The organism is Pseudomonas sp. G11-1, assembly GCF_024031555.1.
Taxonomy (GTDB): domain Bacteria; phylum Pseudomonadota; class Gammaproteobacteria; order Pseudomonadales; family Pseudomonadaceae; genus Halopseudomonas; species Halopseudomonas bauzanensis.
Map to the genome: position 1 here is coordinate 461374 of NZ_QEYQ01000002.1, position 57273 is coordinate 518646.

General features: G+C 61.1%; 54 protein-coding genes, 3 tRNA genes and 1 other RNA gene (2 of these 58 cut by a window edge). 14 read left to right on the forward strand and 44 right to left on the reverse strand.

Features of this window, described 5'->3' with window-relative positions; translation table 11 throughout:
• Positions 1-1726, reverse strand: the 5' portion of a protein-coding gene (recQ, locus tag DHB74_RS08215) for a DNA helicase RecQ (protein ID WP_280165482.1). It extends 404 nt beyond the left edge of the window; the window shows 1726 of its 2130 coding nt (coding positions 1-1726); its start codon is at positions 1724-1726; its stop codon lies off the left edge, out of view.
• Positions 1727-1896: 170 nt separating this feature from the next.
• Between recQ and DHB74_RS08220 the strand changes: the two genes are divergently transcribed.
• Entirely contained in the window at positions 1897-2487 is a 591-nt protein-coding gene (locus DHB74_RS08220) for a UPF0149 family protein (protein WP_036990504.1), read from the forward strand.
• A gap of 53 nt (positions 2488-2540) precedes the next feature.
• Here DHB74_RS08220 and DHB74_RS08225 read toward each other — a convergent pair whose 3' ends face one another.
• From DHB74_RS08225 to DHB74_RS08245, 5 genes are all read right to left on the reverse strand, one after another.
• On the reverse strand, positions 2541-3485 hold the full coding sequence (locus DHB74_RS08225) for a DMT family transporter (RefSeq protein WP_280165481.1): 945 nt from the start codon (positions 3483-3485) through the stop codon (positions 2541-2543).
• A 131-nt stretch (positions 3486-3616) separates the two neighbouring features.
• Positions 3617-4252, reverse strand: coding sequence for a DsbA family protein (locus DHB74_RS08230; protein ID WP_074780504.1), 636 nt, complete (start codon positions 4250-4252; stop codon positions 3617-3619).
• Between the two features lie 12 nt (positions 4253-4264).
• The gene (gene trhO, locus DHB74_RS08235) at positions 4265-5206 is read right to left on the reverse strand and encodes an oxygen-dependent tRNA uridine(34) hydroxylase TrhO (protein WP_036990506.1); all 942 of its coding nucleotides are present in this window, start codon (positions 5204-5206) and stop codon (positions 4265-4267) included.
• A 112-nt stretch (positions 5207-5318) separates the two neighbouring features.
• Positions 5319-5633, reverse strand: a complete 315-nt coding sequence (locus tag DHB74_RS08240; protein ID WP_036990507.1) for a BolA family protein — start codon at positions 5631-5633, stop codon at positions 5319-5321.
• Positions 5634-5744: 111 nt separating this feature from the next.
• Entirely contained in the window at positions 5745-6251 is a 507-nt protein-coding gene (locus DHB74_RS08245; RefSeq protein ID WP_063608004.1) for a DUF2059 domain-containing protein, read from the reverse strand.
• Positions 6252-6326: 75 nt separating this feature from the next.
• On the opposite strand from DHB74_RS08245, the gene fumC reads away from it, so the two are divergent.
• Positions 6327-7727: a class II fumarate hydratase gene (gene fumC, locus DHB74_RS08250; RefSeq protein WP_036990509.1), complete on the forward strand. Its 1401-nt coding sequence runs from the start codon at positions 6327-6329 to the stop codon at positions 7725-7727.
• Between the two features lie 122 nt (positions 7728-7849).
• Here the strand turns inward: fumC and DHB74_RS08255 are convergent, their stop codons facing one another.
• Positions 7850-8824: a DMT family transporter gene (locus tag DHB74_RS08255; RefSeq protein ID WP_036991117.1), complete on the reverse strand. Its 975-nt coding sequence runs from the start codon at positions 8822-8824 to the stop codon at positions 7850-7852.
• A gap of 433 nt (positions 8825-9257) precedes the next feature.
• On the opposite strand from DHB74_RS08255, the gene mnmC reads away from it, so the two are divergent.
• Positions 9258-11240, forward strand: coding sequence for a bifunctional tRNA (5-methylaminomethyl-2-thiouridine)(34)-methyltransferase MnmC2/FAD-dependent 5-carboxymethylaminomethyl-2-thiouridine(34) oxidoreductase MnmC1 (gene mnmC, locus DHB74_RS08260; RefSeq protein WP_499161197.1), 1983 nt, complete (start codon positions 9258-9260; stop codon positions 11238-11240).
• Positions 11241-11243: 3 nt separating this feature from the next.
• On the opposite strand, the gene DHB74_RS08265 is transcribed toward mnmC, so the two are convergent.
• The gene (locus tag DHB74_RS08265; protein ID WP_036990510.1) at positions 11244-11999 is read right to left on the reverse strand and encodes a sulfite exporter TauE/SafE family protein; all 756 of its coding nucleotides are present in this window, start codon (positions 11997-11999) and stop codon (positions 11244-11246) included.
• A gap of 77 nt (positions 12000-12076) precedes the next feature.
• On the opposite strand from DHB74_RS08265, the gene DHB74_RS08270 reads away from it, so the two are divergent.
• Both DHB74_RS08270 and DHB74_RS08275 read left to right on the forward strand, forming a co-directional pair.
• Positions 12077-12319: a YheU family protein gene (locus tag DHB74_RS08270; RefSeq protein WP_036990511.1), complete on the forward strand. Its 243-nt coding sequence runs from the start codon at positions 12077-12079 to the stop codon at positions 12317-12319.
• A gap of 111 nt (positions 12320-12430) precedes the next feature.
• Positions 12431-12715 (forward strand): hypothetical protein, encoded by a 285-nt coding sequence (locus DHB74_RS08275; RefSeq protein ID WP_036990512.1) that lies wholly within the window; start codon positions 12431-12433, stop codon positions 12713-12715.
• A gap of 148 nt (positions 12716-12863) precedes the next feature.
• Here DHB74_RS08275 and recR read toward each other — a convergent pair whose 3' ends face one another.
• The 5 genes from recR to ffs form a co-directional block, all read right to left on the reverse strand.
• Positions 12864-13463, reverse strand: a complete 600-nt coding sequence (gene recR / locus DHB74_RS08280; RefSeq protein WP_280165479.1) for a recombination mediator RecR — start codon at positions 13461-13463, stop codon at positions 12864-12866.
• 19 nt (positions 13464-13482) lie between these two features.
• On the reverse strand, positions 13483-13809 hold the full coding sequence (locus tag DHB74_RS08285) for a YbaB/EbfC family nucleoid-associated protein (protein WP_036990514.1): 327 nt from the start codon (positions 13807-13809) through the stop codon (positions 13483-13485).
• Positions 13810-13830: 21 nt separating this feature from the next.
• Positions 13831-15837: a DNA polymerase III subunit gamma/tau gene (dnaX, locus tag DHB74_RS08290; protein ID WP_280165478.1), complete on the reverse strand. Its 2007-nt coding sequence runs from the start codon at positions 15835-15837 to the stop codon at positions 13831-13833.
• Positions 15838-16088: 251 nt separating this feature from the next.
• A complete protein-coding gene (locus DHB74_RS08295; RefSeq protein WP_074780479.1) occupies positions 16089-17492 on the reverse strand; it encodes an alpha/beta fold hydrolase in 1404 nt (467 codons plus the stop codon).
• 197 nt (positions 17493-17689) lie between these two features.
• Positions 17690-17786: signal recognition particle sRNA small type (ffs, locus tag DHB74_RS08300), an RNA gene on the reverse strand.
• A 173-nt stretch (positions 17787-17959) separates the two neighbouring features.
• Here ffs and DHB74_RS08305 point away from each other — a divergent pair.
• Positions 17960-18190: a DUF3820 family protein gene (locus tag DHB74_RS08305; RefSeq protein WP_036990516.1), complete on the forward strand. Its 231-nt coding sequence runs from the start codon at positions 17960-17962 to the stop codon at positions 18188-18190.
• On the opposite strand, the gene DHB74_RS08310 is transcribed toward DHB74_RS08305, so the two are convergent.
• Positions 18177-19100, reverse strand: coding sequence for an AEC family transporter (locus tag DHB74_RS08310; RefSeq protein ID WP_036990517.1), 924 nt, complete (start codon positions 19098-19100; stop codon positions 18177-18179). The two genes, DHB74_RS08305 and DHB74_RS08310, sit on opposite strands and share 14 nt — an antisense overlap.
• A 163-nt stretch (positions 19101-19263) precedes the next feature.
• Between DHB74_RS08310 and DHB74_RS08315 the strand changes: the two genes are divergently transcribed.
• Genes DHB74_RS08315 through cueR form a run of 3 tightly spaced genes read left to right on the forward strand, consistent with a single transcriptional unit; the run spans position 19264 to position 23892 of the window.
• The gene (locus tag DHB74_RS08315; protein WP_074780472.1) at positions 19264-21015 is read left to right on the forward strand and encodes a potassium/proton antiporter; all 1752 of its coding nucleotides are present in this window, start codon (positions 19264-19266) and stop codon (positions 21013-21015) included.
• Positions 21016-21067: 52 nt separating this feature from the next.
• Complete coding sequence (locus DHB74_RS08320; RefSeq protein ID WP_499161198.1) at positions 21068-23458, forward strand: heavy metal translocating P-type ATPase; 2391 nt, start codon at positions 21068-21070, stop codon at positions 23456-23458.
• 2 nt (positions 23459-23460) lie between these two features.
• Complete coding sequence (gene cueR, locus DHB74_RS08325; RefSeq protein ID WP_083392513.1) at positions 23461-23892, forward strand: Cu(I)-responsive transcriptional regulator; 432 nt, start codon at positions 23461-23463, stop codon at positions 23890-23892.
• Positions 23893-24014: 122 nt separating this feature from the next.
• On the opposite strand, the gene flgL is transcribed toward cueR, so the two are convergent.
• The 13 genes from flgL to DHB74_RS08390 form a co-directional block, all read right to left on the reverse strand.
• Positions 24015-25265, reverse strand: a complete 1251-nt coding sequence (flgL, locus tag DHB74_RS08330; RefSeq protein WP_036990519.1) for a flagellar hook-associated protein FlgL — start codon at positions 25263-25265, stop codon at positions 24015-24017.
• A 15-nt stretch (positions 25266-25280) separates the two neighbouring features.
• On the reverse strand, positions 25281-27251 hold the full coding sequence (gene flgK / locus DHB74_RS08335; protein WP_499161199.1) for a flagellar hook-associated protein FlgK: 1971 nt from the start codon (positions 27249-27251) through the stop codon (positions 25281-25283).
• Between the two features lie 3 nt (positions 27252-27254).
• A complete protein-coding gene (gene flgJ / locus DHB74_RS08340; RefSeq protein ID WP_036990521.1) occupies positions 27255-28325 on the reverse strand; it encodes a flagellar assembly peptidoglycan hydrolase FlgJ in 1071 nt (356 codons plus the stop codon).
• A gap of 10 nt (positions 28326-28335) precedes the next feature.
• Entirely contained in the window at positions 28336-29433 is a 1098-nt protein-coding gene (locus tag DHB74_RS08345; RefSeq protein ID WP_036990522.1) for a flagellar basal body P-ring protein FlgI, read from the reverse strand.
• 17 nt (positions 29434-29450) lie between these two features.
• A complete protein-coding gene (gene flgH, locus DHB74_RS08350) occupies positions 29451-30125 on the reverse strand; it encodes a flagellar basal body L-ring protein FlgH (RefSeq protein ID WP_036991125.1) in 675 nt (224 codons plus the stop codon).
• A gap of 22 nt (positions 30126-30147) precedes the next feature.
• Entirely contained in the window at positions 30148-30933 is a 786-nt protein-coding gene (gene flgG / locus DHB74_RS08355; RefSeq protein ID WP_036990523.1) for a flagellar basal-body rod protein FlgG, read from the reverse strand.
• 28 nt (positions 30934-30961) lie between these two features.
• On the reverse strand, positions 30962-31702 hold the full coding sequence (gene flgF, locus DHB74_RS08360) for a flagellar basal-body rod protein FlgF (protein WP_036990524.1): 741 nt from the start codon (positions 31700-31702) through the stop codon (positions 30962-30964).
• Positions 31703-31900: 198 nt separating this feature from the next.
• Positions 31901-33328 (reverse strand): flagellar hook protein FlgE, encoded by a 1428-nt coding sequence (locus DHB74_RS08365; protein WP_036990525.1) that lies wholly within the window; start codon positions 33326-33328, stop codon positions 31901-31903.
• A gap of 35 nt (positions 33329-33363) precedes the next feature.
• A complete protein-coding gene (flgD, locus tag DHB74_RS08370) occupies positions 33364-34041 on the reverse strand; it encodes a flagellar hook assembly protein FlgD (protein WP_036990526.1) in 678 nt (225 codons plus the stop codon).
• Between the two features lie 12 nt (positions 34042-34053).
• Positions 34054-34506 carry a flagellar basal body rod protein FlgC gene (flgC, locus tag DHB74_RS08375; RefSeq protein WP_036990527.1) on the reverse strand — a complete coding sequence of 151 codons (453 nt, stop codon included), beginning with the start codon at positions 34504-34506 and terminating at the stop codon, positions 34054-34056.
• Positions 34507-34508: 2 nt separating this feature from the next.
• Positions 34509-34913, reverse strand: a complete 405-nt coding sequence (gene flgB, locus DHB74_RS08380; protein ID WP_499161200.1) for a flagellar basal body rod protein FlgB — start codon at positions 34911-34913, stop codon at positions 34509-34511.
• A 183-nt stretch (positions 34914-35096) separates the two neighbouring features.
• Positions 35097-35924, reverse strand: a complete 828-nt coding sequence (locus DHB74_RS08385) for a CheR family methyltransferase (RefSeq protein WP_499161201.1) — start codon at positions 35922-35924, stop codon at positions 35097-35099.
• 45 nt (positions 35925-35969) lie between these two features.
• Positions 35970-36905, reverse strand: coding sequence for a chemotaxis protein CheV (locus DHB74_RS08390; RefSeq protein WP_136869319.1), 936 nt, complete (start codon positions 36903-36905; stop codon positions 35970-35972).
• 110 nt (positions 36906-37015) lie between these two features.
• On the opposite strand from DHB74_RS08390, the gene flgA reads away from it, so the two are divergent.
• The 4 genes from flgA to DHB74_RS08410 all read left to right on the forward strand — a co-directional run bounded on the left by flgA (position 37016) and on the right by DHB74_RS08410 (position 39513).
• Entirely contained in the window at positions 37016-37738 is a 723-nt protein-coding gene (gene flgA / locus DHB74_RS08395) for a flagellar basal body P-ring formation chaperone FlgA (RefSeq protein WP_036990531.1), read from the forward strand.
• A gap of 147 nt (positions 37739-37885) precedes the next feature.
• Positions 37886-38203 (forward strand): flagellar biosynthesis anti-sigma factor FlgM, encoded by a 318-nt coding sequence (gene flgM / locus DHB74_RS08400; RefSeq protein ID WP_036990532.1) that lies wholly within the window; start codon positions 37886-37888, stop codon positions 38201-38203.
• 37 nt (positions 38204-38240) lie between these two features.
• A complete protein-coding gene (locus DHB74_RS08405; RefSeq protein ID WP_136869318.1) occupies positions 38241-38702 on the forward strand; it encodes a flagella synthesis protein FlgN in 462 nt (153 codons plus the stop codon).
• Positions 38703-38769: 67 nt separating this feature from the next.
• The gene (locus DHB74_RS08410; protein WP_136869317.1) at positions 38770-39513 is read left to right on the forward strand and encodes a flagellar brake protein; all 744 of its coding nucleotides are present in this window, start codon (positions 38770-38772) and stop codon (positions 39511-39513) included.
• A gap of 19 nt (positions 39514-39532) precedes the next feature.
• On the opposite strand, the gene DHB74_RS08415 is transcribed toward DHB74_RS08410, so the two are convergent.
• Both DHB74_RS08415 and DHB74_RS08420 read right to left on the reverse strand, forming a co-directional pair.
• Positions 39533-40846: an MFS transporter gene (locus DHB74_RS08415; RefSeq protein ID WP_036991129.1), complete on the reverse strand. Its 1314-nt coding sequence runs from the start codon at positions 40844-40846 to the stop codon at positions 39533-39535.
• A gap of 194 nt (positions 40847-41040) precedes the next feature.
• Positions 41041-41117 (reverse strand) — tRNA-Arg (locus tag DHB74_RS08420).
• A 318-nt stretch (positions 41118-41435) separates the two neighbouring features.
• On the opposite strand from DHB74_RS08420, the gene DHB74_RS08425 reads away from it, so the two are divergent.
• A complete protein-coding gene (locus tag DHB74_RS08425) occupies positions 41436-41753 on the forward strand; it encodes an Arc family DNA-binding protein (protein WP_036990534.1) in 318 nt (105 codons plus the stop codon).
• 105 nt (positions 41754-41858) lie between these two features.
• On the opposite strand, the gene DHB74_RS08430 is transcribed toward DHB74_RS08425, so the two are convergent.
• The 15 genes from DHB74_RS08430 to DHB74_RS08500 all read right to left on the reverse strand — a co-directional run.
• Positions 41859-42995 (reverse strand): sodium ion-translocating decarboxylase subunit beta, encoded by a 1137-nt coding sequence (locus DHB74_RS08430; protein WP_036990535.1) that lies wholly within the window; start codon positions 42993-42995, stop codon positions 41859-41861.
• Between the two features lie 10 nt (positions 42996-43005).
• Positions 43006-44790, reverse strand: a complete 1785-nt coding sequence (gene oadA / locus DHB74_RS08435) for a sodium-extruding oxaloacetate decarboxylase subunit alpha (RefSeq protein WP_074780429.1) — start codon at positions 44788-44790, stop codon at positions 43006-43008.
• 43 nt (positions 44791-44833) lie between these two features.
• Positions 44834-45091, reverse strand: coding sequence for an OadG family protein (locus DHB74_RS08440; RefSeq protein WP_036990537.1), 258 nt, complete (start codon positions 45089-45091; stop codon positions 44834-44836).
• A gap of 157 nt (positions 45092-45248) precedes the next feature.
• On the reverse strand, positions 45249-46679 hold the full coding sequence (gene mgtE / locus DHB74_RS08445; RefSeq protein ID WP_036990538.1) for a magnesium transporter: 1431 nt from the start codon (positions 46677-46679) through the stop codon (positions 45249-45251).
• Positions 46680-46824: 145 nt separating this feature from the next.
• Positions 46825-46901: transfer RNA gene (locus DHB74_RS08450), tRNA-Arg, on the reverse strand.
• Between the two features lie 98 nt (positions 46902-46999).
• Positions 47000-47090 (reverse strand) — tRNA-Ser (locus DHB74_RS08455).
• Positions 47091-47150: 60 nt separating this feature from the next.
• Complete coding sequence (gene csrA / locus DHB74_RS08460; protein WP_036990539.1) at positions 47151-47336, reverse strand: carbon storage regulator CsrA; 186 nt, start codon at positions 47334-47336, stop codon at positions 47151-47153.
• Positions 47337-47548: 212 nt separating this feature from the next.
• Entirely contained in the window at positions 47549-48790 is a 1242-nt protein-coding gene (locus DHB74_RS08465; protein WP_036990540.1) for an aspartate kinase, read from the reverse strand.
• Positions 48791-48871: 81 nt separating this feature from the next.
• Positions 48872-51493 (reverse strand): alanine--tRNA ligase, encoded by a 2622-nt coding sequence (gene alaS / locus DHB74_RS08470; RefSeq protein WP_499161202.1) that lies wholly within the window; start codon positions 51491-51493, stop codon positions 48872-48874.
• Between the two features lie 136 nt (positions 51494-51629).
• Positions 51630-52679 (reverse strand): arginine N-succinyltransferase, encoded by a 1050-nt coding sequence (gene astA / locus DHB74_RS08475; RefSeq protein WP_036990542.1) that lies wholly within the window; start codon positions 52677-52679, stop codon positions 51630-51632.
• 1 nt (position 52680) lies between these two features.
• Positions 52681-53703 carry an arginine N-succinyltransferase gene (locus tag DHB74_RS08480; RefSeq protein WP_499161203.1) on the reverse strand — a complete coding sequence of 341 codons (1023 nt, stop codon included), beginning with the start codon at positions 53701-53703 and terminating at the stop codon, positions 52681-52683.
• Positions 53704-53717: 14 nt separating this feature from the next.
• On the reverse strand, positions 53718-54932 hold the full coding sequence (locus DHB74_RS08485; RefSeq protein WP_499161204.1) for an aspartate aminotransferase family protein: 1215 nt from the start codon (positions 54930-54932) through the stop codon (positions 53718-53720).
• A 51-nt stretch (positions 54933-54983) separates the two neighbouring features.
• Positions 54984-55970 (reverse strand): GlxA family transcriptional regulator, encoded by a 987-nt coding sequence (locus DHB74_RS08490; protein ID WP_499161205.1) that lies wholly within the window; start codon positions 55968-55970, stop codon positions 54984-54986.
• A 171-nt stretch (positions 55971-56141) separates the two neighbouring features.
• Positions 56142-56960: an SDR family oxidoreductase gene (locus DHB74_RS08495; RefSeq protein WP_499161206.1), complete on the reverse strand. Its 819-nt coding sequence runs from the start codon at positions 56958-56960 to the stop codon at positions 56142-56144.
• A 134-nt stretch (positions 56961-57094) separates the two neighbouring features.
• A protein-coding gene (locus DHB74_RS08500) for a tRNA-uridine aminocarboxypropyltransferase (RefSeq protein WP_280165468.1) crosses the window boundary here: on the reverse strand, positions 57095-57273 show its 3' portion. It continues 460 nt past the right edge of the window; only the last 179 of its 639 coding nucleotides appear in the window; its start codon lies off the right edge, out of view; the stop codon is at positions 57095-57097.

The following is a 57273-nucleotide window of genomic DNA, read 5'->3' on the forward strand; positions in this document are numbered from 1 at the left end:
TGACCAGCGCCATGTCCTGCAATGTGGTCGGGCGCTGACGCAGCATATCGACCAGGGTCGAGTCGGCGAATACTACATAGGGCGGCACGCCATGGGCCTCGGCCAGGCGTTTGCGTAGCGCCCGCAGGTTTTCCCACAACGCCTTGTCGGCCTCGGCGATCACTGGCTTGTCGCTGGAGCGGCTGGGCACGCTGGCTGTACGGGATACATCCTTGCGCAGGGCCAAGGACTCCTCGCCGCGCAGCAGCGGGCGACAAGTGTCGGACAGCCGCAGACTGCCGAACCCATCCAGGTCGATTTCCGCCAGCCCGCGGGCGATCAGTTGGCGAAACACCGAGCGCCAGTCCTGCTCGCTCCACTGCTTGCCGATACCGTAGGTCGACAGGTGTTGATGCCCGGCGGTACGAATCTTCTCGTTGTCCCGGCCCAGCAGGATATCCACCAGATGGCCGACGCCGTAACGCTGGCCGCTGCGATAGACGGTGGACAGCGCCATCCGCGCCGCCTCGCTGCCGTCCCAGGTAGCAGCCGGCTCCCGGCAATTATCGCAGTTGCCGCAGGGCTCCTCGAGAACATCGCCAAAATAGCCAAGCAGGGACTGACGGCGGCAGGTGGTGATTTCGCACAGCGCCAACATGGCGTCGAGCTTGTGCCGCTCGATGCGCTTGTGCCGCTCATCACCGTCGGAGTTGGCCATGAACTGGTTGAGCATCAGCACATCCTGCAGGCCGTAGGCCATCCAGGCATCGGCGGGCAATCCATCACGACCGGCGCGACCGGTTTCCTGATAATAGGCTTCGATGCTCTTGGGCAGGTCCAGGTGGGCGACGAAGCGCACGTTGGACTTGTCGATGCCCATGCCGAAGGCAATGGTCGCCACCATGATCAAGCCTTCCTCGTTGAGGAAGCGCTTCTGGTGATAGGCGCGCAACTCCGGTGGCAGCCCCGCGTGATAAGGCAGCGCCGGCCAACCCTGGTCGCTGAGCCACTGCGCCGTGTCCTCGACCTTCTTGCGCGACAGGCAATAGACGATACCGGCATTGCCGCGCTGGTCCTTGAGAAAGCCCAGCAACTGCTGACGGGGCCGATCCTTGGGCACGATGCGGTAGAAGATGTTCGGCCGGTCGAAGCCGGACACGAAGCGCTTGGCATCCTCCAGCCGCAGGCGCTGGGCGATCTCCTCGCGGGTGCGTTCATCGGCGGTGGCGGTCAGCGCCATGCGCGGCACGCCCGGGAACAGCTCGGCCAACTGCCCCATCTGCAGGTATTCGGGGCGGAAGTCGTGACCCCATTGCGATACGCAGTGGGCTTCGTCGATGGCGAACAGGGCAATATCCAGGCTTTGCAGGAACTGCAGGGTGCGCGGCTTGAGCAGGCGCTCGGGCGCCAGATAGAGAAAATCCATCTCACCCCGGCGCAGCCGCTCGGCGATATCCCGGCGCTCAATCTCATCCAGCGTGGAGTTCAGTGCCGCCGCACGCAGCCCCAGCTCATTGAGGGTGGCGACCTGGTCATCCATCAGCGCGATCAACGGCGACACCACCACGGTGAGGCCCTCACGCAGCAGACCGGGAATCTGATAGCAGAGTGATTTGCCGCCACCGGTCGGCATCAGGACCAGGGCGTCGCCGCCGGTGGCGACCTGATCGATGATGTCCGCCTGATGCCCGCGAAACTCTCCGTAGCCGAAAATATCCCGCAGCCGCTGTAAGGCTTGCTCGCGCATGATTCTCCTTGCATGATTGCAGTCGGGCGGCCGATGTCGGCCGGCAGAAAGGGCCGATTATATCAGCCCGGTTGAGATTCGCTGTGATGAGGTGCTGGTATTGCCAATGCTTTGGCAATAATCCGGCCACGTGCGTACAATGCTGACCATTATCCATGATGAGGTGTGCCATGTCCTTCGCCGACCAACTCGAGCGCCTGCAGCAGTTTCTGGATGCTGACGATCTGCACGATGAAGCTCTCGATTATCTTGCCGGGCATGGTTACCTGACCGCCCTGTCCATCAGCCCCGTGGACGTTCCTGAACAGGAATGGATGTTCGAACTGTTCGCCGAAGAGCCGCAGTACACCGACGAAGCCCAGAAGGCCGACATCGAGAACACCCTGCGCGAACTCAAGTCCCTGATCGAACGCATTCTGGCCAGCGACGAAGAGCTGGAACCGCCGTGCGAATTGACTCTCGGTGACGAGCCGGACCTGTCCGATCTGCGCAGCTGGTGTGTGGGCTTCCTGGAAGGCGTGTTCATCCGTGAGGAAGACTGGTTCGCCCAGGACGAGGAAACCGTCAGCGAGCTGCTGCTGCCGATCATGGTCGGTTCCGGCCTGTTCGAAGACCAGCCCGAGTTCGCCGAGATAGCCCGGGACGAAGAGATGGTTCAGGACATGCTCGACCATATCCCCGACGTGCTGACCCAGCTCTACCTGCTGTTCCAGGCACCGGAAGAGAAAGCCCGCCCGGCACTGCTCGATCCCCGTCACTGAGCGTTCTGCTCGGACGTCTGAATCCCCCGCCCTGGCGGGGGACTCACACCACCTCACTGCTTGTATCCAGCGTCCTGTGTGATGCCCTCGTCATCTGTAGCGGGCGCGGTGTGATAGCGCGTGTCAGCCAGCTCATGATGGCTGGGGCGTGGACGGATACGCCGCTGCTGCAGGCCAATCAGCAACAATGGCACCACTATCATCGCGCTGCCAACCACGAACCACAGGTCCGGTACTTCGGCAAAAAACACCCAGCCAATGATCACCGCCCAGACCAGCGCAGTGTATTCCGCACTGGTGATCTGGTTGGCATCCACGTGTTTGTAGGCCAGCAATACACATACGTTGTAGCCAAGGATGAACAGTGCCGAGCCGAACGCGCTGATCAGCACCTCGCGGCTCCAGGCTGCACCTTCCCACCACGCCAAAGCCAGACACAGCGGCGTGATCATCAGGTAGTTGAGAAACAGCTTCTGTACCGTGGACTGATCGCGCGGCAGCCGGCGCACCAACACCGCGTTGATGGCCAGCGCAGCTGCGGTACCCAGGGCAGCCAGGGCCGCCCAACCGATCTCGACGGGCCGCAATATCACCAGGATCCCAGCGAACCCACTGATAACGGCGACCAGACTGAGCGTCGATAACCTTTCGCCAAAGAACATGACTGAAAGGATCATCACCATGATCGGCGCCACCATGAATACCGCATTGGCGGTAGCCAGTGGCAGAGCAATCAAGGCGTAGACCATGCAGATCATCCCGACCAGATGAACATGCCCGCGGATAAAATGCAGGACCCCACCTTCAAAGAAATGGCCGGTATCCAGGTGTTTCCAGAATGGCGCCAGCAACAGCAAGGTGATCACGCAGCGCAGGAAGGCGTACTGGAACACCGGGACGCCTTCCTCGAGAAACTTGACGAAGACATCCGAGATCACAGCAATGGCGTTGCCGACAACCAGCAATAGAATGGCGCTGCTGACTGTTTTTCCTGACATGACCGCCTCTGGCTAGCATTCAAAAGAAAGGATGTTCACCGCATCAGCGCAGCGCCGGCTCGATGCCCGCAAGCGGGCGTGCAGCTCACACGGCCAGTTGGACGCCCAGCGCGCTTCGCCCGTCCGCAAGCTCAGTCCGGGAGCCTGTCGCCCGCCTCGACCCAACGCCGCAACAAGGGCAGCAACGAGGCTGCCGGCTGATAACCATTACCCAACAACGCCAACTGCCCGTTGCGTTCGGCCAACAGGGTCGGGAAGCCGCTGATACCCAGATCGCCCACCCAGGCAAAATCCGCAGCCAGCATCACCCGTGTCTCCGGGGCATCAAAGGCCTCGATGAAGTCGTTGCGGCTGTATCCGGCCCCTTCGGCCAGATCGGTCAGCACGCCAGCCTGAGTGACATCAATAGCCTGGGTATAGAAGGCACTCTGGATGGCTTTGACCAGCGCCCACAGTTTTCCGGCATCGAGTTCCCGCCCCACCACCAGCGCCCGGCAGGCGGGCTCGGTGTTATAGACAAAGGCCGCGGGCAGGTCATCAGGCGTCAGCACCGGCTGGCCGGTCGCCGCGTGCACGGCCTGCCAGTGTTCCGCCAGCGCCAGGCGCGTCGAGTCCTGCATGGGATCGGTCACGCCAGGGCGCAGCCCGCCGGGTACCAGATGCAGATCCAGCTGGGGAAACGCTGCCTGGATAGCATCGATCACCGGAGCGAAGCCCCAGCACCAGGAACACATGGGGTCCATCACATAGATCAGGCGCTGGGACATGCAGTACTCCGATTACTTTGCGTTAGGGCTGGCCAGTTCCGGCTGCAGGCCGATGGGATGCGGCTGTTGGCGCAGCTTGGCCAACTTGACCTGGCGCTGTCGTTCCTCGGCACGCCGCCGGGTTTTCTCCGGCAGACTGTCATAACAATGCGGACAGCTGATACCTTCCTCGTACTGCACCGAGGCCATGTCTTCAGCCGATACCGGATGGCGGCAGGCGTGGCATTGGTCGAACGAACCCGGCGCCAGATCGTGGCGTACCGTGACGCGGTTATCGAACACGAAACACTCGCCGTCCCACTTGCTCTGCTCCGCCGGCACCTCTTCGAAATACTTCAGGATGCCACCCTTGAGATGATAGACCTCATCGAAGCCTTCCTTGAGCATAAAGCTCGAGGCCTTCTCGCAGCGAATGCCGCCGGTGCAGAACATGGCGACTTTCTTGTGTTTCTGCGGATCGAACTGCTGACGAACGTAATCAGGAAACTCGCGGAAGGATTTGGTCTGCGGATCGATGGCACCTTCGAAGGTACCGATCGACACTTCGTAATCGTTGCGGGTGTCGATCAACAGCACTTCCGGGTCGCTGATCAGATCATTCCAGTCCTTCGGCTCGACATAGGCCCCCACTTTTTCATTGGGACTGATGCCGGGAATGCCAATGGTGACGATTTCCTTCTTCAGCTTGACCTTGGTGCGGTAGAAAGGCATTTCCTCGCAGAGGGATTCCTTCCAGTCCAGATCACTCAGGCGCGGGTCCCGGCGCAGCCATTCAAGCAGCGCTGCGGTGCCTGCGCGGCTCCCGGCCACGGTACCGTTGATGCCTTCCAGCGCCAGCAACAGGGTGCCCTTGACGCCGTTGGCGATCATGGTATCCAGCAGCGGCTGGCGCAGGTCTTCGAAGTCTTCCAGGGTGACGAACTTGTACAGCGCCACCACGACGATATTGGACATGCCATTCCTCTTTTCGGTAATCGCCCGCGTAAAGGGCGTACTTTGGGGGCGGCAAGTTTAACAAAGTTGAGAGCCAGCCGGCATGCGGATTATCGGCCGGGGCGCATCCGCTTCAGTGGTCCGCCTTGCTGCCGCCCATGCAGTTGGGCGAATCCGGTGCCAGGCCACTGGCCTGCCACTCGGCGGGCGAATAGGTATGCAATGCCAGCGCGTGGATCTGCTGCATCAGGTCGCCCAGTGTGCGATAGACCGCCTGATGCCGCTTCACGGCATTCAGACCTTCGAACTCGTCGCTGACGATCACCAGCTTGAAATGCGACTCCGAGCCCGGCGGTACGGCGTGCATGTGGCTCTCATTGAGCAGTTCGAGATGGCTGGGCGCCAGGCTTTGCAGAGCCTGTTCCAGTGCTGCCTGGGTGGTGCTCATGGCTTGTCTCCTTGATTGATCAATGCATTGTATCCGGCTCATCTGTCCCGGTCAGCCGCACCGGCTTTGGTTAATGGCAGACCAATAGCGCATTCACACCGCGCAGCAGCGCTACCGCAACCCCGCCTGCCGCCCCTCGACCTCGGCTTCCATCGCCTGCACCAACTGCTCCAATTGTGGCGAAATGTGTTGCTCGAGGCGTTCGCGGGTGATGGCCATGGAATCACGGGTCAGTTCAGGCAGATGCTCCATCAGCTTGCTGCCCGCCGGAGAGCGGTAGAACGCAGCCAGTTGCTCGAACTCCTCTTCGCTGAAGACCGGCAGATACAGATCAATCAGGTCATCACGGATGGCATCCCAGCTCAACTGGGCGTTCAGAATGTCCCGGGCCTGCCGCTGGTAATCACGCAGCACCGATTCATACTGCATCGAGCCACCCATCTGGGTAAAACGGGCCGTCAGCAACTGTTCGACCTGGGTATAGACCGGCGCCGTCATATCCTCGGCATTGGCCAGCTTGAGAAAGCGCTCGGCACTGCTCCGGTGTGACGCCTCGTCAGCCTGGGCCAACTGCCCCAGGAAAAGACAACAGACCATCAGGCTAGGTAGTAAACGCATGGATGGCAGCTCCGGTGGGTTGAACGGGCGCCTATACTGGCAGGTCACATATCCATCAGCAACGAGGGGGCGCATATGAACACACGTACCGAGACCGACAGCATGGGCGGCATCGAGGTGCCGGCAGACCGCTACTGGGGTGCGCAGACCCAACGCTCACTGCACAACTTCGCCATCGGCGAGGAGCGCATCCCCCTGACGGTGGTGCATGCCCTGGCGCTGATCAAAAAGGCCGCCGCGCGCACCAATCTGCAGTTGGGCAATCTGGATGCGCCGCTGGCGGAGTTGATCAGCCAGGCCGCGGATGAGGTCATTACCGGCCAGCTGGATGAGCATTTCCCCCTCTCCGTCTGGCAGACCGGCAGCGGCACCCAGAGCAACATGAATATCAACGAGGTCCTCGCCAACCGCGCCAACGAGCTGGCTGGCCAGCCCCGTGGCGGCAAAACACCGGTACACCCGAACGATCACGTCAACCGCTCGCAAAGCTCCAATGATACCTTCCCCAGCGCCATGCACGTGGCGGCCGCCACCCAGGTCCGCCAGCAACTGCTGCCCGCGGTACAGGCTCTGCGCGACAGCCTGGATGAACAGGCCCGCCGCCACGCGGACCTGATCAAGATCGGCCGCACCCACCTGATGGACGCCACCCCGGTGACCTTCGGCCAGGAGCTCTCCGCCTTCGTTGTACAGCTGGATATGGGGATCAGGGCCGTGGAGCAAGCATTGCCGGAGGTCTACGCTCTGGCCCAGGGCGGCACGGCGGTGGGCACCGGCCTGAATGCACCACCGCGCTTTGCCGGAATGCTTGCCGCCGAGGTGGCAAGCCTCAGCGGCCTGCCCTTCACCAGCGCCGCCAACAAGTTCGCCGCCCTGAGCGGGCATGAACCGCTGGTACAACTGCACGCTGCCTGCAAGCAACTGGCGGTAACACTGATGAAATTGGCCAATGACCTGCGCCTGCTGGGCAGCGGGCCGCGGGCCGGGCTGGCCGAGGTCAGGTTGCCGGCCAACGAACCGGGCAGCTCGATCATGCCCGGCAAGGTCAACCCGACCCAGTGCGAGGCGCTGTCAATGATTGCCTGCCAGGTCATGGGCAATGACGTGACCCTGGGCATGGCGGCGAGCTACGGCCAGTTGCAGCTGAACGTGTTCAAACCGGTGATCATCCATGCCCTGCTGCAGTCAGTGCGCCTGCTGACCGACGGCTGCGACAGTTTCCGCGAGCACTGTGTGGAAGGCATGCAACCTGACACCGAGCGCATGCGCGAGCATCTGGACAACAGCTTGATGCTGGTCACCGCATTGAATCCGGTCATCGGCTATGACAAGGCCGCCGAAATCGCCAAGAAAGCCTACGCCGAGGGAACATCGTTGCGTCATGCGGCGCTGGCACTGGGCTATCTGGATGAGCAGGCCTTCGACCAGGCAGTGCAGCCGCAGGCGATGCTGGGGGACCGGACGACCAGGGCCTGAAGTCCCCGGCTATGGCAGTGATGGGAGTGGCTTGCCCGCGAATGGACCTGGCAGAAAAGCCTCGCGAAGACCGCTCCCACATAGAAACCCTCGGGGCCGGTCAGAAACCTGCCCCGCAATCACTACTCCAGCGGCGGCGTGACTGTCAGCCGCCGCAGCCGACGGTTCTCCAGTTTCTGCAGCAGGCTGGGCGCGAGGGCGATCAGCGCCGAGCCGGACACCACCAGCAGCGCTCCCAGATAGGCGAGGCTGTTCAAGAGTTCGGGCTTGATCACCGCAGGCCACAGCATCGAGCCCAGCGCGACCAGGGCAAAGGTGAACAACGGCGTGGTGGCCACGGTGGCGCTGACCCGGGATGCTTCCCAGTGCACCAACGCCTCAGCGAAGGCGCCATAGGCCACCAGGGTATTCAGGCAGCAGCCGAGCAGCAGCCACAGCTGCAGTTGGTTCAACTGCGTGATCTGGCTCGGCGTGGCGAGGGGTGCCAACAGCACCGCGCAGGCCAGGTAGATCACCATCATGATGGTGACCGACGACCAGATGGTCAGCAACTGCTTCTGGGCCAACCCATACAAGGCCCAGGCGAAAGCTGCGGCCAGGGTGATCAGGATGCCCAGCGTGTAGTCGCTCAGTTGAGTAAACAGCTCCACCAGGCGTTGATTGAAGAACAGCCCGAAGCCAAGCAACAGTACCGCCAGACCCAACAACTGACCGATACCGAAACGCTCCTTGAATACCAGCATGCTGCCCAGCATCAGCATGATCGGGGCGATCTGGATCATCAGTTGCATGGTGCCGGGCGTCAGCCGATCCAGTGCCAACACGTACAACACATAGTTGCAGGCCAGGCCGAGCACCGCGACCAGGAGCAGCCAGCGGTTGCGTGTGGACAACGCGCGGATCGAGGGCAACCGCCGGCGGGCTGCCAGCCATAGCAACAGCACCAGGCCGGATGACAGCATGCGGTACCAGGAAACGGTAAAGGCATCCATGCCGTTGAGCACCTCCTTGAGCATGATCGGCAGCACACCCCAGAGGGTGGTGGTGGTCAATGCCAATAGAAATCCGTACAGCCAGCGACCGGATGCGACGTGCATGATGTTTCTCGGAGAAAAAGGGAAGAGACGGCTATTGTAGAGCCCGGCGCGACCGAATGGATAGCCACGCATCGTCAAAACAGAGACTCAGCGCAATTGGCAGCAATTTGCATGTAGCCAATTCGTCTAACGGCGCGTCTCAGCTGTTCTACCATGAAATACAGATCCGCTATTTCTGGTCAGATCATTGCGGCAGACCGGCCGCATCCATACACTGGTGCTGTCGCCTTATCCGGCGCAGACAGCAGGGCAACCTACGAGGACGCCCGGCACACAAAAATAAAAGGTGTCACTTATGAAACTTGATATTCAGGGTAAATTGCCCAGCGTCGCTCTGGTTTTTCTCGCCACTTGGCTGTTGTTGATTCTACCCAATATGGGGTGATGGCTTTTCACGATACAATCAGCGGCTTCAGTTTGTGCCGGAGCCCTCGTGAAATCACCATCCTTTGCAGATCTGAGCTGGTCCGCTGACGGACAGCCGTTTTCCACCCAGTTCGGCGATGTGTACTTCTCCCGCGACTCGGGACTGGAGGAAACGCGCCATGTGTTCCTGCAACACAACGATCTGCCGCAGCGCTGGGCGACTCTCCAACCTGGCTCCCGCTTCTGCATCGGCGAAACCGGTTTTGGCACCGGCCTGAATTTTCTCTGCGCCTGGCAGCTATGGGACCGGGTCGCTCCCGCCGACGCCCGCCTGCATTTCGTCAGCACCGAAAAGTTTCCGCTGAGCACCGACGACCTCCATCGCGCCCTGGCGTTATGGCCGGAGTTGCAGCCCTGGGCCAAGCAGTTACTCGCCCATTACAGCGACCTCGCACCCGGCTGGCAGCAGTTTTCCTTGGCCGATGGCCGCGTCACCCTGACCCTGTTGGTGGGTGACCTGCTGGACAGTCTGCCGCAGTTGGACGCCTCGGTGGATGCCTGGTTTCTCGATGGCTTCGCGCCGGCGAAGAACCCGGACATGTGGCAGCCGGCTCTCTATGAGCAGATGGCGCGCTTGTCGCATCAGCACACCACGATGGCGACCTTTACCAGTGTCGGCGATGTGCGCCGCGGATTGCAGGCGGTCGGTTTTGCCATGCGCAAGGTCAAGGGTTATGGCCGCAAGCGCGAGATGCTGGCCGGGGTGCTGCAACAGCCGTCAGGGCAGCAATGGAGCGCGCCCTGGTATCAACGCCCGGCGCCACTGGCCGACCGGGCACGCACAGCACTGGTGATCGGTGCCGGACTGGCCGGTTGCAGTACCGCCTTCGCCCTCGCCCGCCGCGGCTGGCAGGTCACCGTAATCGAGCGCCACGCCACTCCCGCAGCGGAAGCCTCCGGCAACCCGCAGGGCATCCTCTACACCAAGCTGTCACCGCACCAGACCCCGCTGTCGCGCTTCGTGCAGACCAGCTATGCCTACAGCTTGCGCCTGCTGAATGAGGTGCTGGAACCGGGGGAAGACAGCTGGTCGGCCTGCGGTGTGCTGCAGCTGAGTACCGATGACAAGGAGGCTGCGCGCCATCGCCAGCTGGGTGAACAGGGCTACCCGCCGAGTTTTCTGCACAGCGTTGATGCGGAACAGGCCAGCGCCCTCGCCGGCTTCGGCGTTCAGCGCGACGGACTGTTCTTTCCGGGCGCCGGCTGGGCCAGCCCGCCGATTTTCTGTCAAGCGCTGTTGCGGCACGCCAATATCCGCTTGCTGACCGGCAGCGCAGTGGCACAGTTGGAACAAGGTGATGGGCAATGGCAGGCATTGGACGCCGACGGCCAGTGTATTGCCAGCGGCAGCATCGCGGTCATCTGCAGCGCCGCCGACAGTCGCCGTTTCCAGCAGAGCAGCCATCTGCCGCTCAAGTCCATTCGCGGGCAGATCACCCATTTACCGGCTACCGACGCGAGTCTAGGATTGAAAACGGTGCTGTGCGCCGAGGGCTATATTTCCCCCGCGCGCCAGGGCGAGCATCACCTGGGCGCCAGCTTCCGCTTCGATCGGCTGGATACCGAGCCCAGCCCCGAGGAGAACCTGTCGAACCTGGAGATCCTGACCAGCCTGTCGCCAGCCCTCAGCACCGCCCTGCAGCCGGAGCAGTACGATCCGGCGCAGCTGATCGCTCGCGCTGCGCTGCGCTGCACCTCACCGGACTACCTGCCGCTGATCGGCCCGCTGACCGATGCCGATGCCTTTCGTGCGGATTACGCCGCGCTGGCCAAGGATGCATCGCGCCAGCCACAGACGCCGGCCAGTTGGTACCCCGGCCTGTATCTGAATACCGCCCATGGCTCCCGCGGTCTGGTTACCTGCCCGCTGAGTGGCGAGCTGATCGCCGCCTGGGTCGAGGGGGAGCCGCTGCCTTTGCCCCGCGACCTGGCCGAGGCCGTGCATCCAAGCCGCTTTCTGTTGCGTCAATTGATCCGCGGCCAGGCCTGAAGCTCAGAACAGCAGCATGCGGATGCCATCCCAGAGCAACTTGCAACCGGTAAAGAACAGGAAGAGGTAGCACAATCGGTAGATCAGCTCCTGGTTGCTGCGCTGCAGCAGCCAGAAGCCCATGCGGATGCCGATCGGCGCCAGCGGCAGCAGCACCAGAGCAGTCAGCAGCTTGCTGGTGTCGAATTGTCCGAGCTGGATATAGGCCGGTACCTTGGCCAGATTCACCACGGCAAAGAATACCGCGATGGTGCCCATCAGCACGGTCTTGTCGAGTTTCTGTGGTAACAGGTAGATATTGATCGGCGGCCCGCCGGCGTGGATGCCGAAACTGGTGAAGCCGGCGACCGCGCCCCAGAACCCGCCCCGCCAGTTGCTTACCCCACGTACCGGCGGCTCGCCCTTGCGCAACCAGATGTTCAGGGTAAACACCACGGCGATGATACCGACCATCAGTCGAATATGGGCGTCACTCATCCAGCGAAAACTCAACCAGGCCAACAGCGTACCGACCAGCGCCGCCGGAATGATGATCTTCAGATTGGGGATGCTCCAGCGACCGCGGAAGGTGCGTAGTGCCACCAGATCCATGGTACAGAGGATCGGCAACAGGATGGCGGCGGCCTCCTGCGGCGGCATGACCAGGGACATCAGCGGGACGGAGAGAATAGCGATGTTGCCGCCAAAGCCACCCTTGGCGATGCCGTACAACAACACGGCGGGGATGGCGGCCAGATAGAACAGCGGATCGGTAATCATTGGAACCAGTCATATCAACAAAGGCGCTCAGTGTATCATTGACGCAACACGGCACAGTCATCCAGGAAGTAGACCTTATGCTGATACCCCACACCCTGCTCGACCCCGACGTATTCCAGCGCATGCTGGAGGACTTCGTCACCCGCGATGGCACCGATAACGGCTATGACGACACCCTGAGCCAGCGCGTGGAGCGTTTGCGCCGGCTGATCGAACGTGGCGAAGTGCTGATCGTATTCCATCCTGACACCGGCGATACCAGCCTGAGCCACCGCCGGGATGTTCCCGCCGAATTGCTGCGGGATGCCGCCGAGGATTGAGAACCACCCTGCTTCAGGGTGACGCAGGGCCACCATGGCGCTTGGAGGATGCCAAGCGAAGGACTAAGATAGAGGTCTTTACACCCCCATGCGGGTTTGACGAGGTAAACGATGAAATTGCGCTCCCCCCTGATTATTGCTGCCCTGCTGGGTTTTGCTGCCACCGCATCGGCCCAGACCGTTGTGTGCACCCCGGAAGCAGCCCTGAAGAAAGCTGAAGAAACCGCGGTCACCATCAACCGCATCGCTGCCGGCAAGCCGGACAAGGCGGAGCGTATGCATGAACAACTCAAGGCCCTCCAGGAGCGCGACCCCACCCAGAGCCACCATGGCGCCTGTGAAGCCTATGACCGCATCATCAAGGAACTGGAGCAGCAAGACGCCAGCGGCAACTGAGTAGTCATGAGGGCTGGCTATGTTGCAGACACCTCAGCCCGCCGCACGACCTGTTCGGAGTTAGGTCTGTCTTGTGGGAGCGGGCTTGCCCGCGAACAGGCCTGACAGAACTCCTCGCGGCCAAGGCCGCTCCCACAAGAAATCGGAATCAGCCAATCGCCGTTCGCCCAGCCAACGCATGGGCCAGCGTCCCGCCATCGATGAATTCCAGCTCACCTCCCAGTGGCACCCCGTGGGCAATGCGCGATACCTTGATCCCCTGCGGTTTGAGCAGCCCGGCGATATAATGCGCCGTCGCCTCACCTTCCACCGTCGGGTTGGTCGCCAGAATCACCTCGGTCACCGCACTGCCTTCGACGCGCTCCAGCAACGCCGGTATACCAATCTCTTCCGGCCCCAGGCCATCAATCGGTGACAGGTGGCCCTTGAGCACGAAATAGCGCCCTCGAAAGCTGCCCGCCATTTCCACTGCCCACACATCCGCCGGGCTCTGCAACACACACAGCAACCCATCATCCCGGCGCGGGTCATCACACATATCACATATTTCGGTCTCGCTCAGCGTCCGACAACGGCGGCAGTAACCCACGCCTTCCATCGCCGACTCCAGCGCATGGGCCAGGTGCCGCCCCGCTTCACGATCGCGCTCCAGCAGGTTCAGCGCCATGCGCTGCGCGGTTTTCGGCCCAACGCCGGGCAGCCCGCGCAATGCATCGATCAATTGGCGAATCAGGGGACTGAAACTCATACCGATATGGCTCTCTCGTTCAGAAGGGCATCTTGAAGCCGTCAGGCAGATTCATGCCCGCGGTCAGGCCGGCCATTTTCTCCTGGTTCTGCTGTTCCAGCTTGCGCACCGCATCATTGAATGCCGCGGCAATCAGATCTTCGAGCACTTCCTTGTCTTCGGTCATCAGGCTGTCATCAATATTGACGCGGCGCACGTCGTGCCGCCCGGTCATGACGACGGAAACCAGCCCGGCACCGGATTGCCCGGTCACCTCGGCGTTGGCCAGCTCTTCCTGCATCTTCTGCATTTTTTCCTGCATCTGCTGGGCCTGCTTCATCAGGCCTGACATGCCACCTTTCATCATGGTCGTTTCCTCATAAGGGGTTCAAGCATCGAGCGGGCGGATACTGTCATCACAGATCTGCGCCGCAAAATCGTTGATCAGCGCCTGCACCAGCGGGTCGCTCTGTATGTTCGCCTCGGCTTCCTTCTGCCGGGCCACCCGCCGCCGGGCTGCCGCTACCGCAGGGGTTTCCTGCGTGGGCGCCTGGACCGTAACGGTCAAAGTTACTGGTTGGCCTTGCTGCTCGGTAATGGCCTTTTCCAGACGCTGGCGATGATTTTCGTTGTACAGCGCGCTGTGACCTGGGTCCAGATGCAACTGCCAGACGGCGCCCTCGACAGCGACCAGTTGGCAATGGGCGGCAATGCTCTGGGTTAGGCCAGCCACACCCAGGCGCGGATACAGCTCCAGCCATTGGGCGGCAAGGCCGGTGGCCGGAGGCAGATCGCTGACATCCTCTTCGGCGGCCTCGACCGGAGCGCTGTCCGCCGCCGGCTCCCAGTCGCTCAGATAATCGCTGACATCCAGTTCATCATCACTGTCGGGGCTGAAACTGTCATCGGGCGGTGCATCCTGCAACCACTCGGGGGGAGCGTCCGCTGCTGGCGGGTTCGGCTCGCTTGGCGTTGTCGGCTCCTCGACCACCGGTGCAGGTGCCGCCACGGGGCTGGCAGCGGACTGCGGCGCGGGAGTGGCCGGAGCTGACGGCTCGACAGTCGGTTCGACCGTTGGCTCCACAACCGGCGTGATCGGTGAAGCGGGTTTCGGCGGTGCCTGCACGGCAGCCGGCGTCGTAACCGGCGCGGCCTGCGTGGTCGGCCTGGCGATTACGGAATCAGCTGCGGCCTGGCTGATCCCCGGGGGCTTTCCCGGGTCGCCAGCCGCAGCCGGTACGGGACTCGGCTGCGTCGTTGGCGGCGTTTGCACGAGCCCGGCTGGTGCCGCGTTGCCGGTGTGTTGTAGCGTGCCGGGGCGAAACGCCAACATACGCAGCAGCGCCATCTCGAAACCGCCACGCGGGTCCGGTGCCAGTGGCAGGTCACGGCGACCGTGCAGGGCCAGTTGATAGAACAGCTGTACATCCTCGGCACTGACCTGCCCGGCCAGCTCCAGAACCCGCGCCTGGTCACCCAGGCTGTTATCCGCCGCCTCCGGCAATACCTGGGCGATGGCCACTCGCTGCAGGGTGGATATCAGCTCGGCCAGCACGCCCGCAAAATCAGCGCCCTGCTCGGCCAGCTCGGCAACAGCGGCGAGGAGCGCGCGCGCATCCCCGGTGGCCAGTGCCTGCAGAAGGCCGAATACCTGACCGTGATCGATGGTGCCGAGCATGCTGCGCACCTCGGCGGCCTGCAGCTGGCCATTCCCGAAGGCGATGGCCTGATCGGTGAGGCTCAGGCCGTCGCGCATGGAGCCATCGGCGGCGCGGCCGAGCAGCCACAGCGACTCATCATCGAAGGGTACCTGCTCTTCGGCCAGCACATGGCGCAGGTGCTCGACCACCTTTTCCGGCAACATGTTCTTCAACGAGAACTGCAGGCAGCGGGACAGGATGGTGACCGGCAGTTTCTGCGGATCGGTGGTCGCCAACAGGAATTTGACGTGAGCCGGCGGCTCTTCCAGAGTCTTCAACAAGGCGTTGAAGCTGTGGCTGGAGAGCATGTGCACTTCGTCGATGAGATAGACCTTGAAGCGCCCGCGCGTGGGTGCGTACTGCACATTGTCCAACAGCTCGCGGGTGTCCTCGACCTTGGTTCGGCTGGCCGCGTCGACTTCGATCAGATCGACGAAACGCCCTTCGTCGATTTCCCGACAGGCCGAACAGACGCCGCAGGGCTCCGAACTGACACCCGCCTCGCAGTTCAGACACTTGGCCAGAATGCGCGCGATGGTGGTCTTGCCGACCCCGCGGGTGCCGGTGAATAGATAGGCATGGTGCAGGCGATTGTGATCCAGCGCATTGATCAGCGCCTGCAGCACGTGGGTCTGGCCGACCATCTCACGGAACAGGCGCGGACGCCATTTGCGGGCTAATACCTGGTAACTCATCGAGGGGCTGCTATCCGGTGTCATTGGCAAGCAGCTACTGTACCTTAAAGCGCCTAATCAATGCGAGATTCGCGCCTGTCGGCTCGCCCTGTGGGAGGGGCTGATCGGGAACCGATACTGGTGATGGAAAAGCGGGCTTGCCCGCGAAGCTGATCTGCCAATTGCTTCGCGGCCAAGCCCGCTCCCACAAAGAGGGGTCAACGTGACTCGGTCAACGTGACCCGGACGAGTTCCTTTCGGCCTCGGGCGCTTCAGTCTTGAACGTAGTCGTTGAAAGTCAACGAGATACGATGTTGCGACGAAGGCAGGTTCGGTACGTTCAGCGTTTGCTTGTTGTCGGTGTCACCGCGCGGGGTGCTGACCACGGAGATAACCCCATCCGCCGGTGTGCTGGCAGGCATGTACACATCCACGCCCCACTGGAACGGCTGCTCCGGGAAATACGGTAGCGGATCGCCAGTCGTCACCGCTGGAGTGGCTTCATCGTCATGTACGTGAATGCCGATATTCCTGCTACCGATGGCCGGGTCAATGATATTCACTGCCGGCTGATCGCCCCACAGCAGGCTGGTGGTGGAAATCTCCAGCAGATCGTTATCGGTGCCGCGGTCGCCCCACCATTCCATGTCCCGGGAGATCACCAGGGAGGCGTGATCATCACTGGCGTTGGTATTTTCCTCGATCACGGAGCCGGCCTGCGAGGTGTTCAAGCGCACCAGCGCGCTGTTGCGGATCAGCGGCTGACGATAGAAGTGATGCTCGGAACGACCCGGTCGCAACAGCTGGAATTCGTAGTAGGCGGTCGGATCGAGCGTCACCGGACCCCAGTTGCCGTTGGCCGTGATGCTGAAGGTATCCAATGGCGCCGCTTCGAGACGCTCACCGGTATCGGGGTCTATTTCCCAAACCTGCAGCGTGGTCCCGGCAGCACCGGTATTGGCTGGGAAATAAACCGCCCGACCGGCAATTTCCACCTCATCCCGCTGTGGCAGAATCTCGGTGCGCACCGGCTCGACACCTGTGAAGAATTCAAACTGGGCGGCGAAAGAGGCTTCCGAGGTGGCCGCCTGGACATGAGTCTCATCAGGCACGTAGGCGTTCACTTCACCGAGCCGCCGGGTTTCATCGACAAACAGCCCCATGCAGTTGGAGTCGCCCGGGCAACTCTCGCCTGTCGCGCCGTCGATGGCAACATAGCCAGCCACCTTGGCTTCCCGGTCCGGATTGGCCACGTAGTAGCCGCAAACCGCCGTACCCAGGGAGTGGCAAGCCAGATAGACCTGATCCGCCCCGAACTCCGCCAGCACGTTATCGACGAACCCATCCAGGTCACCACTCAGGCCGCCGGTAAGGGCCCTGTTGATCTCTACCGCCCCTGCCGTGCTGTATTCGTAGGCCACCACATGGTCTTCGGGGTAGCCGTTGCTGGCAAAGCGCATCGCCTGGGTCTGGTACTGGGAGGCCGAGCCAGCGGTGCCGTGTACGAAGATGACCGGCAGGATCCGATCCTCATCGATATCCGGCATATCCGGAGAGCCAGGCCAGGAAACCCGATCCGAGCCGGAGCCGCCGAGACAACCGGTCAACACACCACAGAGAAGCAGAAAAAACACGCCGAGCGCGGGCACGCGGGCCCTGGGAAATGCCATATCCATGTTCGATTACCCTTATTGTTGTTATCAGTCAGACACGATGAGACATTAGTAGATATAAGCTCGCTTCGCCACTGAAAGAGCTAACGTATCAGCAAAGGACAGGCAGACGAATAGACCGGAAGTCGGCAAGACAAGGGCGTATGAGACGCGGAATAAGAATGGGGGGATAACGGAAACGAGAAGGCTATGGGTGGCAACCCTGCCAGCCGCACCCCGGCACACGATATAACCGCTGCGGCTGCTCCCTTCCGGGCCTGACCGGGTTCACGGCGAATCATTGCGAGGGGACCGACAGGGTCACCATAGCGTGCCCTGCAGATGAGGGCCGCGCTATTGTAACGACTTGCGCGCAAGTTACAACCCACAATCGTGTCTGGGATGCGCAGCCGAGACGCAAATACGCCATGCCTGACGGCTTGCCCTCCTCGCGTATAATGAGAGCCGATTCAACTGCCGGAGACCCGACCATGCAACCTGAAGACCTGCAACTGCTGGTCACCCGTGAAATGCCCTTCGGCAAGTATCAGGGCCGGCTGATCGCCGACCTGCCCGGCCATTACCTCAACTGGTTCGCCCGTGAAGGCTTCCCCAAGGGGGAAATCGGCCGCCTGCTGGAACTGATGCAGGAAATCGATCACAACGGTCTGTCCGCCCTGCTCGACCCGCTGCGCCATCGGCCGCCGGTCAGGCGCCCATGAACAGGGCGATCATCAACGGGATGGAGAACAATGCCACCACGGTACTCAACAGTGCGGTACCGGCTACCTGGCTGGGCGCCAGATCCAACAGCGTGGCGATGACCACGGTATTGGCGGCAATCGGTGTGATGGACACCAGAAACAGCGCCTGATACACCGCAGTGCTGTAGATCTGCGGCCCATGGCTGTCCAGCCACCAGAACAGCAGCGCCACCGCCGGCCAGACCACGAATTTGCCGAAGAACGCCAGCGCAGTAAAACGCAGGTTGCCCGCCAGCCCGCGAAAACTGAGGATGCTCATACCGATTATCATCATCCCGAACACGCTGTAAGCGCCACGCAGGTTATCGAACAGCGGCTCGGCGATCACCGGAATACCAATGCCTGTGAGATTGAGCGCGACCGCAAGAAAGAAGGCGTACAGCGATGGCAGGCGCGCGACCTTGATCAGGCAGTCGCGCACCTGGTAACGGCCCCGCGCTGCGAGATAGAAACCCACCGAATTCTCATACAGGGTGGTACCGAGCATGCAGAGAATATAGATGCTCAGGCCTTGCTCGCCGAACAGCAGCAAAGCCACTGGCACCCCAAGATAGCCGGTATTGCCGGTGCCCACGGCCAGCGGAATGACACTGGCGCTGGCGTCTCCCACCCAGCGTCGGGCTATCAGCAGATGTCCGTAACCGATCAGCGTACACAGCCCCAGGGTAAGAAAGGGCAGCAGAATCACCTCCGGCGACAGCGGCGCGTTCATTACGCCGGAGAAAACCACCGAGGGTGTGATGATATACATCATGATGCCGGCAATATGACTACCGCTGGCCTGCAGGAAACGCCCGGCAACCCACCCCAGCGCAACCGTCACGTAGAGTGGCAACAGTTTGTACAGCAAGGCCAGTGCCGCCGTCATGGTATTCCCCACCGAACTGAATCCGGTCAGTCTAACGATCCGCTCCGGTCATCACCACCGATGCAATGATTCTTTCTGAAAAATCAGCTACATCCGTCTGCCTGGCGTTGGGGATGGTAAGATCCGGGTTCCATTTCTTTCGCGTTCGCAGGATTGTCCCCGAATGGAAGTCATGAATACCCTGTTTGTAATCTGTGCCGGCCTGCTATGCGTCAGCATTCTGGCAAGTTCAATGTCCTCCCGATTGGGCATTCCCCTGTTGCTGGTATTTCTGATCGTCGGCATGCTCGCCGGCGAAGATGGTCCGGGCGGCATTGTGTTCGACAGTATAGATACGGTGTATGTCATCGGCAGCCTGGCCCTGGCGATCATCCTGCTGGATGGCGGCATGCGCACACGGGCGGAGAACTTCAAGGTCGCCCTTTGGCCATCCCTGTCACTGGCCAGCTTCGGCGTACTGATCAGCGCTCTGGTCACCGGTCTGGCCACCGCCTGGTTGCTGGACCTGCACTGGCTGCAGGGCTTGCTGCTGGGCTCGATCGTCGGCTCGACCGATGCGGCCGCGGTATTCTCGTTGCTGCAGGGCAAAGGGCTGAACCTCAAGCGCCGGGTCAGCGCCACCCTGGAAATCGAGTCTGCATCGAACGACCCCATGGCGATCTTCCTGACCATCACCATCGTGGAGATGCTGGCCAACGGGCAGACGTCCTTCAGTTGGTCGTTTCTGGCCATGTTGTTGCAGCAATTCGGCATCGGCGGGGTCTGCGGGCTGGCGGGCGGCTTCTTCCTGACCTGGCTGGTCAACCGGGTGAGCCTGGATACCGGCTTGTATCCCCTGCTCATCACCAGTGGTGCCATTCTGACCTTCGCGGTCACCAATGTACTCGGCGGCAGCGGCTTCCTGGCGATCTTCATCACCGGCCTGGTACTGGGCAACAGCCGCCTGCGCAGTCTGCAGAACATCCTGCACATGCAGGACGGCATGGCCTGGCTCAGCCAGATCGGCCTGTTCCTCATGCTCGGCTTGCTGGTCACGCCCTCGGAGATGCTCGACATCGCCTTGCCAGCACTGGCCGTTGCCGTCTTTCTCATCCTGGTCGCACGCCCAATTGCTGTGCTGATCTGTCTGGCCCCTTTCGTGTTCTCCTGGCGCGAGCGCCTGTTCATCAGCTGGGTTGGCCTGCGCGGCGCGGTGCCGGTGATGCTGGCGATCTTCCCGCTGGTAGCCGGGCTGGAACAGGCCCAATTGCTGTTTAACCTGGCCTTCGTTGTGGTCTTGGTTTCCCTGCTGCTGCAAGGGGCGAGCCTGCCGATTGCGGCAAGGCTGTGCCGGGTCGAGATCCCGCCCATTCCGGAGCCGCTGCACCGTACCAGCCTGGATGTGGTGGTCGAGAGCGACTACGAGCTGATGGTCTATCAACTGAGCGATGCCAACTGGTGCGTTGGTGTGGCCCTGCGCGATTTGAACATGCCCAAGGACACCCGCATCGCCGCGCTGTTTCGCGGCCGCAAATTGCTGCACCCCTCCGGCAGCACCCGCCTGGAGCTGAATGATGTGTTATGCGTCATCGGCCACGCCCGGGACCTGCCGGCGCTGTCGAAAATCTTCAGTACTACCAGCGTTCCGCGTCACCTCAACAGCCGCCAGTTCTTTGGCAATTTCGTGCTTGAAGGCTCGGCACTGTTGGACGAGGTCGGCACCTTCTATGGCTTCGAGGTACCTGCAGAGTTGTCGGGACTGACCCTGGCGCAGTTCTGTACCCGGCAGCTGGGCGGCCGGCCGGTCGTGGGTGACCAGACCGAGTGGCAAGGGATGTGCTGGGTCGTCGCTGAGGTCGTTGATGATGAGATCCGCAAGGTCGGTCTGAAATGGGGAAATGAAAAGGATGATCAGCCCCCGGAGCCGACGGCTTGACCCTCACATGATGTAAAGGTTGATGATGGCTGCCATCAGAGGAGAATCAACCATGAGCCATATCACCTTACATATCTCCGGCATGACCTGCGCCAGTTGCGTGCGGCGAGTGGAACAGGCGCTGCTGGCCGCTCCCGGGGTCGACTCGGCGGAAGTCAACCTGGCCGCCGAGACGGCCCGCATCCAATTGCGGGACCCGCAGCAATTGCCGGCAGTCAGCGAGGCCGTCAAGCGCGCCGGCTATCCGGTCGCAACCCGCCAGCGCCAGCTCGCCATCGCCAACATGACCTGCGCCAGCTGCGTGCGCCGCGTTGAGACCGCCCTGCAGAAAGTACCGGGCGTGCTCGATGTGCAGGTCAACCTGGCCAGCGAGCAAGCCCTCGTGACCATGACCGAAGGTACTGCCGAAGGACAACTGCTGCAGGTCCTGGAACAGGCCGGCTATGCCGGCCAATGGCTCGACCAGCAGACCGGCAGCGACCATGAGCGCCAGGCCGGCAAACTGCAGCGCGAACGCCGCCACCTGATCATCGCCGCCTTGCTCAGCACACCCTTGGCGCTGGGCATGTTCCCCGAACTGTTCGGCCGCCCCGACCTGATGCTGCCGCCGCTGGTGCAACTGGTGCTGGCCTCCATCGTGCAGTTCGGTTTCGGCGCCCGCTTCTATCGCGGCGCCTGGCATGCCGTGCGCAACCGAACCGGCAACATGGACCTGCTGGTCGCCATCGGCACCAGCGCCGGTTGGGCGTTGAGCACCTGGCACGTATTCACCACTCCGGCCGGGCAGATGCCGGTGCTGTATTACGAAGCGTCGGCGGTCATCATCAGTTTCATCCTGCTGGGCAAATACCTGGAAAGCCGGGCCAAGGGTCAGACCCTGGAGGCGATTCGTGCACTGACCGCCTTGCGCCCGGATACCGCTCGCCGGCGCAGTGCCGAAGGCGATCAGCTGGTGCCACTGGAGCAGATCCGAGTGGGTGACCTGCTGGTGGTGCAGCCGGGCGAACGCATCCCCGTCGACGGCGATGTGCGCGAGGGCGGCAGCCATGTGGATGAGTCCATGCTCACCGGCGAAAGCCTGCCGGTCAGCCGTCAGCCGGGCGACCCGGTGAGCGGCGGCTCCATGAACCAGGACGGTCTGCTGGTGATCGAGACCACCGCCGTCGGCCATGACACCCTGCTGTCACAGATCGTCCGCCTGGTCGAAAGCGCCCAGGCGTCCAAGGCGCCGATTCAGCGACTGGTAGACCGGGTCAGTTCGGTATTCGTGCCCGTGGTCCTGGTCATCGCCTTCCTTACCTTCGCCATCGGCAGCCTGCTGGTGGGTAGCGAACAGGCGCTGCTCAACGCCATCGCGGTGCTGGTCATCGCCTGCCCCTGCGCCCTGGGTCTGGCCACGCCAACGGCGATCATGGTCGGTACCGGCGTGGCAGCGCGGCGGGGCATCTTGATCCGCGATGCCGAAGCGCTGGAACAGGCGCACAAGGTCGACACGGTGATTTTCGACAAGACCGGTACGCTGACCCTGGGCAAGCCGACGCTGCAAGCCTTCGAGGCATTGAACGGTAGTGACCATGAGCAGACGCTGGCGTGGGCGGTGGCAATCCAGACCCACGCCGAGCATCCGCTGGCCGGTGCCCTGCGCACCTACGCCAATGATCGGGATATTCAGGCTGAACCGGCTGCGGATTTCCGCGTACAGGCCGGCCGCGGTGCCAGCGGCGTGGTGGAAGGTCGCAAAGCCTGGTTGGGCAACGACCTGTTGATGGTGGAACAGGGTATCGACATGGCCGCGTGGCAGACCGAGGCCGAGCAGCACGAGGCGCAGGGTCGGACCCTGTCCTGGCTCGCCATCGAGGATGCAGGTCAGCCGCAGCTGGTGGCACTGATGGCCTTCGCTGACACCATCAAGCCGGAGGCTGCGCAGACCATCCGCCAGCTGGACCGGCTGGGTATCGAGAGCTGGCTGATAAGCGGGGACAGCCAGGCGGCTGCCGGCGCCGTGGGTCGCGAACTGGGCATCAGTCGGGTCGAAGCGCAGGTGTTGCCTGAAGACAAGGCGCGCCATGTACAGACACTGCGTAGCCAGGACCGGGTGGTGGCCATGATCGGTGATGGTATCAATGATGCGCCGGCATTGAGCGCCGCTGATGTCGGCATGGCCATGGCCACGGGCACCGACGTCGCCATGCACAGCGCGGGCATTACCTTGATGCGTGGCGACCCGCTGCTGGTCCCGGCGGCGCTGGACATCTCCCGCCACACCTGGCGCAAGATCCGGCAGAACCTGTTCTGGGCCTTTGTCTACAATAGTCTGGGCATCCCCCTGGCCGCGGTCGGCCTGCTCAATCCCATGCTCGCCGGCGCCATGATGGCCGCCAGCAGCGTCAGCGTGGTGGCCAACGCGCTGCTGTTGAAACGCTGGAAACCGGAGGCGCAATGAACATCAATATCAGCCAGGCAGCCAAGACCACCGGCCTGACGCCGCGCATGATCAGACACTACGAGAATATCGGGCTGCTCACCGGAACGGCGCGTACCGCCGCCGGCTACCGGCTGTTCAGCGAGCAGGATCTGCACACCCTGCGTTTCATCCAGCGAGCCCGCAGCCTGGGGTTTTCCATCGAACAGATCAGCCAGTTGCTGGCGCTGTGGCAAGATCGCGAGCGCAGCAGCGCCGTGGTCAAGGCACTGGCCCGAGAGCATCTGAAGGAATTGGAGGACAAGATCGCCGGGCTGCAGTCCATGCACGACAGCCTGTCAGAGCTGGCCAGCTGCTGTCTGGGCGATGAGCGCCCGGATTGCCCCATCCTGGATCGCCTGGCCGATACCCCCATTCCCGACCTGGGAGGCCGCCAGGTCAGCGCAGATAATTAGTTGGCGGCTCGTATAACCTGAGACCTGTTCGCGGGCAAACCCGCTCCCGCAATAAACTCCGGCAGCGGCCCAGTCAGCCTCTCCCGGAGTGGCTGACTGGGCCTTGGCTGCGAGAAACCGCCCTAGCGCAGGAAGTTGAACAGGCTCAGGCCGCTGACCTTGACGAAGCTCTGTTGCGCTGCCTGCAGGACGATGCTTTCCATGCTCAGGCGGCTGAGCGCTTCAGCATAATCCAGATCCTCAAGCCCCGATTGCACCGTGGTATTGATCAAGGTCGCCTCGTCATTCTCCAACTGGGCGGACTCGATCACATTGAGACGCGCGCCGAGGCTGGTCTGCACGCCGAGCACCTGATTCATCGCATTGTCGAGATTCTGGACGCTGATCGCCAGCATGTCGCGGCGCTGTAGCTTGCCTTCGGGGCTATCGTCAGTGTTCTCCAGCGTGTCGCGCAGCAGGCGTACCGTGTCCAGCACGCCACGTTTCTCGCTGTTGTCGGCGGTGCCGACGCTGATCGTGAACTCATCGCCCGCCGCCGGCTCACCATCCAGCGTCACTACCACACCACCATAACGGATTTCATGGCCACCAGCGGCATTGGGCTCCAGGGTGCCGGTAACCGGCGGGTCCAGCGGAGCACCGGCTGCGTCGCGGATTTCGTAGCCCGCTGCATCATCCGAGATGACGATGCTGACGCTGCCCTGCGGGTAGAATTCACTGTCGTAGCGGCCCTTGTTTTCCACCACGCCCAGGGAAATACGCCCGCTGCCGGCATTGCCGGCACCAGCGGCGGTATCCACCCGATTGACGTTCCCCACATCGACAAACAGTTCCTTGCCGTTGTCATTGATCGCGACCATCTTGGCGCTGCCGATCTGGATCGAACGCTGCCCCTCATCACCGGCATAGCTGTAGCTGCCGTCGGGGTTCTTTACAAAGGGCTGGGTATCACTCTGGTAACCACCGAACAGGTATTCGCCGCGGGCGTTCTGGCTATTGAGCAATCCGTAAAGCTCGTTCTCGCGCTCGGCCAGCTCCTGTGCCAGAGCCTCCCGCCCACTGGCATCCAACGCGCCGTTCCCCGCTTCAAGCGCAATCTCACGGACGCGCTGCAGGATATTGTTCACCGAATTGAGAACGGCTTCTTCCTGCGTCAGGCTGTTGGTTGCCGCCGTCAGGTTGTCCTTGTACTGCGCCAGCTTGCTGGCTTCCTGACCCAATTGCAGCAGCCGCACCGAGGCCACCGGATCATCCGCCGGTGAGAGAATCCGCTTGCCAGAGGTAATCTGTTCCTGGGTGCGGGTGACGGCCGAATAGTTGTCCTGGATTCCGCGGATCCCGGTGTTGAACGCCTGAATGGTGGAAATACGCATTGTCGTCAGTCCCCGTCAGCGCATGCTGCTGATCAATGTATCGAACACGGTGCGCGCAACTTGAATGATCTGCGCCGAGGCGTTGTAGTATTGCTCGAACTGGATCAGGCTGGCTGCTTCCTCGTCGAGGTTCACCGCCGAGACCGAGTTGCGATTGTTGGTCGCCTGGGCCAGCATCGCCATGTTGGCCTCGGTTTCGGTGCGCGACTGGGCAGTGAAGGTAGCGACTTTCTGCACCAGATCACCATAGCCGTCGAGCAACGAGAAACCCCGAGCCCCCTCGCCCTTGCCCAGCACCTGCTGGGTTTGCAGGCCGGCCAGCGCCAGTGCGTTGCGGTTATCCGCCACACCCCCGCTGTTGAAGTCCACCGAAAAACTATCGCCATCCAGCGGCTTGCCAGATAGCGTCATGCTGAACTCATGGCCGTCGACTTCCCAGCTGAACGGCTGGCCCAGGGTCACATCGATGCTCAGCGGCGGATTGGTGCTGGTCAGTACGCCAGTGCCATCACCATTATCGGCATAGCTGAATTCGACCCCCAGCGCCTTCAGCCGGTCCAGGTCCAGCGGCTGCGGCCCGCTGGTGAGCAGCGGTTGGTTGACATTGCCGGTACCGCGATTGTCGAGGCTGGCCTGCGCAGTCATGGGCGAAGCAAAGGCCAGTTGCTGCGGCTCGGTCATCACCACTGACAGACTCTGGGCGGCATTGCGGGTCGGCGTCAGCAGATAGCGATCGCCTTCCATATAGTTGCCAGTCTGACCACTTAAGTCGAGGCCATCGAAAGCAGCGTAGCCAGGTTCACCTTCAGCGGCATTCACATCGAAGGGCCCGAGCACCCGATTGTCGTTCACCCGGCGCACGGTAAATTCAGTGTCACTGGTGAAGGTCAGTTCATAATCCGAGGTGCTCAGCGTCGAGGTATCGGCGATGCGCACATCCAGCGCTGCGTCCGAGCGATTGCCCTCGCGGCCACGGCTGCGCAGGTCCATATAGGCATCGCTGTTGATGTCGCCGAACAGGTCGCTACCCACCTGCCCGTTCAGGTCCAGCCCCTTGCCCAACTGCTGATTGAACTCACTGGCGATCGCCAGCGAGATGCGTCCCAGCGCATTGAACGCCTGATCCAGCACATCGTCGCGATAGCGCAGCAGGCCGCCCAGCTCGCCACCACTGATCAGGTCGGAAACATCCTGCGCCGAGTTGCCGCTGACCAGTTGGATATCCAGCCGCCCAGGGTCCGACAGGCCGGGCTTGGTCTGCAATACCGAGGCTTCCTTGCCGACCACCAGTGGCTGCCCGGAGCCGATGAACAGGTTGATGCTGTTATCGCCCTGATCCACCACGGTAACGCTGACGTATTCGCTCAGTTGGCGGATGGCCTCGTCGCGCGCATCCAGCAGGTCGTTGGGCGCAGCCCCATTGGCCGCGGCCTTGGAAATCGCATCGTTGTAACCCGCCACCGACACGGCCAGACGACTCACCTGCTCTGCTACCGTGGTCATTTGCTGGTTGAGAAACTGGTTCTGGGTGGCCAGTTGCTGATGCACCGAGTTGAACCGCCCGGCCAGACCCTGGGCTTCGGACAGGAACAGTTGGCGGCCTGGCAGGCTGGCCGGGTCCTCGATGGACGTCTGCAGCGCTGCGAAGTAGCTCTTCAGGCCAGTGGTGATACCGGACGCGGTGCTCGACAGGGTGCTATTGAGCTCTTCAATCTGGATGTTGTAGGCGTGGTTCGCCGCCGCTGCCGACGTGGTAGTGCGCACCTGATTGGTCAGAAACTGATTGTAGATGCGCTGAACATCTACCACCTTGGTGCCGGTACCCATATAGCCAGCACCGCTATAACCCGGCGGGTTGGCAGTCTGGATCGCGGTCTGGCGGCTATAACCGGGGGTATTGACGTTGGTGATGTTCTGCCCGGTGACCGACAGGTTGGTTTGCGCGGCACGCAGCCCGCTGAGACCGATATTGAACAGATCTGCCATGGTTTATGCTCTGCCTTCATTGGCGTTGGTGTTCACGGCGGCCATGGCATCTTCGCTGATCAGCTTGCGAGCAATCTGCGAAACCTTGGCGGCATACCGCGGGTCGGTTGCATAGCCCGCTTGCTGCAACTCGCGGAAGAAGGCATCGGCATCAGCGGTGCGCGTCAGGGCCTGTTCATAACGGCCATTGCTCTCGAGAAAGGCCACATAGTCATTGAAGCTCTGCTCGTAGGAATCGTAGCTGCGAAAGCTCGCCCGCTCCTGCTGCTTCACGCCACCGCGATATTCGCTGGTCAACACATTGGCCGATTCGCCCTGCCACTGGCCATGGGTCTTGATGCCGAACAGATTGTGGCTGCTGGTGCCATCCTGCTGGCGAATGATCGACTTGCCCCAGCCCGTCTCCAGTGCGGCCTGGGCCACCAGATAATGCGGGTCCACACCCAGCCGCGCAGCGGCCTTTTCGGCCATCGGCAACATGGCGCGGGTAAACTCCGCCGGGCTGTCGAACCGGGTCTTGGCATTGGTGGCTGCGACCATGGCCGGGCTGGCCTCCGCTGCCTGTTGAGCACGCAGCGGCAACCAGTTGCGCGACGGCTCCGGCGAGGCCGCCGGATTGGCCGGCTTGTCCGCCGCCGGGTTCTGACCGAGGGTGACTTCGCCCCACCCAGCGCTGACAGCCAGACGCCGCCGTGCCAGCAGTGCCGAATGGTCAGGCCGCTCAGCGGCAGCGGCCGCCGTGCCAGTGCTGGCGGAGACTGCTGATGCGGCCTTTTCCGGCGACAGCTGGCGTAACATCACATCCGCCAGCCCCATGCCCTGCTTCTCCGCCAGGTGCACCGACAGCTGGCTGTCGTACATGTCCTGGTAGAAACGGGTCTGCGGTGTATTGAGCGGGTTACCTTCGGCGAACGCCTGGTTGGCGTCGCGCATGCTCTTGACCATCACATTCAGAAACAGCGATTCGAACTGGCTGGCCACCTGCTGCAGGTTCTCTGCACTGTCGGCCTTGCTGCCGACCTTGAGCTGGGCCATGGCATTCAGATCGGTATAGCTGATGCTGTTACTGTGCATGGAAAGTTCCTCAGATGACAACCAGGTCGGCGTTCAGGGCGCCGGCCTGCTTCAGGGCTTCAAGAATGGCCATCAGGTCGCCCGGCGCGGCACCGACCTGGTTCACCGCCCGCACGATCTCATCCAGCGAGACGCCGGGATTGAACACGAACATGCGGCTGTCACCCTCTTCGATACTGATCTGCGAGCTCGGCGTGACCACGGTCTGGCCACCGCTGAACGGCTCCGGCTGGCTGACCTGATAGTTCTCGCTGATGGTGACAGTCAGGCCACCGTGGGTTACCGCCGCCGGCTGCACTCGCACATCCTGACCGATGACGATGGTGCCGGTCCGGGAGTTGATGACCACTTTGGCTGCGGCGTTACCCTGCTTCACTTGCAGGTTCTCGACCATTGCCATGTAGTCGACCCGCTGGTTGGGATCGAGCGGCGCCCGCACACGGATGGAGCCGCCATTGAGTGCCTGCGCCACCCCCGGGCCGAAGGTATCATTGATCTGGTCGACCACCCGTTTGGCGGTGGTGAAATCCGGCCGGTTCAGGTTGAACACCAGGTGATCGCTGCTGGCGAAGGGGCTGGCAACCGCGCGCTCGACGGTAGCGCCGCCGGGAATCCGGCCGACACTGGGTACATTCACGGTGATGCGCGAGCCATCGGCACCTTCGGCGCCGAAACCACCAACCACCAGGTTGCCCTGGGCGATGGCATAGACCTGCCCATCCAGCCCCTTGAGCGGGGACATCAGCAGGCTACCGCCGCGCAGGCTCTTGGCATTGCCGATCGAGGAGACGGTGATATCGATGGTCTGCCCCGGGCTGGCAAACGGCGGCAGGTCGGCATGGATGGCCACCGCGGCGACGTTCTTCATCTGGATGCGAGTACCCTGCGGCACCGTGATGCCGAACTCGGTCAACATGTTGTTGAAGGTCTGCACAGTAAACGGCGTCTGGGTGGTCTGGTCACCGGAGCCATCCAGGCCGACCACCAGTCCGTAGCCGATCAACTGGTTGCTGCGGATACCGGCGATGCTGGCGATATCCTTGATGCGCTCGGCCTGGGCCAGCGGGCTGACCAGGGCCAGGCACAGACAGATCAGCAGTGTACGCATGGGTTTCTCCCGAGAGATCAGAATGGCCATACCGGGCTCATGAAGAACTGGCTCAACCAGCCGGGTTTGCTGGCGTTGGCGAACGCGCCGGTGCCGGAATAGGTGATGCGCGCATCAGCGATGCGGGTCGACTGCACGGTGTTGTCGGAGCCGACATCATCCGGGCGAATCAGTCCGGAAATACGGATCAGCTCATCGCCGTTGTTCAGCGTGATCCACTTCTCGCCACGCACCGCCAGCAACCCGTTGGGCAGCACATCGGCCACGGTGACCGTGATCGAGCCGCTCAGGCTGTTGCTCTGATTGGCATCGGCCTCGCCACTGAAGTCACGGCCGCCGCTCAGCTCGACGCCGGTGTTGATACCGGCAATACCGCTGCGCCCGAACAGCATCGGGTTGGCGATGCTGACACTGCTGTCCTTGCTGATCTCGTTCTCGGCTTTCTTCTGGGCTGCCATGCGCTCGGTCAGCACCACGGTAATCACGTCGCCAATCCGGTGGGCCTTGCGATCCTCGTACAGGCTGATCTCGAACCCGGGCTGATAGATTGCACCGTTGTTCAGCTCCTGGGGCATGGGCGTGCGTGGCAAGACCGGCGCGTAGGCCGGATCATCAGGCTTGGGCGGCGTCTGCACGCAGGCGGCCAGCGACGCCACGCAGAGCACCAGCAAGGTTACACGCAGGGCTTTCATCTTCATTCGCTCCAGGAACCCGTTACAGGTTCTGACTGATGTATTGCAGCATCTGATCTGCGGTGGAAATGACCTTGGAGTTCATTTCGTAGGCGCGCTGAGTGGTGATCATGTTCACCAGCTCCTCCACCACACTGACGTTGGAATTTTCCAGGGTGTTCTGCAGCACGGTACCCAGCCCGTTCTCACCGGGGTTGCCGACCTGCGGCGCGCCGCTGGAGGCGGTTTCCAGGAACAGGTTGCCGCCAATCGCCTGCAGCCCTGCCGGGTTGATGAAGTCAGCGGTCTGAATCACCCCCAGCTCCTGCACACCGGCGTCACCGAACAGGGAAATGGACACAGTGCCGTCTTCCCCGACGGTGAAGGTCTGCACTTCCGGCGGCAGCTCGATGCCCGGCTCCAGCGGGTAGCCGTTGGAGGTAACGACGCGGCCATCGGCATCCAGGTGGAAGCTGCCGTCGCGGGTGTAACCGATGTTGCCGTCGGGCATCAGGATCTGGAAGAAGCCGCGGCCGTTGACCGCCATGTCCAGCGGCTGCTCGGTGGTCTGCAGTGTGCCGGTGGTGAAGATTTTCTGGGTGCCGGCCACGCGCACGCCGGTGCCCAGTTGCAGGCCGGAGGGCAGCTGGGTGTCCTGGGTGCTCTGAGCGCCAGGCTGACGCTTGATCTGATACAACAGATCCTCGAATTCCGGGCGGTCGCGCTTGAAACCAGTGGTCGAGACGTTGGCCAGGTTATTGGAAATGGTGCTGAGCATGGTGTCCTGGGCGGACAGACCGGTCTTGCTTACCCATAGTGCTGCGTGCATGTCTTGGCTCCTCGCTGGTCAGGTGTGATCAGCTGATCTGCAGAAGTTTGTTGGTGGCCTGGGCGTTCTCTTCGGCGGTGCGCATCATCTTGATATGCAGCTCGAACTGCCGGGCCAGGGATAGCATGGCGGTCATCTCTTCCACCGCGTTGACGTTGCTGCCTTCGAGAAAGCCGGTAACCAGGGTCACGGCGCCATCGGCTGGTTGTTCCTGACCGTCATTCATGCGCATCAGGCCATCCTCGCCCTTGTGCATGGCGACCTGATCTGGCTTGACCAGCTTGATGCGATCCACCTCGGCCAGCACGTTGGGTGCTTCGCCCTGGGCACGGAAGCTGATGGTACCGTCGGTGCCGATCTCGACCTTGTCAGCCGGCGGCAAGGCGATCGGCCCTGCATTGCCGAGTACCGGCAAGCCACCGCTGGTACGCAGGATGCCGAATACATCGATCTTCAGATTGCCGGCGCGGGTATAAGCCTCACCGCCATCAGGTGCCTGCACCGCGATCCAGCCTTCACCTTCAACGGCGACGTCCAGATCACGCCCGGTTTCCTGCAGTACGCCAGCGGACATATCGGTGCCGGGGCGTTCGGTCATGGCATAGGCGCGCGTCGGCAGTCCCTCGCCGAACACCGGCATCGAACGGGCCTGCTCGAAATCCCGCCGAAAGCCAGTGGTGCTGACGTTGGCCAGGTTATTGGCATGGGCGCGCTGGGCCAGCATGTTCTGGCTGGCGCCGCTCATGGAAAGAAAGAGGGATTTGTCCACACGCTGCTCCGCTTCGACAAGGCGACGGAAAATTGCCGCATTGAATGATCTCTACACAGAACAAAGCAGGTATCGTGCCAACAGAAAAGACAGGGGTATATCCTTTGTAAATCAATAGTTTAAAATATCAACACATAAAAAAGCGGCAACGGCGGCAATACAAATTGCCGCCGTTGCCGCTGTGCCGAGCCGAAGATCTTACCGAAGGTTGATGATGGTCTGGGTTACCGCGTCTTCGGTCTGGATGGTTTTCGCGTTGGCCTGATAGTTGCGCTGGGCAACGATCAGGTTGATCAGCATTTCCGACAGATCCACGTTGGATTGCTCCAGCGCTCCCGATTGGATAAGACCCTGGGTTCCGCTACCCGGCACACCGATGACCGGCTCACCGGACGCACTGGACTGGGCCCAGGCAGTGTCACCCAGCGGTTTCAGGCCCTGCTGGTTGGCGAAGGTCGCCAGCACCAGCTGGCCCTGGGTCTTGGTCTGACCGTTAGTGTAACGGGCAATCAACATGCCGTTGTCATCGATACTCAGGCCCGCCAGCTCGCCGGTAGTGAAGCCGTCCTGCACCACCGAGGTGACGCCGAAGCTGGAGGCGTACTGGGATGAGCCGGTCAGGTCCAGACTCAGGTTCTGGACCTCGGCACCCGCCGGCTCGCCATTGGCATCCAGGGGCTGCCACCCGGCTGCGCCGCCGATATTGGTGATCTGCCCGCCAATCAACGCACCGCTACTGTTGAACGTCAGCACTTCAGGGTCGCTGGAAAAAGCCGGATCGGTTGCCAGCGTACCGCTCAGATCGCGGCCATCGATCAATACGTGCATATCCCAGGTATTGGCGTCGGTCTTGACGAAGTACTTGGTCATCACGTGGGCATTGCCCAGGCTGTCATAGACGTTGACCGAGGTGGAGCTATTGTAGGTGGAGGAGTCGCTCGGATCAAAGCCGGTACGCGCTTGATCCCGTGCGGCAGTCAATGCTGCCGGCTCGGCCGCAGCCCGGGCCGCGGCTATTTCGTCCTCGGTCGGCGCTTCCGGGTCAACCGCATTAGCGGTGATATGAGCGCTGTATTCCGTGGCAAAGGTGGTGTCATAGGCATTCTGCGCCGCAGTTGGCCGCACACTGGTGGAGTTCAGGTTCAGCGTCGATTCCACCTTGCTGGTGCGGTTGGGGTTAGCCGCCCGGGTATCCACCCGAAGGTCGGTCGGCACACCTTCATTGATCCTGCCAGTCACCGCATTGACCCCATAGCCCTGCAGCCGCTCACCATTGTTGTTAATGATGAAGCCTTCCTGGTTAGTACCAAAGTAGCCGGCACGGGTGTAGCTCAGCGCGCCGTTGTTACTGGTAACGAAGAAACCGTTGCCGTTGATTGCCAGATCCAGGCTGTTCTCGGTGTAGTTGATATTGCCCTGGGTGAATATCTGCGCGACGTTGTCGAGCACCACCCCGCTGCCCTGGGCATTGCTGCCGGTACCGAGAATGGACGCCGAATAGACATCGGCGAACTCCGCACGGGAGCTCTTGAAACCCACGGTACTGGCATTGGCGATGTTATTACCGGTGATATTCAGATCGGAAGATGCCGCCCGGATACCACTGAGACCGATATTGAAAGACATGATTGACTCCTGCTTTTTACGCTCGTCGGACGACGTTATTTACCGATTGAGAAAACTTCTGACAGGCCGATACTGCCCAGCCCAGCCAGGTTGAGAACCATTTCACCGCCATGACCGACACCGAGGGAGACGCTGTCCACATTCGCCGGCAACAGCGTAGCCAGCTGGACGGTCTCGCCATTGACGCTGGCCTGCGCCTCGAAACGGTATTTGCCGGCCGGCAAGACATTGCCGCTGGCGTCGGTACCGTCCCAGGTAAACTCGTGAATACCACCTTCCTGAGCGCCCAGATTGATGGTGGAGACCACACTGCCGGCCTCGTCGTAAACGTTCACCCTCACCGCACCGCTGGCCTGCGGCAACGCCAACTGACCGGTAAAGCCGGCCTCGGGATCAACCATTGCCTTATCCGTCGGTACCACCACGGTCCGGCCCACCAGAGACGAGGCCTGCAACGCCTGGGAAGACTGGAAGCTGCTGGCCATGGCCTCCATGGTGCTGTTCATCTTCTCGATGCCTTCGACGGTGCTGAACTGCGCCAGTTGCGCGATAAACTCGCCATTTTCCTGGGGCGCCAGCGGATCCTGGTTGTTCAATTGCGCGACCAGCAGCTCAAGAAACTCGTTCTTGCCCAGCTCATCGCCCTTGGCAAAGCGGTTTTGATCAACCTTATATTGATCCAGCAGGCTGTTGCCGATGCTGATATTGCTCATCTGCCCACTCCCTTATTGGCCCAGCGTCAGCACGCGCTGCAGCATGGTCTTGGCGGTATTCATGATTTCCACGTTAGTTTGATAGGCCCGCGAGGCAGCCATCATGTTGGCCATTTCCTCCACCACGTTGACGTTCGGATAGAACACGTAGCCCTCTTCGTTGGCCATGGGGTGATCGGGCTCGTAGCGCGACTGCAGCTCCGCATCCGACTCAACCACGCCCAGCACCTGCACGCCCTGCCCCGCCTGGTCGGTGGGCGCGAACAACGAGCCACCGAGAGCACCGTCCATCGCCTGCTGCTCGTTGAACACCGTGGCAAATACGGCCTGCCGGGCGCGGTAGGTCTGATCAATGCTGCTGGACACGGTCTCGGCATTGGCCATGTTGCTGGCCACGGTATTGAGCCGTAGGGATTGGGCGTTCATGCCGGAGCCGGCAATATCGAATACCTGATTGAGCGACATGATCAGTCTCCGCGCAGGGCTGTCATCAGCCCTTTGAATTTGCTGTTGAGAAAGGTGAAGCTGGCCTGGAAATCGATGGCGTTTTCCGCGTAGCGAGCCTGCTCGGCCTGGACTTCAACGGTATTGCCATCCACCGATGGCTGGCTGGGGATGCGATAACGCAGGCCCGCTGCCTGATCGATGAAACCTTCGACATCCAGGTGCCGGGCATGGGTGCGAGTCGCCTGGAACGGGCGATCCGCGCCAGTCTGCTGGGCTTCCAGCACACTGGCGAAATCCAGGTCGCGGGCCTGATAGTTGGGGGTATCGGCATTGGCGATATTGTTCGCCAGCACCGCAGAACGGTCGGCACGAAAGTTCAGTGCCTGCTCATGCAGCCCCAGTGCGCGATCGAAGCTCAAACTCATAATGACATTCCTCACTGTGGCCCGATGGCCAGAGTTCTGATGCCAGGTTATAAGCAATAGCCGTGCCTATTACATAAATTTCTTACATATCAACTAGTTGAGAAATAAGAAGCGCATCAGGCGGCAATATCCTTCCGCCTGATGGCAAGACTGTCGTGGTAAAACGGCAAAAGCGGCGCAGGCTCAACGAGCCTGGTAGATGATCCCCGGATTGCATTGCACCATGCGGTACAGTTCGGGCAGGCCATTCAATGCCTCGGAGGCACCGAGCAACAGGTAGCCGCCCGGTTTGAGGGTGGCATGGATACGTCGCAGGATGTCCTTCTTCACCTCGGCGGAGAAATAGATCAACACGTTGCGGCAGAAGACGATATCGAACCGGCCGAGCACAGCGTAGCTGTCGAGCAGATTGAGCTGGCGAAATTCGACTCGGCTACGTACCGGCACCTTCACTGTCCAGCGGCCTGGCTCCTGCTGATCGAAATAGCGTGTCAGTCGCTCCTGCGACAGGCCTCGGGCGATCGCCAGGCTGTCGTACTGGGCGGCGCGGGCTGCTGCCAGCATGTTGCTGGATATCTCGGTGGCGACGATCTGCGCCCCACCACGCAGCTGGCCGGGATTGGCCCGCTCGTACTCGTCTATGGTCATACTCAGCGAATAGGGTTCCTGCCCTGAGGAGCACGCCGCCGACCAGATGCGCAAGCGCTGTCCCGGTTGATTGCCGATGAACTCCGGAATCAGCCGGTCCTTGAGAATTTCGAAGGGATAATTGTCACGAAACCACAAGGTCTCGTTGGTGGTCATGGCGTCCACCACCAGCTCGCGCAACCCCGAACGCGGCTGCTGCTGGATATGCCGCATCAGCTCGCCCAGATCACGGATACCGCGCTGCTCCAGCAGTCGATTGAGCCGGCTGGCCACAAGATACTGCTTGTTGTCGCCCAGGACGATACCGCAGGTTCTTTCGAGATAATCCCGGAACAGGTTGAAACTCTGATCAGCAATGCTCACGCAGTTCGCTCCAGGCCAGATGCATGGCAGATGCTATCAGAGGCCTCATGTGTCGGTCGCCTGCAGACGCTGGATAACCCGGTCAGCCAGATCGTCAGGGTTGAATTTCGCCAGAAAGGCATCCGCGCCAACCTTGCGCACCATGGCCTGGTTGAATACGCCGGAAAGCGAGGTGTGCAGCATGACATGCAAGCCCTCCATTCGCGGATCACTTCTGACCTCGGCCGTGAGAGTGTAACCGTCCATCTCCGGCATTTCGATATCCGAAATCAGCATCAACAGCGAATCGCTCACCTGAACGCCGGCATCGGCTTCGGCTTTCAGCCAGTCCAGCGCCTGGCGACCATCATTCAGCGCAATCACCTCGATGCCCAAAGTCTCCAGGCAACGGATGACCTGCTTGCGCGCCACCGTCGAGTCATCGACCACCAACACCTTGCGACTGGTGGTGGCCGCCAGCGTCTGTACTTCCTCAGTCTGTGCCTGCTGCGGCACGGTCCGCTCACCGGCGAGCACTTCGGCCAGCACCTTCTCCACGTCGATGATTTCCACCATTTGCTCATCGACCCGCGTTACTGCGGTCAGGTAGTGCTCCCGGCCGGCGCCCTTGGGCGGCGCATGCACGTCGGACCAGTTCAGATTGACGATGCGTTCCACGGCTCGCACCAGAAAGCCCTGTACCCGGCTGTTGTATTCGGTGATGATGACAAACGCGGAGGACAGGTCCTCCAGCTCCCGGCCACCCGTGGCCTTGCCCAGATCAATGATCGGCAAGGTTCCGCCGCGGATATGTGCCACGCCCCGAACCATTGGATTCAGCTTGGGCAACGAGGTCAGCCGGGGGCACTGGAGCACCTCCTTGACCTTGAATACGTTAATGCCGTACAGCTGCCGACCGCCCAGCCGGAAGAGCAGCAGCTCGAGCCGATTCTGTCCGACCAATTGGGTGCGCTTGTCTACCGAATCCATTATGCCAGCCATGAATAGCTCCTCTCAGATACAAACCAGGCATGGTCCTTGCACCACTTTCATCAGCACACATTCGACGCCGGCATTTTGACGGCGTCACTTGAGTCAGGGCTTCGGATTCCATGCAGTTACCGGCATTTCTCATCAAACTGATCGCGGCTATTGCGCTGCTGAGTTCCAGCAGTCTGAATGCCAGTCCGCTTATTGATCAGCTTATCGGCACGACCACCGACTATCTTGAACAGAAAGTTGCCGCACATCTTGCCAGCAGTACCGCCGAGGCGCGTTTCGAGATCACGGTCAGCCGACTCGATCCGCGGCTGCGGCTGCCATTGTGCCCGGCCGACGCGATCCAGGCCAATCTGGAAAGCCCGGAAGTACCAATCGGGCGCGTCACTGTACGCATCAGTTGTGATAGTGAGGTGCAATGGCGGCTGTTCGTGCCGGCGACTGTCGACCTGTTCCAGCCGGTGGTGGTGACTACCCGCCCGCTACCACGCCATGGCGTCATCAGCGCCGGCGATGTCACCCTGCTTGAACGCAACGTCGGCAACCTCAGCGGCAGCTACCTGACACGCCCGGAGCAAGCCATCGGCCTGCGCACCCGGCGGCCGGTCGCCGCTGACAGCGTGCTGGGCGCCAACCAGCTGGAGCAGGACGAAACGGTAAAGCGCGGTGACAAGGTGGTGATCAGCGCGGCCAACAGCCGGGTCTCGGTGCGCATGCCGGGCGAGGCGCTGGAAAGCGGCAGTACCGGCAGCCAGATCAGGGTGCGCAATACTCGCTCGGACCGTGTGATCCGGGCCCGCATCATCGGCCCCGGTCAGGTCGAAGTGGCAATGTGATGTGGCATCCCGAATCGACTATACTTGTCGCCATCCAATCAGGTATGCAAACTGTGCAGCAGGTCACACAATTATTTCTCCCAGCCCTAAAGTTTCTGCCGTGGCTGCCGTTACAGCAGAAGGCATTCAGGTTCTGAGGACACACCCATGGTCATAGATTTCAATACCGGCGGCACCAATAACGCCGCCCGCAGCAGCCAGACCGGCGCAGCCAGTGGCAAGCGCGATGTGGCGGCGGAACGCCCGAGCGACGACGCACCGACCGCCGGCAAACCGGCAGCCGCCGACTCCGGGGTCAAGTTGAGCAATCAGGCGCAGCAACTGCAGGCTATCGAAGAACGCCTGCGGGAACTGCCGGAAGTGGACAGCGCACGCGTCGAGCAGATCAAGCAGGCCATCGCCGACGGTAGCTATCAGATAGACAGTACGCGGATCGCCGATAAACTGATCGCTCTCGAGCAGTGATCTGATGGTGGCCGTGCAGCCCAGCGGAGAATGAAGGATGCAGGATCTCAGCGCACTTTTTGCCCAGGCCACACAACATTGCGAGCAGTTCGCCGAATTGCTTGATCAGGAACACCAGGTTCTGCTCGATCAGGATATGGACGCTCTCGACGCCCTGACCAAGGCCAAGACGCCGCTGATCGCAGTTCTGGTCGCTGACGAGCAAGCCCTGTCCGCCCAGTGCGAAACACTCAGCAAACCGGCTTCACAAAGCCTGACCGACTTTATCGGCAGCCTGGATAACCCCGCGTTGGCCGCCCAGCACACCGACTTCCTCACTGCTGCCGAACGCTGCCAGAATGCCAACCTGCGCAATGCCAGACTGATTCGCCACAGCCAGCATATCAACTCCCGATTGCTGGACCTGCTGCGCAACCAGGGCGAAGCCAGCCAGAATGTGTACGATCGTCAGGGGAACGCCAGTCGCTCCGCATCCGGGCGCCCGATAAGCCGTGCCTGACAAGGATGTCGCTGGCCTGCCTAGCCAGCCACATTGACTCCATCGCCAGCGAGAAACCGTCGTGTCAATGTTATTCGAACAAGAGGGCAGCCCGCAGCCGCCCCGGGAAGTTACCGCCAGCATCGAAATTCACATTCTGCTGAAGAACCTGCAGCAATTTCACATTCCTCTGAGCATCACCTTCGATGGTCGCAGCCAGACCTTCCAGAGCTATATCGTTGATCTGGATACCCAGAACGGGGCCCTGCTCATCGATGAAATGATTCCGCACATCGGTGACAAGTGGGCCAGCCAGGGAGAAAGCTTTCGGGTAGATGCCTGGCTGGACGGTGTGCACATGCGCTGGGTGGGAGCTGATGCACAGCGGGTGATGCTCGAGGATGCCCCCGCCTTCAGCGTGCCGCTGCCCCACAGCATGATCTACCATCAACGTCGCGGCGCGTTCCGCGCCACCGTGCAACGCAGTATCGATACCCGGGTGGAGCTGATTCACGCCAAGCATCAACGACGCTTCGAGGGAGAGCTGCTGGACATTTCCGCGACCGGCTGCAAGGCCCGCCTGATGGGTAATCACGTGCAAGGGCTGCAGCCGGGAGAGCGTTATGAGCTGAGCCGACTGCTGCTACCGGATACCGCCGAGTTCGATATCAATCTGGAGATACGCCACCGCGAATATCACCAGGACAGCGGCACCACGCACGTCGGGCTGCGCTTTCATCAGCCCAGCCCACAGGCCCAACGGCCAATCGACCGCTTCGTACATTATCTGCAACGCGAAGCACGCCGGCTGGAGAAGGAAGACCTGTTCTGAGGTGCTTTCGTTTACCAGCCTAGCCCGGCCGGTGCTCATCATCCTCTTCGGCGACCGGCTGCTCCTGAGGGTCCGTCTCTTCTTGCATCTGATCGATCACCACCTGCTCGTCGACTCGGGGGTCGATGGCCGCGGCCAGCGGTGACGAGGCCAGGTTACCGGCAGCAGGCATGAACTGGATCGGCGCCTCTTCGACGAGATGTTCTCCGGTAACCCGTTCCGGCCGCACGAAGATCACCAGCAGCAAACTGCTACAAGCCATGAAGACGTACAACATCGGCGCGCCGCCAAACTTCATCAGCACGGACCCGAGCAATGGCCCGGCACTGGCACCCAGGCCAAAGGTGACCAACAGCATCGCCGACAGCAGCACGCGCTCCTCCTGCTCAACGTGGTCGTTGGCCAGCGCCACTGCCAGCGGATAGAGCGTGAACGCCAGCAGCCCAAAGATGCCGGTCAGCAATAGCAGCAACTGCGGCCAGGCCACCAGGGCGATGAGCAGCGAGACAGTGGTGAGGACGATGGCATTTACCTGGATCATCCGGCTACGGTCCAGGCGATCAGACAGCCAGCCCGCAGGCCACTGGGCCAATAGCCCCGCGCCAATGGTGACCGCCATGAACACGCCGACATGCTCGGTGTCCAGACCAACCGAACTGGCATACGCCGGCGCCAGCCCGTAGAAGGCGCCCAACAGCAATCCGGCCACGCCGATGGTACTCAGGGCCTGGGGAATGCGCTTGACGAACAGACGGACTTCCAGCGGCGCCGGATGCAAGGGTGCCGGGTGCAACCGGCGGGTGACCGCCACCGGCACCAGGCACAGGGCAAAGCACATCGCCACGAGAATGATATGGCGCATGCTCAACTCGGGCATCAGCGTCAGCACCAGCTGCCCCAGCCCCAGGCCGAGGAAGGTCACCAGCATATAGCCGGCGAAGACCCGCCCCCGCTGGTGGGATTCCGCCTGCTCGTTCAGCCAGCTCTCCAGCACCATGTACTGACACATCATCGCCACACCCACCAGCCAGCGCAGGACCAACCAGACTTCCACGCTGGATGTCAGCGCGTGGCCGAGCACCGAAGCCGTCACTATCCCGGCGCTGGCAACAAAGGCCCGGATATGCCCGACCTGGGCAATCAACCGATGCCCCACCGACGCCCCCATCACCAGACCGACGTAATAGGCCGTCATGAGCACACCGATCCAGATTTCACTGACATTGGCAGCAGACAGGCGCAGGCCGAGGTAGGTACTGAGCAGACCACTGCCCAGCAGCATCAGAAGAGTGGAGAAGTACAGGGATGAGAAGGAGGCAAAGGTACTGGGCAATGAAAAACTCCCGTTAAGCTGGATACCGGATAAAAACTGCTTCGCTACACAGGATAGCAGCTGCATGAAGGACGCAGCCGGACGCAGCGTCAGGATCGGACACATCGGTACTCAAGGAGCGGGACCAGGAAAAGAGAATTGCATGGACCGGCACGTCAAAGGCCTGACAGTGCGGACTGTCAGGCTCGGTCATCTGGTGCGCGAGCCCGGATTCGAACCGGGGACCTACCGCTTAGGAGGCGGTTGCTCTATCCAGCTGAGCTACAAGCGCAAATGATTGTAAATGCTCGACTTTGTGCTGCGCATGATAACCGATCGCAGACGGGCTTGACCACCTTGACAAATGGTGCGAAAGTTCGATCTCAAATGGCCAGCGCCGGAAAGATGTCGCAAAAAAGAGACGTAATTCCGACACTTTGTAAGCCATTGAAAAAAATGGGTATTAGAGTTGAGCAAAATGCTTTTATCCATTGTCAATGTGTCAGGGATTTTTCCAAATCCTGACGAGATGGCGGTTTGGATGGCAGGAAGCCATGCGGATTCCAACTGGCCGGGATCGATTCATTAGCCAAAGTGATTATTTTTGCCCATGAAAACAGCACTTCAGCATTACACCAGCCGGACAGCTGACAAATTCGTTGTTCGTCTTCCCGAGGGCATGCGTGACCGCATTGCCGAAGTTGCCAAGCAACATCATCGCAGCATGAATTCGGAGATCATCGCCCGGCTGGAGCACAGCCTGCTGGATCTGCCGAGCTTACCCGAGCATCCTTCGCGCCAGACTCTCGATGAACAGCGCCTGGAAGACCTGAACCATCCGGAGCGGGAATTGCTGCTGCGCTTCCGGGAAATGAGCCGTCGTCAGCAGAATGCGCTACTGGCTCTGCTGGCCAGCGAACAAGGCTGAAGTACGCTACGGCAGGCATGGCAAACCGCTCTGCCGCCCTATTCCTCAGCTATAAAAAAACCCCGTCCAGGCAACTGAACGGGGTTTTTTCTATCGGGATATCGGTCAGCTGACGAAGGTCAACAGGATACCCGCCGCCACCGCAGAGCCAATGACACCCGCCACGTTCGGTCCCATGGCGTGCATCAGCAGGAAGTTCTGCGGATTCGCCTCAAGGCCGACCCGGTTGGATACCCGCGCAGCCATCGGCACCGCCGAGACACCGGCCGAGCCGATCAGCGGATTGATGGGGTGCTTGCTGACCAGATTCATCAGCTTGGCCATCAGTACACCACCCGCCGTACCTACGCAGAAGGCAACCATACCGAGCACCAGAATACCCAGCGTCTTGAGCTGAAGAAATGAATCCGAGGACAACTTGGAACCCACCGCCAACCCGAGACCGATGGTCACGATGTTGATCAGCGCATTACGGCTGGTGTCGGCCAGACGCTCGACCACACCGCACTCACGCATCAGGTTACCGAAGCAGAACATACCTACCAGCGGCGCCGCATCCGGCAACAGCAGGGAGATCAGCAGCAACAGAACCAATGGGAACACGATCTTCTCGGTCTTGCTGACGGGCCGCAACTGCGTCATGACAATGGCGCGCTCCTTCTCCGTGGTCAGTGCCCGCATGATGGGCGGCTGAATCAGCGGCACCAGCGCCATATAGGAATAGGCTGCGACCGCGATGGGTCCCAACAGATCCGGCGCCAGTTTGGAGGTCACGAAGATCGAGGTGGGACCATCGGCACCGCCGATGATGGCGATGGAAGCCGCCTCGCGCATAGTGAACTCGAAGCCGGGAACGCCCCAAGCGGTCAGCACCAGGGCACCCAGCAGCGTACCGAAGATCCCGACCTGGGCGGCAGCGCCGAGCAACAGTGTGCGCGGGTTTGCCAGCATGGGGCCGAAGTCAGTCATCGCGCCCACACCCATGAAGATCAGCAGCGGAAATACACTGGTGGGAATACCGACATCATAGATAAGCCGGAGCAGACCGCCGACTTCCGCCATGCCCGCCACCGGCAGGTTGGCCAGGATGCCACCGAAGCCGATCGGAATCAGCAGCAGCGGCTCGAAGCCCTTGCTAATCGCCAGGTAAATGAGCATCAGACACACCAGGATCATGAACGCCTGGCCGGGCGCGATCTGATACAGCCCGGTGGTGTGCCAGAGCACGGATAGCTTTTCCATGGTGGTCTCCTCAGCCGATGGTCAACAAGGTGTCACCGACCGATACCGCATCGCCCACCTTGACGTTGACCGTACCGACGACGCCCGCCTTGAAGGCGCGAATCTCGGTTTCCATTTTCATGGCTTCCAGGATCATGACCAGTTCGCCTTCATCCACCTGCTCACCCGGCTGCACCAGCACCTTGAAGATATTACCAGCCAGCGAAGCCACTTGCGGATCGCCTCCGCCCGCTGCGGGCACAGCTGTAACCGGAGCTGGTGCCGCGTCACCGACCTGCTTGATGCCAGTGATATCACCGCCATCAGCTACTTGAACCACGAACTCCTTGCCATTGACCGTGACGGTATACACTTCCGGCTCACCCGGCTTGGTGCTGGCAGCCGCCAATTCCTGGCCGGTGGGTGCCGGCTCGAAGGCTGCCGGGTTACCGCGGTTCTCCAGGAACTTCAATCCGATCTGCGGGAACAGGGCGTAGGTCAGCACATCATCGATCTCGTTCGCTGCGAGCTTGATGCCCTTCTCTGCTGCCAGATTGCGCAACTCGATGGTCAGCTTGTCCATTTCCGGCTCAAGCAGATCCGCCGGGCGACAGGTAATCGCCTCCGCACCGTCGAGCACCCGCGCCTGCAGTTCGCTATTGAAAGGGGACGGCGCCGCGCCGTATTCACCCTTGAGCACACCGGCAGTTTCCTTGGTGATGGACTTGTAACGCTCACCGGTCAGTACGTTGATGACCGCCTGGGTGCCAACGATCTGCGAGGTGGGGGTAACCAGAGGGATGAAGCCCAGGTCTTCACGCACCCGCGGAATTTCCGCCAACACTTCATCGAATTTCTCACCAGCGCCCTGCTCCTTGAGCTGGCTTTCCATGTTGGTCAGCATGCCGCCGGGCACCTGCGCCACCAGAATGCGCGAATCCACACCTTTGAGGTTGCCCTCGAATTTTGCGTATTTCTTGCGTATCTCACGGAAATAGGCAGCGACCTCCTCCAGCAACTCCAGATTCAAGCCGGTATCCCGCGGCGTGTTCTGGAAAATCGCCACGACCGACTCAGTCGGCGAATGGCCATACGTCATCGACATGGAGGAAATGGCCGTATCGACATTATCGATACCCGCTTCCGCCGCCTTGAGAATAGCGGCAGTGGAGAGACCGGCGGTCGCGTGACATTGCATGTGCACGGGAATGCTCAGCGTCTGCTTGAGCCGTGTTACCAGCTCGAATGCCACATAGGGGTTGAGAATGCCAGCCATGTCCTTGATGGCCAGGGACTCGGCACCCATGTCCTCGATCTGCTTGGCCAGGTCGACCCACATCTCCAGCGTGTGCACCGGGCTGGTGGTATAGGAAATGGTACCTTGGGCATGCTTGCCGACCCGCCGCACCGCCTTGAGCGCAGTTTCCAGATTGCGCGGATCATTCATTGCGTCGAACACGCGGAATACATCCACGCCATTGGTCGCCGCGCGCTCAACGAACTTTTCCACCACATCATCAGCGTAATGGCGGTAACCCAGCAGGTTCTGGCCGCGCAGCAGCATCTGCTGGCGGGTGTTGGGCATGGCTTTCTTCAACTCGCGGATACGCTCCCAGGGGTCTTCTCCCAGGTAACGGATACAGGCATCGAAGGTCGCGCCACCCCAGGATTCGACCGACCAGAAGCCGACCTGATCCAGCTTGCCGGCAATCGGCAGCATGTCTTCAAGACGCATACGGGTAGCGAGGATGGATTGGTGCGCGTCGCGCAGAATGACGTCGGTAATACCTAATGGCTGGTTTTTCAGGTCGGTCATAATGATATGGCCTTTATTTTGTAATTTTTTCTGGATGAGCTTTTCAGCTACGGCGGCGTGCGCGGTGCTGGCTGACAGCCGCTCCTATTACGGCGAGCATTTCGGAGTCGACCGGCTGCGCGATGGCGGCAGCCGCACGTTTCGGTGCAGCAATGGTGGGTGCAGCGTCAGGAAAGAAACGGCTGATGATGAAGGACATCAGGTTGATCAAGCCAACCAGCAGCACCAGAAAGACAAATACCGTTCCCAGCCCCATGAACATCAAATCAACGCCTTCCATCACCAGTTCGGAAGAGGTCATTATTTTTCTATCTCCATTAAAAAAGCGCACCACTTACGTGGACGCGCTTCTTGAGGACAGACGGAACGAGACACCATTCCGTCACTACAAAGCCGGGGTAATGTATCCTGATGTGACATCCTTGGCAATCAATGCGACACTGGAAAAGGCGCCGCGCCTATAGCAGAAACAGGGTAGCCAGCCCGAGAAAAATGAAAAATCCGCCACTGTCGGTGATGGCGGTAATCAGCACACTGGAGCCCAATGCCGGGTCGCCGCCGGTGCGCAGTCTGGCCAGAGGGATTACCACACCCATCAGCGCCGCCAGCAGCATGTTCAGCAGCATGGCTGCCATCAACACGACTGACAGCGCGACGTTGCCATAGAGAATGTAGGCAATGATCGCCAGCATCAAACCCCAGAACAGACCGTTGATCATCGCCACCCCCGCCTCCTTGCGCAGCAGCCGCTGACCGTGAGCGACCTGCACCTGACCGGTGGCGATGCCGCGGACAATCATGGTGATGGTCTGATTACCGGAGTTGCCACCAATGCCGGCGACGATGGGCATCAAGGCCGCCAGCGCCACCAGTTGCTCAATGGCTCCTTCGAACAGACCGATTACCCGGGAGGCTATCAGCGCGGTACAGAGGTTGATTGCCAACCAGGCCCAACGGTTGCGCACGGATTTCCAGACCGAGGCGAAGATGTCCTCTTCTTCGCGCAGACCGGCAGAATTGAGCGCTTCCGTCTCGCTTTCCTGACGGATGTAATCAAGCACTTCATCAACGGTCAGGCGACCACATAGCACCCCACCGGCATCCACTACCGGAGCCGTTACCAGGTCATAGCGTTCGAATGCCTGTGCCGCTTCGCTGGCATGGGCCTGGGGATCGAAAATCACCGGGTCCGTAACCATTACCTCGGCCACCAGTGCATCCGGCGAGCTGACCAGCAGTTTCTTGATCGGCAGTACGCCCTGAAGCCGTCCATCATTATCGACAACGAACAGCTTGTCGGTATGGTCAGGCAGGATATCGAAACGGCGCAGATAGCGACTGACCACTTCCAGGGTGACATCATCACGGATGGTCACCATATCGAAATCCATCAGCGCGCCGACTTCGTCCTCGTCGTAGGACAAAGCCGACCTGAGCCGCTCCCGCTGTTGGGCGTCCAGCATGTCCATCAGCTCGCGAACCACGTCCCGCGGCAGATCCGGCGCCAGGTCCGCCAGCTCATCAGCATCCAGCATATTGGCCGCAGCGATGATTTCCTGATTGTCCATGTCGGCAATCAGGATTTCGCGCACCGCGTCCGAGACTTCCAGCAGGATCTCGCCATCGCGGTCATATTTGACCAATTGCCAGACCGCCAGGCGTTCGGCCAACGGCAGGGATTCGAGAATATAGGCGACATCCGCTGAATGCAGTTCATCCAGCCGATGCTGCAGCTCGATCTGGTCCTGCTGCTGGAGGGGATTGATCAACCCGGGACCGCCATGACCGCGCACCAAGGCATCAGCCAGCCCGTGCCGTTCCAGCAACTGCACCACCTGATCGACCCGGTCCTGCAGCCGCTCTGGGGATTTTCTGTTCAGCTCCGACATCGGTGCGTCCTCCGACAAGACAAGGCTCTGCGCAGCCGCAATGACATGGCGGCTATGATCAGTCTGGCAGGCTTTTACACAGCCATGATGACTGCATTCGCGGGACGAAAAAAAACCCACTGGATGTCCAGTGGGTTTTCTCGCTTGGCGCACTCGGGAGGATTCGAACCTCCGACCGCTCGGTTCGTAGCCGAGTACTCTATCCAGCTGAGCTACGAGTGCGTTGTTGGTGCGTATTATATAGGCTTTTAATTCCCTGTCAAATGTTTTTTTCTTTTAAATTCAAGAACTTAACAATTGACAACCTATAAATACAAAAGTGGCGGAGAGGGAGGGATTCGAACCCTCGACACCCTTTTGAGGTGTACTCCCTTAGCAGGGGAGCGCCTTCGGCCTCTCGGCCACCTCTCCGTAACACGCGCAGAATATTAACTGCGCGGCTGCGCTAATGCAATGAAAAATTTAAGAAAATTAATCATTTGATGCTTCGTCTTTTTCCTTTTGAATGCGCTGGTAGATTTCTTCGCGATGAACAGCCACTTCTTTCGGGGCGTTGACGCCGATACGCACCTGATTCCCCTTCACGCCCAGTACCGTTACGGTAACTTCATCACCTACCATCAGGGTCTCACCAACCCGTCTCGTCAAAATAAGCATTCCATTTCTCCTTGCTCAATAATCAGGACACAGCTCTGCAATAAACCGGCTTGTTGCCTGTCAGCCGTCAAGCTTGCATGAATGTGACCACAACCGGCACCGAGCGTTCGATGCCATGGCCATTTCATGCTGATCGAGACCAACACGCGGGCACGACAGCCAGAAACCGTGCCCACCGAGATGACCGCGCGGCCGCCCCGTTATTCATGCCGTCAGATATGGTCAGAATCCTGCTCGGGTGCATCCAGCTCAAAGGCGGAATGCAAAGTACGCACGGCCAGCTCCAGGTATTTCTCATCAATGACGACGGAAATCTTGATCTCCGAGGTGGAGATCATCAGGATGTTGATGCCGTGGCGCGATAACGCCTCGAACATCTTGCTGGCCACACCAGCGTGGGAACGCATACCTACGCCAACAATGGACACCTTGGCGATGGCACTGTCGCCCGCCACTTCACGAGCACCGATATCGGTCGCAACCTTGCGCAGGATTTCTTCGGTGCGCCGCTGGTCATTGCGATTGACGGTGAAGGTGAAGTCGGTGGTCTGATCCTTGGACACGTTCTGCACGATCATGTCGATTTCGATATTGGCGGCGCTGACCGGCCCCAGGATCTTGTATGCCACGCCGGGGGTATCCGGCACGCCGCGGATAGTCAGTTTGGCTTCGTCACGATTGAACGCAATGCCGGAGATGACGGGCTGTTCCATTGAAAGATCTTCCTCAAGGGTAATCAGGGTCCCGGGACCCTCTTTGAAACTGTGCAACACACGCAGTGGCACGTTGTATTTGCCGGCGAATTCGACCGCGCGGATCTGCAGTACCTTGGAACCGAGGCTGGCCATTTCGAGCATTTCCTCGAAGGTGACCTTCTCCAGGCGGCGGGCGCTCTCCACTACCCGCGGGTCCGTGGTATAGACGCCGTCCACATCAGTGTAAATCTGACATTCATCGGCTTTCAGCGCCGCTGCCAGCGCCACGCCGGTAGTATCCGAACCACCACGACCCAGGGTCGTGATGTTGCCCTGCCCGTCCACGCCCTGGAAACCGGCGACAATCACTACCTTGCCGGCATCCAGTTCGGCGCGCAGTTTCGCTTCATCTATATGCTGAATGCGGGCCTTACCGAAAGAGCTATCGGTTTCGATGCGCACCTGGGCACCGGTATAGGAGATGGCGGGTACACCGATGGACTTGAGCTTCATGGCCAACAAGCCAATGGTGACCTGTTCGCCAGTGGACAGGATAACGTCCATTTCCCGCTGATCCGGATCTGCACAGATGTCCCTGGCCAGCCCAATGAGGCGATTGGTTTCGCCACTCATTGCGGATACCACGATGACCAGATCATGGCCCTGAGCCTTGAACCCTTTGATTTTCTCAGCCACCTGGGCAATGCGCTCCACACTGCCGACCGAGGTACCCCCAAACTTCTGGACAATAAGTGCCATCTGTTGCACCAACTCCCAATGCGAAATCGGTTATCCCGACCGTTGTGTCGATCCGCCTGAAGCGGACCGACCCCTATTCATTTACTGCTGTGCGATCCATTCGGCAGCGCCGGCCAATGCATCATCCAGCGCGGCCACTTCGGTGCCGCCGCCCTGGGCCATGTCCGGCCGGCCACCACCCTTGCCGCCCACCGCCTGTGCGGTATTGCGGATCAGGTCACCGGCCTTGACCCTGGCGGTCAGGTCCTTGGTGACGCCGGCCACCAGCACTGCCTTGCCGTCCAGCTCGCCGCCCAGCAGCACCACTGCCGAACCCAACTTGTTCTTCAACTGATCGATCAGCGCCAGCAGCGCCTTGCCGTCCAACCCGTCGAGACGCTTGACCAGGACGTTCATGCCGCCCAGCTGCTGTGCTTCACCGGCCAGGTCATTACCAGCAGCGCTGGCAGCCTTGGCCTTGAGCTGTTCCAGATCCTTCTCCAGCAGGCGGTTGCGATCGATGACCGCGGCCAGCTTGTCCAGCAGGTTGTCACGGGAGCCCTTGACCAGCTGGGCCGCCTGGCGCAGTTGCTCTTCCGACTGATTGATCCAGTCCAGCGCCGCCTGACCGGTAATGGCTTCGATACGCCGCACACCGGAGGCGATGCCACTTTCCGCAGTGATGCGAAACAGCCCGATATCACCGGTACGCTCAACATGCGTGCCACCGCACAACTCGACGGAGAAACCGCCGCCCATGGTCAGCACCCGTACCTGATCGCCGTACTTCTCACCGAACAGCGCCATCGCGCCCTTGGCTTTGGCGGTCTCGATGTCAGTGACCTCGATCTCCACTGCCGAGTTGTGGCGGATCTGCTCGTTGACCAGACGCTCCAGTTCACGCAACTGCTCGGGGCGAATGGCCTCGAAATGACCGAAGTCGAAACGCAGGCGCTGGCTATCGACCAACGATCCCTTCTGCTGGACATGCTCGCCCAGCACCTGGCGCAGCGCCGCATGCAGCAGGTGAGTAGCTGAATGGTTACCCTTGGTGGCGTCACGCACGCTGTCATCCACCACGGCGCGGAGCGAGGTGCCGGCGTTCAGGCTGCCGCTGCTCACCACGCCATGGTGCAGATGGGCACCGCCAGCCTTGGTGGTATCGCGCACATCGAAGCGCACGCCGGCACCTTCAAGATAGCCGGTATCACCCACCTGGCCACCGGATTCGGCATAAAAAGGAGTCTGGTCCAGCACCACCACGCCTACCTCGCCCTCGTTCAGGCTGGAAACCTGCTCGCCATCACGGTACAGGGCAATTATCTGGGCGGAGCCGACAGTCGCAGTGTAGCCGTCGAACCGGGTTTCACTATCCACCTGTACCAGCTGGTTATAGTCGAGACCGAACTGGCTGGCCGAACGCGCGCGCTCACGCTGGGCGGCCATGGCACTTTCGAAGCCGGCCTCATCGATGGTCAGATCGCGCTCACGGGCGATATCACCGGTCAGATCCATCGGAAAGCCGTAGGTGTCATACAGTTTGAACACTACGTCGCCGGGGATCTCGCTGCCCTTGAGCTCGGCCAGATCCTGTTCGAGGATGCGCAGCCCCTGCTCCAGGGTCTTGGCGAATTGCTCTTCTTCAGTCTGCAGCACCCGCTCGATATGCGCCTGCTGAGCCTTCAGCTCGGGAAAGGCGTCCCCCATTTCTGCCGCCAGCGCAGCGACGATACGATGGAAAAAAGTCCCGGTCGCGCCCAGCTTGTTGCCATGCCGGCAGGCGCGCCGGATGATGCGCCGCAATACATAGCCACGCCCTTCGTTGGAAGGCAGCACGCCATCGGCGATCAGGAAACCACAAGAGCGGATATGGTCGGCGACGACTTTCAGGGATGCCTGGCCTTCGTTGGCACAGCCGATAGCTTTGGCCGCTGCATTGAGCAGATTCTGAAACAGGTCGATCTCGTAGTTCGAATTGACATGCTGCAGCACGGCGCTGATGCGCTCCAGCCCCATGCCTGTGTCCACGCTCGGCGCCGGCAGCGGGTGCATCACGCCGTCGGCCGTGCGGTTGAACTGCATGAAGACGTTGTTCCAGATCTCGATGTAGCGATCGCCGTCCTCTTCCGGGCTACCGGGCGGGCCGCCCCAGATATGGTCGCCGTGGTCGAAGAAGATTTCGCTGCACGGACCGCACGGGCCGGTATCACCCATGGCCCAGAAATTGTCGGAGGCATAGGGCGCACCCTTGTTGTCGCCGATGCGCACCATACGCTCGGCGGGCACTCCCACTTCCTGGGTCCAGATATCGTAGGCTTCATCGTCACTGGCGTAGACGGTGACCCAGAGCTTCTCGGCGGGCAGATTGAGCCACTTATCCGAGGTGAGGAATTCCCAGGCGTAGAGAATCGCGTCCCGCTTGAAATAGTCACCGAAGCTGAAATTGCCCAGCATTTCAAAGAAGGTATGGTGACGGGCCGTATAACCGACGTTTTCCAGGTCGTTGTGCTTGCCGCCGGCGCGCACGCACTTCTGGCTGCTGGTGGCGCGGGTATAGGCACGTTTTTCCAGACCCAGGAAACAGTCCTTGAACTGGTTCATCCCGGCGTTGGTAAATAGCAGCGTCGGGTCGTTGGCCGGCACCAGTGAACTGGAGGCGACGCGGGTATGGCCTTTTTCTTCAAAGAAGCGAAGGAAAGCTTCACGGATCTCAGCGCTTTTCATAGGTCCCTTATCACGGATCAGGTCGGCCGGGCTATCGCCGGGCAGGATTCGTCATTATATAGGCATCGCAAGATAGCATGCATCCTGCGGTCAGTTCGTTTGTATCTATCGGAGCGATTAATGTTGCGTCGCGCGGTCAGGACATGCCCGCGTAAGGATCGGCCACCCCATCCGCCGCACCGACCAGCGCCACGGCACGTACCGGCGCGCCGGCACGCAGACGCAGCAGTTCGGCGGTTTCCGGCGCCACCACCAGACTGCCCGCAGCGATGCGGCCAGCCGCTGCAGTGATACGGCACTTGTCGCGTTCCCGGTTATGCACCAGGTAGGTCTGGGCATCATCCCCCGGCGTGCCGGTGGCCAATATCAGCTGTTGGCTTTCATGGATACTGCGCACCTGGTTGCGCGGCGCCTCGATGGTGATCCCGCCATCAAAAATATCGATATACCCCTGATAATTCAGCCCTTCCTCGGTGAGCATGGCCAGCGCCGGCTCCGAGTCCGGATGCACTCGCGCAATGGCGTCCCGCGCCTCCTGACTGAGGAAGCAGGTATACAGCGGGAATTTCGGCATCATCTCGGCAATGAATGTCTTGCTGCCGGTCCCGGTCAGGTAGTCGGCTCGGGCAAAATCCATGCGAAAGAAATGCCGGCCCAGGCTGTCCCAGAATGGCGAACGCCCCTGCCGGTCGGACAGCCCGCGGATTTCCGCGATGATGCGCGGCGAGAAGTCATTGCCGAATTCCGCCATATGAATGAAGCGCGCCTTGGACAGCAGGCGCCCATTCAGGCTATGCCGGTGGGGCACGCTCAGATACAGCGAGCACAGCGCCGTCGCGCCGGTCAGATCGTTATTCAGGAACAGCGTCGGTTGCTGACGATAGACATCCAGCTCCCGATTGGCGGTCACCGTCAGGCCCACCCGGTAGCTGTACCAGGGCTCGCGCAAACCCGCGGCGGCGACCATACCGCTGGTGCCCACCACCTGACCATCACCATCCTCGAGCACAAACAGGTAATCGGCATCCGCATTTGGCAGCTCGCCGGCAAAGCTTGCCGTTACCGTCTGTAGCCGTCGGCTCAGCCGCTCCTCGCTGGCCGGCAGGCTGGTCAAGCCCGACCCCACGCCCGAGGCCAGCTCCAGCAAAGCCGGCAGATCGTCCATTCGCGCTGCACGCACCAGCATGTCAGGCACCTCCAATCAAACGGATCGTGTCACCTTCGGTCACTTTCAGCAGCTCGGCCAGGCGGGCATCCAAGGTCACGGGCTCGCCCGGTTGCCACGCCAGCTCGCACAGGCAGGAGCGGAAATCGCGTATCTTCTCGTTGGCCACCAGCCAGGTGCCGGTAGCCGCAGCCGGCTGGCCGATGTGCACCGTTGCCACTTCGCTGCCACGTACCGAGGTCAGCTCGGCGCTCTTGGCCTGCACGACCGGGCCGCCATCGAAGATATCCACGTAATTGTCGGTCTCGAAACCTTCCTGCATGAGGATGTCGTAGACCACCTGCGACGCCGGGCGTACCTGCCCGATCACTTCCTGGGTCGCGTCCGGCAACATGGACACGTAGATCGGATAGCCCGGCATCAGCTCCGCCAACAGACCTCGGCCGTGGCTGCCGCTCAGGCGCTCGGCCTCGCGGTAGTCGACATCGAAGAAGTGCCGACCCAGGCCATCCCAGAACGGCGAGTTGCCCTGCTCATCGCAGACCCCGGAAATCTCCACCGCAGTGGATTCGGCAAAACGTTGCGGGTGCGAAGCCATGAATAGCAGTCGCCCGCAGGCATTGAGCTTGAGCGTCGCATAGTCGCCCTTCCAGGGCGTATCCAGATAGAAACCGGTGAGCAGGCTGTGGCCGGTCAGATCATGGCACAGCGACAGGACATGCATGCGGTTGTGCAAGCCCAGCTCGCGGGACGCATGCATGAAGATATCGTTGCGGAAGGTGTGGAACGGCTGACTGAACCCAGCCGCCGACATGATGCTGCTGCAACCGGCAAGACGGCCGGTCTCCAGATTTTCAAGGACGAAGAAATAGCGTTCTTCACCAGTGAAGGTAACCGTCTCATCCGTCGCCGCCTCGCTGCCCTCGATGATCACCGCCAGCTGCTCGCTGTTCGCCGGCAGGGAGGTAATCCCCACCGGACTGGCAATGGCCAGGCGTTCTATTTCGGGCAGATCGGTCAAGGTACACAGGCGCTGGATGAGCATGGCAAGCCTCCGGTTTATCCGACCAGGCGCAGCAGCGCGGACCGCAACCGCCCCAACCCCTCACGGATATCCGCTTCGGGAATGATCAGGCTGGGGGCGAAGCGAACAACATCGGCGCCCGCCTGCAATACCAGCAGGCCTTCTTCCTGGGCCAACTTCATTACCTGGCCCGCCTGGCCGCGCCAGCGCTCGGCCAGTACGGCACCGATCAGCAATCCCTGGCCGCGGATGTCGGAAAACACACCGAGTTCGTCCGACAACTGACGCAGGCCCGCCGTCAGTTGCGCCTGACGTTCGCCAACACCATCCAGTACCTGGGGCGTATTGATGATATCCAGTACCTTCTCGGCCACCGCGCAACCCAGTGGATTGCCGCCGTAGGTGCTGCCGTGGCTGCCGACGGACAGCGCCGGGGCCACCCGGTCGGTGGTCAACATCGCGGCAATCGGGAAGCCTCCGCCGATGCCCTTGGCGCTGGTCAGAATGTCTGGCGCGACACCACTGTGCATATAGGCATACAGCTTGCCGGTACGACCCATGCCGCTTTGCACTTCATCAAAGATCAGCAGCGCATTGTGCTTGTCGCACAGTGCGCGCACAGCCTGAAGATACTCGGCCGTCGCCGGAATCACCCCGCCTTCACCCTGCACCGGCTCGATCACCACGGCACAGGTGCGCGCGGAAATCTGCGCTTCGAGGGCGGCGATATCGTTGTAGGGCACGTGGCTGATACCGGTGATCGCCGGGCCGAAACCCTGGGAATACTTGGGCTGGCCCCCGACGCTGACGGTGAACAGGGTCCGGCCATGGAAACTGTTGCTGCAGGCGATGATCTCGTGCTTGTCCGGCCCAACCTGATCATGCGCCCAGCGCCGCGCCAGCTTGAATGCCGCCTCGTTGGCCTCGGCACCAGAGTTGACGAACAGCACCTTGTCGGCAAAAGTCGCCGCCACCAGCTTGCCGGCCAGTCGCAACGCCGGCTCGTTGGTCATGATATTGGACACATGCCAGAGCTTCTGCGCCTGTTCGGTCAGCGCCTCGACCAGCTGCGGATGGGCATGCCCCAGCGCATTGACCGCAATACCACCGGCCAGGTCGATGTAATCGCGGCCCTGCTGATCCCACAGTCGCGACCCGTCGCCACGCACCGGGAGCATGTCCACGGGGGCATAGTTGGGTACCATCAACCGATCGAAATCGGCGCGACTGACCTGCATTGACTGCGACATTTCCTCTCACTCTCCTGTATTCGCCATGGCGGCGGGTAATAATACGGTCGGTTATATGCTGACCCGGCCATCCTGCGCCTGCTGGGCACGGTATTGGTTTCTGTCCTCGCGTGGAGTGACACCAAAACAGTTGCGGTAGGCGCTGGAAAAATGCGGTCCCGAGGAGAAGCCGCAGGACAGCCCGATCTGGATGATCGACTTGCTGGTCTGCTGCAGCATCTGCCGTGCCCGATTCAAGCGCAGCTCCAGATAATACTGCGAGGGTACGCTGTTCAAATACTGCTTGAAGATCCGCTCCAGTTGCCGCCGGGACACACAGACATGCCGGGCAATCTCATCGGTGGTAAGCGGCTCCTCGATATTCGACTCCATCAGGATCACTGCCTGGGTGAGTTTCGGATGGGTACTGCCCAGCCGGTTGCGCAAGGGCACCCGCTGCTGCTCACTGCCATCACGGATGCGCTCGACATTGAGATCCTCAGCCGCCAGCGCCGCCAGATCCGCGCCGTGATGTTCGTTGACCAGGGTTAGAAACAGATCGGTGATGGCGCAGCCACTGCTGCTCAGTCGTCCTTCATCCTGTTCGAACAGCCGGGTACCGGCCTGCACTGCGGGAAAGCGTTCGCGAAAGTCCTCCAGCAGCCGCCAGTGCACGGCGCAGCGATGGCCGTCCAGCAGCCCAGCCATGGCCAGGGGAAAGACCCCCTCCTCCAGCGCCCCCAGCACCACGCCCTCGCGGGACAGCGAACGCAGCTGCAATACCAGCGTCGGGCTCACCGAGGTAGGCAGGCGGTCGGCATCAGCAACCAACCACAGCTGCGACACGTCACGCTCCGCCGTGTCCCAACGCCGCGACGGCAACTCCCAGCCTTCCGGCGAGACAATGGGCTCGTCATCCAGCGTGAAGCATTCGATCTGGTAAAGGGTGGTTTCCGCCATGCGGTTGGCCGAACGCAGCACCGCCAGCGCCGGCATGAGAATCGCCGGATGACAGCCAGGCCACAGCAGGAACGCCATACGGCGCACTTCAGCTGTCATTCGTCGACCCGCTTGTGGCAGTGGAAACGCCCCATGTTTCGCCTGATCCCGATTCAAATTCAGGACTGCATTGTGCCACATGCCGCGGGTCTTGACACCGCAGGACGAAACAGGAACAACAAAAAAAGGGAGGCATACCTGAATGCCTCCCTTGCTGTTGCCTCGAGCTGTTCAGTTGCCCGATGCGGACATCTTCTTCACCGCCAGGCGCGCCATCTCATCGTAGATAACCTGCGGCTGGGCCTGCTTGATAGCCCAGGCTTCACGACCCTTGTCATGGGGCAGGATCATGAAGGTACCCGCACTACTTTCCCGGTAGATGATGTCAGCGATCTCCGCCGCCGAAATGGGCGAGCTTTCCAGCAGCTTGGCGATATCGTCCCGGGACTCGCTGTCCGGCCCACGAAAGGAACTCAGCAGGTTGGTCTGGAAGAACGACGGGCAGACTACGTTGACCTGCACATCCTTGGGCTGCAGCTCACATAACAGGCTTTCCGACAACGCCACCACACCGGCTTTGGCGACGTTGTAATTGCTCATGCCCGGCGCCTGCATCAGCGCGGCCATGGAAGCGATATTGATGATGCGGCCGCTGCCCTGGGACAACAGCATGGGGACGAAGGCCTTGCACCCCTTGACCACACCCATCAGGTTGATGCTGATCTGCCATTCCCAATCTTCCAGCGACAACTCCTCGAACCAGCCACCCGAGGCCACGCCCGCGTTGTTGATCAGCACGTCCACACCCTGCATTACTTCTTCACAGCTCTGGGCCAGGGCCGCCAACTGACTGTAGTCACGCACATCACAGCGACGGGTAAAACCGCTGCCGCCGGCCTCCTCGGCCAGGCGCAACGTCTCGCCGAGCCCGTCTTCCTGGATATCGGCCAACGCCAGGCGCGCGCCTTCCCGCGCATAACGCAACGCCAGCTCACGCCCCAACCCACTGCCCGCGCCCGTAATCACTACCCGCATACCTGTCTTTCGCATACCGCCTCCGTTAACCACACACCAGCGAGTCAATTATTGTTTTTGTATCAAGCCGTTCATTTTTTCAGTCTAGCGGGGTCGCGAACCGGAGAGGAGCGGAAAACACCAAAATCACTGTCACGAATGGGGCGGGTTCAGTCGGGCCGTGGTTTTTCATGATTACGCTGGTAGACCGCCTCGCCCATGGCGCGGATCTGCCCTTCGATCAGGGCATCGAAAGGCGCCAGCAGCGGGCTGAAGTCCACGTCCGGCTCGAGCATCTGCAACGCCTGCATGCCCGCCTCGATGGTCGACAACGCCCCAGCGGAGGGGG

Bases quoted from the DNA above. Each gene is read 5' to 3' on its own strand.
- DHB74_RS08220 (WP_036990504.1), top strand. From the start codon at position 1,897: ATGTCCTTCGCCGACCAACTCGAGCGCCTGCAGCAGTTTCTGGATGCT.
- DHB74_RS08225 (WP_280165481.1), bottom strand. From the start codon at position 3,485: ATGTCAGGAAAAACAGTCAGCAGCGCCATTCTATTGCTGGTTGTCGGC.
- DHB74_RS08230 (WP_074780504.1), bottom strand. From the start codon at position 4,252: ATGTCCCAGCGCCTGATCTATGTGATGGACCCCATGTGTTCCTGGTGC.
- trhO (WP_036990506.1), bottom strand. From the start codon at position 5,206: ATGTCCAATATCGTCGTGGTGGCGCTGTACAAGTTCGTCACCCTGGAA.
- DHB74_RS08240 (WP_036990507.1), bottom strand. From the start codon at position 5,633: ATGAGCACCACCCAGGCAGCACTGGAACAGGCTCTGCAAAGCCTGGCG.
- DHB74_RS08245 (WP_063608004.1), bottom strand. From the start codon at position 6,251: ATGCGTTTACTACCTAGCCTGATGGTCTGTTGTCTTTTCCTGGGGCAG.
- fumC (WP_036990509.1), top strand. From the start codon at position 6,327: ATGAACACACGTACCGAGACCGACAGCATGGGCGGCATCGAGGTGCCG.
- DHB74_RS08255 (WP_036991117.1), bottom strand. From the start codon at position 8,824: ATGCACGTCGCATCCGGTCGCTGGCTGTACGGATTTCTATTGGCATTG.
- DHB74_RS08265 (WP_036990510.1), bottom strand. From the start codon at position 11,999: ATGATTACCGATCCGCTGTTCTATCTGGCCGCCATCCCCGCCGTGTTG.
- DHB74_RS08270 (WP_036990511.1), top strand. From the start codon at position 12,077: ATGCTGATACCCCACACCCTGCTCGACCCCGACGTATTCCAGCGCATG.
- DHB74_RS08275 (WP_036990512.1), top strand. From the start codon at position 12,431: ATGAAATTGCGCTCCCCCCTGATTATTGCTGCCCTGCTGGGTTTTGCT.
- recR (WP_280165479.1), bottom strand. From the start codon at position 13,463: ATGAGTTTCAGTCCCCTGATTCGCCAATTGATCGATGCATTGCGCGGG.
- DHB74_RS08285 (WP_036990514.1), bottom strand. From the start codon at position 13,809: ATGATGAAAGGTGGCATGTCAGGCCTGATGAAGCAGGCCCAGCAGATG.
- dnaX (WP_280165478.1), bottom strand. From the start codon at position 15,837: ATGAGTTACCAGGTATTAGCCCGCAAATGGCGTCCGCGCCTGTTCCGT.
- DHB74_RS08295 (WP_074780479.1), bottom strand. From the start codon at position 17,492: ATGGATATGGCATTTCCCAGGGCCCGCGTGCCCGCGCTCGGCGTGTTT.
- DHB74_RS08305 (WP_036990516.1), top strand. From the start codon at position 17,960: ATGCAACCTGAAGACCTGCAACTGCTGGTCACCCGTGAAATGCCCTTC.
- DHB74_RS08310 (WP_036990517.1), bottom strand. From the start codon at position 19,100: ATGACGGCGGCACTGGCCTTGCTGTACAAACTGTTGCCACTCTACGTG.
- DHB74_RS08315 (WP_074780472.1), top strand. From the start codon at position 19,264: ATGGAAGTCATGAATACCCTGTTTGTAATCTGTGCCGGCCTGCTATGC.
- DHB74_RS08320 (WP_499161198.1), top strand. From the start codon at position 21,068: ATGAGCCATATCACCTTACATATCTCCGGCATGACCTGCGCCAGTTGC.
- flgL (WP_036990519.1), bottom strand. From the start codon at position 25,265: ATGCGTATTTCCACCATTCAGGCGTTCAACACCGGGATCCGCGGAATC.
- flgK (WP_499161199.1), bottom strand. From the start codon at position 27,251: ATGGCAGATCTGTTCAATATCGGTCTCAGCGGGCTGCGTGCCGCGCAA.
- flgJ (WP_036990521.1), bottom strand. From the start codon at position 28,325: ATGCACAGTAACAGCATCAGCTATACCGATCTGAATGCCATGGCCCAG.
- DHB74_RS08345 (WP_036990522.1), bottom strand. From the start codon at position 29,433: ATGCGTACACTGCTGATCTGTCTGTGCCTGGCCCTGGTCAGCCCGCTG.
- flgH (WP_036991125.1), bottom strand. From the start codon at position 30,125: ATGAAAGCCCTGCGTGTAACCTTGCTGGTGCTCTGCGTGGCGTCGCTG.
- flgG (WP_036990523.1), bottom strand. From the start codon at position 30,933: ATGCACGCAGCACTATGGGTAAGCAAGACCGGTCTGTCCGCCCAGGAC.
- DHB74_RS08365 (WP_036990525.1), bottom strand. From the start codon at position 33,328: ATGTCTTTCAATATCGGTCTCAGTGGTATCCGGGCGGCATCTTCCGAT.
- flgD (WP_036990526.1), bottom strand. From the start codon at position 34,041: ATGAGCAATATCAGCATCGGCAACAGCCTGCTGGATCAATATAAGGTT.
- flgC (WP_036990527.1), bottom strand. From the start codon at position 34,506: ATGTCGCTCAATCAGGTATTCGATATTGCCGGCTCCGGCATGAACGCC.
- flgB (WP_499161200.1), bottom strand. From the start codon at position 34,913: ATGAGTTTGAGCTTCGATCGCGCACTGGGGCTGCATGAGCAGGCACTG.
- DHB74_RS08390 (WP_136869319.1), bottom strand. From the start codon at position 36,905: ATGGCTGGCATAATGGATTCGGTAGACAAGCGCACCCAATTGGTCGGA.
- flgA (WP_036990531.1), top strand. From the start codon at position 37,016: ATGCAGTTACCGGCATTTCTCATCAAACTGATCGCGGCTATTGCGCTG.
- flgM (WP_036990532.1), top strand. From the start codon at position 37,886: ATGGTCATAGATTTCAATACCGGCGGCACCAATAACGCCGCCCGCAGC.
- DHB74_RS08405 (WP_136869318.1), top strand. From the start codon at position 38,241: ATGCAGGATCTCAGCGCACTTTTTGCCCAGGCCACACAACATTGCGAG.
- DHB74_RS08410 (WP_136869317.1), top strand. From the start codon at position 38,770: ATGTTATTCGAACAAGAGGGCAGCCCGCAGCCGCCCCGGGAAGTTACC.
- DHB74_RS08425 (WP_036990534.1), top strand. From the start codon at position 41,436: ATGAAAACAGCACTTCAGCATTACACCAGCCGGACAGCTGACAAATTC.
- DHB74_RS08430 (WP_036990535.1), bottom strand. From the start codon at position 42,995: ATGGAAAAGCTATCCGTGCTCTGGCACACCACCGGGCTGTATCAGATC.
- oadA (WP_074780429.1), bottom strand. From the start codon at position 44,790: ATGACCGACCTGAAAAACCAGCCATTAGGTATTACCGACGTCATTCTG.
- DHB74_RS08440 (WP_036990537.1), bottom strand. From the start codon at position 45,091: ATGACCTCTTCCGAACTGGTGATGGAAGGCGTTGATTTGATGTTCATG.
- mgtE (WP_036990538.1), bottom strand. From the start codon at position 46,679: ATGTCGGAGCTGAACAGAAAATCCCCAGAGCGGCTGCAGGACCGGGTC.
- csrA (WP_036990539.1), bottom strand. From the start codon at position 47,336: ATGCTTATTTTGACGAGACGGGTTGGTGAGACCCTGATGGTAGGTGAT.
- DHB74_RS08465 (WP_036990540.1), bottom strand. From the start codon at position 48,790: ATGGCACTTATTGTCCAGAAGTTTGGGGGTACCTCGGTCGGCAGTGTG.
- alaS (WP_499161202.1), bottom strand. From the start codon at position 51,493: ATGAAAAGCGCTGAGATCCGTGAAGCTTTCCTTCGCTTCTTTGAAGAA.
- astA (WP_036990542.1), bottom strand. From the start codon at position 52,679: ATGCTGGTGCGTGCAGCGCGAATGGACGATCTGCCGGCTTTGCTGGAG.
- DHB74_RS08480 (WP_499161203.1), bottom strand. From the start codon at position 53,703: ATGCTCATCCAGCGCCTGTGTACCTTGACCGATCTGCCCGAAATAGAA.
- DHB74_RS08485 (WP_499161204.1), bottom strand. From the start codon at position 54,932: ATGTCGCAGTCAATGCAGGTCAGTCGCGCCGATTTCGATCGGTTGATG.
- DHB74_RS08490 (WP_499161205.1), bottom strand. From the start codon at position 55,970: ATGACAGCTGAAGTGCGCCGTATGGCGTTCCTGCTGTGGCCTGGCTGT.
- DHB74_RS08495 (WP_499161206.1), bottom strand. From the start codon at position 56,960: ATGCGAAAGACAGGTATGCGGGTAGTGATTACGGGCGCGGGCAGTGGG.